Source organism: Ochrobactrum sp. PL_is483, from assembly GCF_055816855.1.
This window is the reverse complement of the sequence record NZ_JBVPGS010000036.1, coordinates 279,600-335,671: the sequence shown is the minus strand read 5'-3', so window position 1 is coordinate 335,671 and position 56,072 is coordinate 279,600. Positions and strand designations below refer to the sequence as shown.

54 protein-coding genes, 1 tRNA gene and 1 pseudogene (2 of these 56 cut by a window edge) are annotated in these 56,072 nt (G+C 59.1%); 28 read left to right on the top strand and 28 right to left on the bottom strand.

The genetic code is table 11. The annotated features are described in order from the left end of the window. From bspF to AC0TNJ_RS13330, 3 genes are all read left to right on the top strand, one after another. Nucleotides 1–441, top strand: partial view of a type IV secretion system effector crotonyl transferase BspF gene (gene bspF / locus AC0TNJ_RS13340; RefSeq protein WP_473771380.1) — the end only. The gene continues 846 nt to the left of window position 1, outside the view; 441 of the gene's 1,287 nt are visible here — the last part of the coding sequence; its start codon lies off the left edge, out of view; its stop codon occupies nt 439–441. 138 nt (nt 442–579) lie between these two features. Next, nucleotides 580–2,214, top strand: a complete 1,635-nt coding sequence (locus AC0TNJ_RS13335) for a phosphoethanolamine transferase (protein WP_473771379.1) — start codon at nt 580–582, stop codon at nt 2,212–2,214. A 772-nt stretch (nt 2,215–2,986) separates the two neighbouring features. Then, nucleotides 2,987–3,073, top strand: a tRNA-Leu gene (locus AC0TNJ_RS13330). A 175-nt stretch (nt 3,074–3,248) separates the two neighbouring features. On the opposite strand, the gene AC0TNJ_RS13325 is transcribed toward AC0TNJ_RS13330, so the two are convergent. Beyond that, nucleotides 3,249–4,943, bottom strand: coding sequence for a hypothetical protein (locus AC0TNJ_RS13325; RefSeq protein ID WP_473767901.1), 1,695 nt, complete (start codon nt 4,941–4,943; stop codon nt 3,249–3,251). 417 nt (nt 4,944–5,360) lie between these two features. On the opposite strand from AC0TNJ_RS13325, the gene AC0TNJ_RS13320 reads away from it, so the two are divergent. The 12 genes from AC0TNJ_RS13320 (at nt 5,361) to AC0TNJ_RS13265 (ending at nt 17,188) form a co-directional block, all read left to right on the top strand. Beyond that, nucleotides 5,361–6,140 (top strand): EAL domain-containing protein, encoded by a 780-nt coding sequence (locus AC0TNJ_RS13320; protein WP_473767902.1) that lies wholly within the window; start codon nt 5,361–5,363, stop codon nt 6,138–6,140. Beyond that, nucleotides 6,137–6,361 carry a hypothetical protein gene (locus tag AC0TNJ_RS13315; protein ID WP_473767903.1) on the top strand — a complete coding sequence of 75 codons (225 nt, stop codon included), beginning with the start codon at nt 6,137–6,139 and terminating at the stop codon, nt 6,359–6,361. Before AC0TNJ_RS13320 ends, AC0TNJ_RS13315 begins: the two co-directional genes overlap by 4 nt. Next, nucleotides 6,358–6,990, top strand: a complete 633-nt coding sequence (locus tag AC0TNJ_RS13310; RefSeq protein WP_473767904.1) for a helix-turn-helix domain-containing protein — start codon at nt 6,358–6,360, stop codon at nt 6,988–6,990. The genes AC0TNJ_RS13315 and AC0TNJ_RS13310 overlap by 4 nt, the downstream gene beginning before the upstream one ends. Then, complete coding sequence (locus tag AC0TNJ_RS13305) at nt 6,987–7,424, top strand: hypothetical protein (RefSeq protein ID WP_473767905.1); 438 nt, start codon at nt 6,987–6,989, stop codon at nt 7,422–7,424. The genes AC0TNJ_RS13310 and AC0TNJ_RS13305 overlap by 4 nt, the downstream gene beginning before the upstream one ends. A 118-nt stretch (nt 7,425–7,542) precedes the next feature. Next, the gene (locus AC0TNJ_RS13300) at nt 7,543–13,095 is read left to right on the top strand and encodes a YadA-like family protein (RefSeq protein WP_473771378.1); all 5,553 of its coding nucleotides are present in this window, start codon (nt 7,543–7,545) and stop codon (nt 13,093–13,095) included. Nucleotides 13,096–13,102: 7 nt separating this feature from the next. Then, a complete protein-coding gene (locus tag AC0TNJ_RS13295) occupies nt 13,103–13,690 on the top strand; it encodes an invasion associated locus B family protein (protein ID WP_473767907.1) in 588 nt (195 codons plus the stop codon). Nucleotides 13,691–13,703: 13 nt separating this feature from the next. Then, entirely contained in the window at nt 13,704–14,381 is a 678-nt protein-coding gene (locus AC0TNJ_RS13290) for a hypothetical protein (RefSeq protein WP_473771377.1), read from the top strand. Nucleotides 14,382–14,654: 273 nt separating this feature from the next. Beyond that, on the top strand, nt 14,655–15,158 hold the full coding sequence (locus AC0TNJ_RS13285) for a DUF4189 domain-containing protein (protein ID WP_473767909.1): 504 nt from the start codon (nt 14,655–14,657) through the stop codon (nt 15,156–15,158). Between the two features lie 38 nt (nt 15,159–15,196). Then, nucleotides 15,197–15,409: a hypothetical protein gene (locus AC0TNJ_RS13280; protein WP_151572697.1), complete on the top strand. Its 213-nt coding sequence runs from the start codon at nt 15,197–15,199 to the stop codon at nt 15,407–15,409. 55 nt (nt 15,410–15,464) lie between these two features. After that, nucleotides 15,465–15,647: a hypothetical protein gene (locus AC0TNJ_RS13275; protein ID WP_473768121.1), complete on the top strand. Its 183-nt coding sequence runs from the start codon at nt 15,465–15,467 to the stop codon at nt 15,645–15,647. Beyond that, nucleotides 15,595–16,647 carry a LysR family transcriptional regulator gene (locus tag AC0TNJ_RS13270; protein WP_473767910.1) on the top strand — a complete coding sequence of 351 codons (1,053 nt, stop codon included), beginning with the start codon at nt 15,595–15,597 and terminating at the stop codon, nt 16,645–16,647. The genes AC0TNJ_RS13275 and AC0TNJ_RS13270 overlap by 53 nt, the downstream gene beginning before the upstream one ends. Nucleotides 16,648–16,717: 70 nt before the next feature. Continuing rightward, nucleotides 16,718–17,188, top strand: a complete 471-nt coding sequence (locus AC0TNJ_RS13265) for a Ros/MucR family transcriptional regulator (RefSeq protein ID WP_473767911.1) — start codon at nt 16,718–16,720, stop codon at nt 17,186–17,188. A gap of 23 nt (nt 17,189–17,211) precedes the next feature. On the opposite strand, the gene AC0TNJ_RS13260 is transcribed toward AC0TNJ_RS13265, so the two are convergent. Genes AC0TNJ_RS13260 through trbB form a run of 11 tightly spaced genes read right to left on the bottom strand, consistent with a single transcriptional unit; the run spans nt 17,212 to nt 26,942 of the window. Further along, entirely contained in the window at nt 17,212–17,478 is a 267-nt protein-coding gene (locus AC0TNJ_RS13260) for a DUF2274 domain-containing protein (protein ID WP_473767912.1), read from the bottom strand. Beyond that, nucleotides 17,478–18,659: a TraB/TrbI/VirB10 family type IV secretion system protein gene (locus tag AC0TNJ_RS13255; RefSeq protein ID WP_473767913.1), complete on the bottom strand. Its 1,182-nt coding sequence runs from the start codon at nt 18,657–18,659 to the stop codon at nt 17,478–17,480. Before AC0TNJ_RS13255 ends, AC0TNJ_RS13260 begins: the two co-directional genes overlap by 1 nt. Then, complete coding sequence (trbG, locus tag AC0TNJ_RS13250) at nt 18,656–19,669, bottom strand: P-type conjugative transfer protein TrbG (RefSeq protein ID WP_473767914.1); 1,014 nt, start codon at nt 19,667–19,669, stop codon at nt 18,656–18,658. Before trbG ends, AC0TNJ_RS13255 begins: the two co-directional genes overlap by 4 nt. Then, nucleotides 19,666–20,355, bottom strand: a complete 690-nt coding sequence (gene trbF / locus AC0TNJ_RS13245; protein ID WP_473767915.1) for a conjugal transfer protein TrbF — start codon at nt 20,353–20,355, stop codon at nt 19,666–19,668. The genes trbG and trbF overlap by 4 nt, the downstream gene beginning before the upstream one ends. Further along, the gene (gene trbL / locus AC0TNJ_RS13240) at nt 20,352–21,713 is read right to left on the bottom strand and encodes a P-type conjugative transfer protein TrbL (RefSeq protein ID WP_473767916.1); all 1,362 of its coding nucleotides are present in this window, start codon (nt 21,711–21,713) and stop codon (nt 20,352–20,354) included. Before trbL ends, trbF begins: the two co-directional genes overlap by 4 nt. 4 nt (nt 21,714–21,717) lie before the next feature. Next, nucleotides 21,718–22,005 carry a putative entry exclusion protein TrbK-alt gene (gene trbK-alt / locus AC0TNJ_RS13235; RefSeq protein ID WP_473767917.1) on the bottom strand — a complete coding sequence of 96 codons (288 nt, stop codon included), beginning with the start codon at nt 22,003–22,005 and terminating at the stop codon, nt 21,718–21,720. A gap of 22 nt (nt 22,006–22,027) precedes the next feature. Then, complete coding sequence (gene trbJ, locus AC0TNJ_RS13230; RefSeq protein WP_473771376.1) at nt 22,028–22,804, bottom strand: P-type conjugative transfer protein TrbJ; 777 nt, start codon at nt 22,802–22,804, stop codon at nt 22,028–22,030. Then, nucleotides 22,801–25,344 (bottom strand): conjugal transfer protein TrbE, encoded by a 2,544-nt coding sequence (gene trbE / locus AC0TNJ_RS13225; RefSeq protein WP_473771375.1) that lies wholly within the window; start codon nt 25,342–25,344, stop codon nt 22,801–22,803. The genes trbJ and trbE overlap by 4 nt, the downstream gene beginning before the upstream one ends. A gap of 7 nt (nt 25,345–25,351) precedes the next feature. Continuing rightward, nucleotides 25,352–25,633: a VirB3 family type IV secretion system protein gene (locus AC0TNJ_RS13220; RefSeq protein ID WP_151572716.1), complete on the bottom strand. Its 282-nt coding sequence runs from the start codon at nt 25,631–25,633 to the stop codon at nt 25,352–25,354. Beyond that, entirely contained in the window at nt 25,633–25,965 is a 333-nt protein-coding gene (locus AC0TNJ_RS13215) for a TrbC/VirB2 family type IV secretion system protein (protein WP_151572718.1), read from the bottom strand. The genes AC0TNJ_RS13220 and AC0TNJ_RS13215 overlap by 1 nt, the downstream gene beginning before the upstream one ends. Then, nucleotides 25,962–26,942, bottom strand: a complete 981-nt coding sequence (gene trbB / locus AC0TNJ_RS13210) for a P-type conjugative transfer ATPase TrbB (protein WP_473768112.1) — start codon at nt 26,940–26,942, stop codon at nt 25,962–25,964. Before trbB ends, AC0TNJ_RS13215 begins: the two co-directional genes overlap by 4 nt. Nucleotides 26,943–27,161: 219 nt before the next feature. Here trbB and AC0TNJ_RS13205 point away from each other — a divergent pair. After that, nucleotides 27,162–27,275 (top strand): annotated as a pseudogene (locus AC0TNJ_RS13205) (integrase core domain-containing protein); the annotation flags it as partial. 115 nt (nt 27,276–27,390) lie between these two features. Here AC0TNJ_RS13205 and AC0TNJ_RS13200 read toward each other — a convergent pair. From AC0TNJ_RS13200 to AC0TNJ_RS13165, 8 genes are all read right to left on the bottom strand, one after another. Beyond that, on the bottom strand, nt 27,391–28,620 hold the full coding sequence (locus tag AC0TNJ_RS13200; protein ID WP_473767920.1) for a M20 family metallo-hydrolase: 1,230 nt from the start codon (nt 28,618–28,620) through the stop codon (nt 27,391–27,393). A gap of 124 nt (nt 28,621–28,744) precedes the next feature. After that, complete coding sequence (locus AC0TNJ_RS13195; RefSeq protein ID WP_473767921.1) at nt 28,745–30,541, bottom strand: flavin monoamine oxidase family protein; 1,797 nt, start codon at nt 30,539–30,541, stop codon at nt 28,745–28,747. Between the two features lie 84 nt (nt 30,542–30,625). Beyond that, entirely contained in the window at nt 30,626–31,903 is a 1,278-nt protein-coding gene (locus AC0TNJ_RS13190; protein WP_473767922.1) for an amidase, read from the bottom strand. 61 nt (nt 31,904–31,964) lie between these two features. Then, a complete protein-coding gene (locus AC0TNJ_RS13185; RefSeq protein ID WP_473767923.1) occupies nt 31,965–33,158 on the bottom strand; it encodes a substrate-binding protein in 1,194 nt (397 codons plus the stop codon). A gap of 51 nt (nt 33,159–33,209) precedes the next feature. Next, a complete protein-coding gene (gene urtE, locus AC0TNJ_RS13180) occupies nt 33,210–33,908 on the bottom strand; it encodes an urea ABC transporter ATP-binding subunit UrtE (protein WP_151572896.1) in 699 nt (232 codons plus the stop codon). Then, complete coding sequence (locus AC0TNJ_RS13175) at nt 33,908–34,615, bottom strand: ATP-binding cassette domain-containing protein (protein WP_151572732.1); 708 nt, start codon at nt 34,613–34,615, stop codon at nt 33,908–33,910. Before AC0TNJ_RS13175 ends, urtE begins: the two co-directional genes overlap by 1 nt. After that, complete coding sequence (locus AC0TNJ_RS13170; protein ID WP_473767924.1) at nt 34,612–35,622, bottom strand: branched-chain amino acid ABC transporter permease; 1,011 nt, start codon at nt 35,620–35,622, stop codon at nt 34,612–34,614. The genes AC0TNJ_RS13175 and AC0TNJ_RS13170 overlap by 4 nt, the downstream gene beginning before the upstream one ends. A gap of 4 nt (nt 35,623–35,626) precedes the next feature. After that, nucleotides 35,627–36,475: a branched-chain amino acid ABC transporter permease gene (locus AC0TNJ_RS13165; RefSeq protein WP_151572736.1), complete on the bottom strand. Its 849-nt coding sequence runs from the start codon at nt 36,473–36,475 to the stop codon at nt 35,627–35,629. Between the two features lie 106 nt (nt 36,476–36,581). On the opposite strand from AC0TNJ_RS13165, the gene AC0TNJ_RS13160 reads away from it, so the two are divergent. After that, nucleotides 36,582–37,493 (top strand): LysR family transcriptional regulator, encoded by a 912-nt coding sequence (locus AC0TNJ_RS13160; RefSeq protein ID WP_473767925.1) that lies wholly within the window; start codon nt 36,582–36,584, stop codon nt 37,491–37,493. A 262-nt stretch (nt 37,494–37,755) separates the two neighbouring features. Here AC0TNJ_RS13160 and AC0TNJ_RS13155 read toward each other — a convergent pair whose 3' ends face one another. The 3 genes from AC0TNJ_RS13155 to AC0TNJ_RS13145 all read right to left on the bottom strand — a co-directional run bounded on the left by AC0TNJ_RS13155 (nt 37,756) and on the right by AC0TNJ_RS13145 (nt 39,708). After that, entirely contained in the window at nt 37,756–38,259 is a 504-nt protein-coding gene (locus AC0TNJ_RS13155) for an FAD-dependent oxidoreductase (RefSeq protein WP_473771374.1), read from the bottom strand. Nucleotides 38,260–38,410: 151 nt separating this feature from the next. Next, on the bottom strand, nt 38,411–38,596 hold the full coding sequence (locus AC0TNJ_RS13150) for a hypothetical protein (RefSeq protein WP_473767927.1): 186 nt from the start codon (nt 38,594–38,596) through the stop codon (nt 38,411–38,413). A gap of 215 nt (nt 38,597–38,811) precedes the next feature. Further along, nucleotides 38,812–39,708 (bottom strand): LysR family transcriptional regulator, encoded by an 897-nt coding sequence (locus AC0TNJ_RS13145; protein WP_473767928.1) that lies wholly within the window; start codon nt 39,706–39,708, stop codon nt 38,812–38,814. Nucleotides 39,709–39,847: 139 nt separating this feature from the next. Here AC0TNJ_RS13145 and AC0TNJ_RS13140 point away from each other — a divergent pair, with 139 nt between their 5' ends. The 6 genes from AC0TNJ_RS13140 to AC0TNJ_RS13115 all read left to right on the top strand — a co-directional run bounded on the left by AC0TNJ_RS13140 (nt 39,848) and on the right by AC0TNJ_RS13115 (nt 46,446). After that, nucleotides 39,848–40,621 (top strand): SDR family oxidoreductase, encoded by a 774-nt coding sequence (locus AC0TNJ_RS13140; protein WP_151572758.1) that lies wholly within the window; start codon nt 39,848–39,850, stop codon nt 40,619–40,621. 73 nt (nt 40,622–40,694) lie between these two features. Next, nucleotides 40,695–42,071, top strand: a complete 1,377-nt coding sequence (locus AC0TNJ_RS13135) for an aldehyde dehydrogenase family protein (RefSeq protein ID WP_473767929.1) — start codon at nt 40,695–40,697, stop codon at nt 42,069–42,071. 19 nt (nt 42,072–42,090) lie between these two features. After that, on the top strand, nt 42,091–42,720 hold the full coding sequence (locus AC0TNJ_RS13130) for a hypothetical protein (protein ID WP_473767930.1): 630 nt from the start codon (nt 42,091–42,093) through the stop codon (nt 42,718–42,720). Nucleotides 42,721–42,734: 14 nt separating this feature from the next. Next, nucleotides 42,735–44,540 carry a monovalent cation:proton antiporter-2 (CPA2) family protein gene (locus AC0TNJ_RS13125; RefSeq protein ID WP_473767931.1) on the top strand — a complete coding sequence of 602 codons (1,806 nt, stop codon included), beginning with the start codon at nt 42,735–42,737 and terminating at the stop codon, nt 44,538–44,540. After that, complete coding sequence (locus AC0TNJ_RS13120) at nt 44,537–45,112, top strand: DUF924 family protein (RefSeq protein ID WP_473767932.1); 576 nt, start codon at nt 44,537–44,539, stop codon at nt 45,110–45,112. The genes AC0TNJ_RS13125 and AC0TNJ_RS13120 overlap by 4 nt, the downstream gene beginning before the upstream one ends. A gap of 83 nt (nt 45,113–45,195) precedes the next feature. Continuing rightward, complete coding sequence (locus AC0TNJ_RS13115; protein WP_473767933.1) at nt 45,196–46,446, top strand: GGDEF domain-containing protein; 1,251 nt, start codon at nt 45,196–45,198, stop codon at nt 46,444–46,446. Nucleotides 46,447–46,635: 189 nt separating this feature from the next. Here the strand turns inward: AC0TNJ_RS13115 and AC0TNJ_RS13110 are convergent, their stop codons facing one another. Both AC0TNJ_RS13110 and AC0TNJ_RS13105 read right to left on the bottom strand, forming a co-directional pair. Further along, on the bottom strand, nt 46,636–47,781 hold the full coding sequence (locus AC0TNJ_RS13110; protein WP_473767934.1) for an MFS transporter: 1,146 nt from the start codon (nt 47,779–47,781) through the stop codon (nt 46,636–46,638). Further along, entirely contained in the window at nt 47,778–49,130 is a 1,353-nt protein-coding gene (locus AC0TNJ_RS13105) for an HdeD family acid-resistance protein (RefSeq protein ID WP_473767935.1), read from the bottom strand. The genes AC0TNJ_RS13110 and AC0TNJ_RS13105 overlap by 4 nt, the downstream gene beginning before the upstream one ends. A 176-nt stretch (nt 49,131–49,306) precedes the next feature. Between AC0TNJ_RS13105 and AC0TNJ_RS13100 the strand changes: the two genes are divergently transcribed. Then, nucleotides 49,307–49,576 carry a hypothetical protein gene (locus AC0TNJ_RS13100; RefSeq protein WP_473767936.1) on the top strand — a complete coding sequence of 90 codons (270 nt, stop codon included), beginning with the start codon at nt 49,307–49,309 and terminating at the stop codon, nt 49,574–49,576. A 93-nt stretch (nt 49,577–49,669) separates the two neighbouring features. Here the strand turns inward: AC0TNJ_RS13100 and AC0TNJ_RS13095 are convergent, their stop codons facing one another. The 3 genes from AC0TNJ_RS13095 to AC0TNJ_RS13085 all read right to left on the bottom strand — a co-directional run bounded on the left by AC0TNJ_RS13095 (nt 49,670) and on the right by AC0TNJ_RS13085 (nt 51,808). Beyond that, nucleotides 49,670–50,665 carry a DUF4424 domain-containing protein gene (locus AC0TNJ_RS13095; RefSeq protein ID WP_473767937.1) on the bottom strand — a complete coding sequence of 332 codons (996 nt, stop codon included), beginning with the start codon at nt 50,663–50,665 and terminating at the stop codon, nt 49,670–49,672. Between the two features lie 17 nt (nt 50,666–50,682). Next, nucleotides 50,683–51,288 carry a DUF3011 domain-containing protein gene (locus tag AC0TNJ_RS13090; RefSeq protein WP_473767938.1) on the bottom strand — a complete coding sequence of 202 codons (606 nt, stop codon included), beginning with the start codon at nt 51,286–51,288 and terminating at the stop codon, nt 50,683–50,685. A gap of 70 nt (nt 51,289–51,358) precedes the next feature. Continuing rightward, entirely contained in the window at nt 51,359–51,808 is a 450-nt protein-coding gene (locus AC0TNJ_RS13085) for a hypothetical protein (RefSeq protein ID WP_473767939.1), read from the bottom strand. 405 nt (nt 51,809–52,213) lie between these two features. Here AC0TNJ_RS13085 and AC0TNJ_RS13080 point away from each other — a divergent pair, with 405 nt between their 5' ends. The 4 genes from AC0TNJ_RS13080 to AC0TNJ_RS13065 form a co-directional block, all read left to right on the top strand. Next, nucleotides 52,214–52,510 (top strand): hypothetical protein, encoded by a 297-nt coding sequence (locus tag AC0TNJ_RS13080; RefSeq protein WP_473767940.1) that lies wholly within the window; start codon nt 52,214–52,216, stop codon nt 52,508–52,510. A 62-nt stretch (nt 52,511–52,572) separates the two neighbouring features. After that, nucleotides 52,573–52,761, top strand: coding sequence for a YegP family protein (locus tag AC0TNJ_RS13075; RefSeq protein WP_265613400.1), 189 nt, complete (start codon nt 52,573–52,575; stop codon nt 52,759–52,761). Between the two features lie 590 nt (nt 52,762–53,351). Then, the gene (locus tag AC0TNJ_RS13070; protein ID WP_473767941.1) at nt 53,352–54,338 is read left to right on the top strand and encodes a LysR family transcriptional regulator; all 987 of its coding nucleotides are present in this window, start codon (nt 53,352–53,354) and stop codon (nt 54,336–54,338) included. 216 nt (nt 54,339–54,554) lie between these two features. Then, nucleotides 54,555–56,072 carry the 5' portion of a hydantoinase/oxoprolinase family protein gene (locus AC0TNJ_RS13065; RefSeq protein ID WP_473767942.1) on the top strand. The gene runs 588 nt beyond the window's last position, so 1,518 of the gene's 2,106 nt are visible here — the first part of the coding sequence; the start codon lies at nt 54,555–54,557; the stop codon falls past the right edge of the window.

Below are 56,072 nucleotides of genomic sequence, written 5' to 3'. Positions count from 1 at the left end.
CGCGCCGCCTTTGCGCGCGAAGCGGTCAACAATCTTGCCGAGCGCGACTGCGTGCGTGTGCACACGCTTGAACTGGATGGCCGGGTCATTGCCATTCTCATCGTCTTTACGGTTTCAGGTGAAGCGTGGACCTGGAAGACGGCCTATGACGAAAGCCTGAACGCCTGGTCGCCCGGCGTGCTTCTGATGATCGAGGTCGTGAAGAATCATCTGAACGATCCGAACATCAACCGCACCGATTCCTGCGCCGTTCCGGATCATCCGGTCATGACGCGGCTGTTCGCTGCCCGCGAGACCATCGAGACACTTGTCATCGGGTTGAACCCATCTGCGGACAAACTGGTTCGTCAGGCCGCATCCCAGATTCATCTCTATCAGCGGACACGCAACCTGGCCCGGATCGTACGCAATCGCATCCGCAGTTTCACCGAGAGAAAGTAAGGCCTTTCAAGCAACCTTAAAAAAGCCCAAAACTCACTGTCCTGAATCTCCGATCCGGGAAAGAACGTTGCGATTGCAGTTTTGCGCAAGCCCTGCAAAGCTTCATCTTCCAGACTTTAGGATTTTGAAGGTTCAGGAATGCGATTTCCACGTCCGACCATCGCCAGCGGTACGCTTTGTGTCCTGACCGCGATTTATCTTCTCGCCTTTACCAACACATCTTTCTGGCACCGGCTGATCGCCTATTTTTCCGACCACCCGCTAAAGCTTGTCCTTGCAGCAGCAGCCATCCTTCTCATCCATATAGCCGTGCTGATGGCCTTTTCGGCGAAATACGTCATCAAGCCGGTTCTCATTTTCGCCGTATGGGTTGCCGCCGGCGGGTCCTATTTTACGGACACTTTCGGTACGATCATCGACCGGAATGTGGTCGAGGCAACGTTTACGACGACAAAAGCCGAGTCGGGTCATCTGATAACGACGGGCTTTCTGCTGCACATGCTGCTTTATGCCGTCATTCCCTCGCTTCTCATCATCTGGGTGCGTGTAAAACATCGCCCGTTGCTGCAGAAGCTCATGGTCAATACCATTTCAATCATCGCCTGCCTTGTCGGCGCAATCGCGCTGATCGGCTCTGATTATGGCAGCTTCTCATCAATGTATCGCGAGCATCGCTCCGATATAATGGAACGGCTGATGCCAGGAACGCCGATCAAGAGCACGGTGCAATACATTGCGCATGATCTGAACGACAGGCAGATCGTGATGCAGCCACTGGGCCTTGACGCCAAACAGGCGCTGCCGCCAATCGCATCCGGCAAAAAACTGCTGACCGTCGTTGTGGTGGGTGAAACCGCCCGCGCCAAGAATTTCAGCCTCTACGGCTATCCACGCGAAACCAATCCTGAACTCAAGCAGCAGGATATTGTCACATTCCCGAACACGACAAGCTGCGGGACGGATACTTCTGTATCCGTGCCATGCATGTTCTCGCCTTTTCCGCGCGAGGAATATTCGAGTACCAAATTCCATAGCTCGGAAAATCTGATGGACGTCCTCAATCATGCCGGTGTGAAGGTTGCGTGGTATGAAAACAATACCGGTAGCAAGGGCGTGTCGGACCGCATACCGACGGTCGACCTTCAGAACTCCACCGATGCGCGCTATTGCGAAGGCGGTGAATGCCTCGACCAGATTCTGGTCGACCGGCTGCGTGATCACCTGAAGGACGTGAACGGCAATGCGACAATTGTCCTTCATATGACCGGCAGTCACGGGCCATCCTATTATCGCCGCTATCCGCCGGAATTCGCCAGGTTCAAGCCGGAATGCCGCACGAGCGAATTTTCAGACTGCACGACGGACGAGATCGTCAACGCCTACGACAATTCGATCCTCTATACCGATCACATATTGTCGGAGATCATCAATATCCTGAAAGCCAGCGGAGACCGTTTTGCTCCAGCCATGATCTATATGTCCGATCATGGCGAATCGCTCGGCGAAGACGGCCTTTATCTGCACGCTGCGCCCTATTTCATTGCGCCTGACGTTCAGACCCATATTCCCTTCGTCGCGTGGTTCTCCCCGGACTATGCCGCTGCCACGCGACTGGACGCCGCCTGCGTCAAACAGAATGCCGCTGCCCCATCGTCGCACGACAACCTGTTCCACACGGTTCTGGGCATGATGGGCGTGAAGACGTCAGCCTATGATCAGACGCTCGACCGCTTTGCCGATTGTCGGAAAGCCAATGTCGCGGCTTCGAACTAGAAACCCACGAATATTGTCAATTATGCCAGCCAGACCAAGGATTTGAGCCATACGGCAAAGCGTGATACACTTTGTCGTGGGAGAGCGCATGGACAGGCGGAAGAGGAGGTCCGCACCGGTGCAATCCGGCACTTTGAACAAGTGCTCGAAGCCCGGATAAAATTATAAGCTTCCGTCTGGCTCAAACGCTGTCGCGCCCTCCCGGGGAAGGAGATGCGCCATGGAATATTTTCACTATGTCAGCACGCTGGATTATGTCCTGCTGGGCTTCATTGCCTTGCTGGTCTTCTGGAACCTTGTTGAGGCGAGCCTACGCAGATAAATAACAGCTGACTGTCTCGAAACCGCGCCGACCACATAAGGCCTGTTGCGCCTGATACTGTCAGGAAGAGACCTGCTCGCAACTGCGACAAGAGCGGTAGAGTAGAGCACAAGCCATTACTTCTTATCCGCCAGCTTTCTTTTTCGAAGAGCGGTGCAAGCTGCACTTTTGAGCAATTGACCTCGTTTCGTTTAGCCGGTATATCCCAACCCGCTGTCCCTTTGGACCATATCGAACTGCTTCGGCAGCAATGTGCGGGTGTGGTGGAACTGGTAGACGCGCCGGACTCAAAAAGGGGTTTGTCTATCAATCCACAGAAAATCACGGTGAAGTGAAAACATCGTATTTTCAAAGGGCTGTCGGTGTGAGAGTGATGAGTACGAAATGCGCCGAAAATGGGCTAGGAGCCGGCTAGGAGCCAAGCACCTGGGCTAGGATCGGCGGCAAAGTGCGGGCGTGGCGGAATTGGTAGACGCAGTGGATTCAAAATCCACCGTCCTTACGGATATGTCGGTTCGAGTCCGACCGCCCGCACCATAACAGATTACGATCGGCGACGGCATGATAGTCGCCGCAGGCTTGAGTCTGAGCCCCCGCGTCGGCCTTGGTTTGAGCGGTCTATCGACTGAAAGCCGGGGCGCTGAGGATCACCATTCGAATGCATGGCGGGGTGGCAGCCTGCTTTGGCGGAGTGTGATTGCTCCCTGCACAATTACATTCCTGCTGCTCGGTCGAAGTCGTTCCGGATTTGTTCGATGAACTCATTGCGGAAGTGTCGATTGCGTAGGTCTGCCTCTAGAATGCTTGAGTCTGGTGGGCGTATAGCCTCCAAGGAACGCATGGCCGTTTCCACGGTTGTAGCGTCACCAAGATTACCGGCGGTGGCCACCAACAAGCTCCAGTAGAAGGTGTTTTGGGGGACAGGTTGATCCTGCAACATTTTAAGGGCGTCGCGGTTTTCGCCGCGTCTGTAGAGAGAAGCCGCCAGAAACAAGTAGTCGGAGGGTTGGGGAACCGTCATTAAGGTGACTGTGTTCTCGATAACGGTTGAGGCTTCTTCGTATTCACCAAGTGCAAAGAGACGCTCACCGATGGCGATCCGTTCCCGCGCATTTCCTGGAAGACGCGCTAGGGCCTTTGATACAGAGGCTCGAAAGGCTGTGAAGTCTGCCTTCTGGAACTCAAGCGCTATCCTGGCGCGAAGGGTAAACCACGAGCCCGGCGCCAATCTCTCCGTGTTGCGAAAGCTTCTCCAGCCATCTTCGAGCGCAGCTTTGCTGGCCTCGAGATCGCCGTCATCAGCCGCCGCTATGGAGTCCTCAACGCGCACTAAGGCAAGCAGGGCCCAACCCTGAGCGTAGTCGGGTTGCGCGCCAACCGTTGCGCTCAGGCACTTCGACATCCAGCCGCGCTTGGTATCCGTGAGGGTGATCATTTCATTGAGAGTATGCGTCACGCAAACATAGCCGGTGACCGGATCAAGAGGGAGCCTGCGTCGTTCAGCTGAACGAATTACGGCATTCTCGCCGACAAGCTCGTGAACCATGACCTCCACTATGCGATGGGCGTCGCTCTTTAGGATTTGGGAAGACCAAAGTACGGCTCCGGTTCGTGCGTCTACCAGTTGCCAATACACAGCAATACCGGCGCTGTTTGAATCTACCTCGGTTGTAACAACGTATGCACTCTGATTGTCGGGGAGCCTTCGAACATAGTTTTGGGCTTCGGAAAAATCTTGTGTTCGGACAATGCTATTTATGTCGTAAAAAGTCATGGCGTCTGACAGACGCGCAGGCAGGCTGCGCGCAAAGAGAACGGAATGCTCGTCATCCGTTAGCGCATTGGCTGCCTGGATTAGGATTATCGGCGGCTGCCACGCAACCTCAGCGCGTTGATCTATGATTTTCAATCCACCGTACATTGCCGCAGCAACAAGTGGAACCGCAGCAGTCACACACAGCAACAGCCGTCGGAATGTCCGAGGCGTTGCTGTGGTCGACTCCGATTTGATCGAAGAATCGGGTGGGTCCTCGGGTCCAAGGTCTTCTTCGTCATATGTTAATGGCAACAGGGACTCTAGATTCTCTGAGTATTCAGGAATGTATCTCCCCAGAGGCAACGATATTATAATCGGATCGTTCCTGCCCTCTGTCAGATAATACTTTTCCAGAGAAGATCTCAGCCTGTTTGCGGTTGTGCGTACAATGCCGTCATTGGCGACATCAAAATCACTGGGACGACCCAGCGCTTCGGTGCCAATCGTGTATGATTTTATGGTATTTGCGCGTCCCTCAATATCTTCTATGACAATATACCTTAGAAATCTTCTAAGTCTTTCAGAATTCTGGAATGTTCTAGATTTCAGAATTCGCTTAAGCTGATCGTGCACCTTCTGCTGATCGACCATGTGTCCCCCAGTGATGTTATGGTGATCTTTTGGAAACCCGCTTCCATTCTCTCAAACAGAAACGTCACCCCTTCCAAGCAGAGCTTAAACTCTACAATGGGGCGCTGATAATTAGGGGTGGTGCCATACGGTTGCGCAACCCTTGAACATGTCGATGTAGCCGTTTGTGACGCTACGCCAACTGTTGCGGAACGGTGTGTGACTCGCCGTCACGCTGGTGCGTCAGCTATCCATTTTCCCGAAATTCTCGCTCTTGGAGCTGATTGTGAACGGCCGACAAAGCACTCGGCGCTCCTGATTGAGCTCATTTACTCACGCAGCGAGTTAAGGGGGGGCAAGTGCATTTTCAATTCAAGACATGCCACCAACTGGCGGCCCCAGCCACAACTATAAAAATACTCCAACGCTTGGGGCGCCATGTTTAATGATATCGACATTCTCGACAAAAAGCATTTGGAGATCATCGCCAAGGCGATCATCGATGATCGTATTAGTTGCTTCGTCCAGGACGTCCGGTCCGCACTTGCCATTGATGAGACTCTCTACGGCGAGTGCCTAGCGAGGTTGAGCGACCTGAGCGGAAGAGTTTATGCGGCGAGCGAGTTCGTCCCGTACCTCGATGCTTTGCGTGAAGCACCCATGCTCGACCGGCATATGCTCAAGCTTGTTCTCGATCTGCTTGAGACAGATTCGGCGTTGGTCCTGGGGTGTAACCTTTCTGCCGACAATGTAGCTGACACAGCGGCTTGGAATGCCATTTTTGGACAAATTCGTGATCGCGCGCATCTCGCGCGGCGACTTGTTCTTGAAATAACGGAAACGCGCGAATGGAGCAACTTATCATTCTGCTCCGACATGATCGTGGAGCTGCGCAGTCTGGGTTGCCGCGTTGCACTGGACGACTTCGGAGTTGGCTTTGCGTCTCCTCGGCTTCTCCAACTGATTGATTTCGATATCGTCAAAATCGATCAGGCTTTCGTTCATGATATCCGGCGATCGGCTGAAGGACGTAACAGCCTTCAGAACATCGTTGAATTTGCTTCGAGCTTTGCCCCGCTCATTGTCGTGGAGGGCATCGAAACCGCTGCCCAGATTGAGGCCGCGAGGGCGGCTGGTGCCACGCATTTCCAGGGTCATTTCTTCTCGGTTCCGGTTGCACGGAACGGCGCCCTACCCGGCAACGCGGAGGTTGCATGACGCATCACGACGATCGCCGACTATCGTCTTTACATAGTTCGGATCATCAAGAGTTTGCTTCGGGCAAGGATGCGGCGCCTCTCGTACTTTCAGGCGTTTCTGCGCTTTCGGGCGCGATCGTTGGGATTCTCTTGGCTGGCAACGGCTACGCCAGCATTGGCTTGATCGCCGCTGCCCTTGCAGCTGGTTGGATCGGCTGGTGGGCACGGGGGCTTCTATGAACAAGAAGCCCACCCTGCTTGGTTCATATGGCTTGCGCACGGTTCTTGGTAGCTTTGGTCGCCGGGGCGTGGGAGCGGGCGGCGATACCGCAAAACCACAGCCCTCTTTCGGCAAGCGCACAGCCTCTCCGTGTCAGAGCCTGTCGCTTCAACGCACGCGCTTATCGTATTTGCGCGCCGAGCTCCGGGCCCTGTTCAGCGATGAAGCCTTCCCGGAAAACACGCCGTCCTTCAGACTGACCGAGGGCGAAGCGCCGCGCTTGCTCATCGGAGAAACGGCTACGGTCCTAATCGACGCAGAGAATGGTCTGTTCGTATTCCGCGAGGAGACAGCCCATTCGGGGGTGATCGTCGTGACCGCGAGTGACGAGCGGCTGATCGACCACGTCATCTGTCATCTGGCGGCGGACCCACGAACGACGGGGGCGGAAACGGCCAATAAGGCGGCGCATATGTTGGTGGGACAAACGCTTGCCGACGTGGAGCGCAGGCTCATCTTGCAGACCCTGCGTCATTGTCGTGGCAACAGGATACGTACAGCCGACATGCTTGGCATTTCCCTCCGCACGATCCGCAACAAGCTTCGGGAATACTGGCGGACATCCGAAGCAGCGGGAGGGCAGTCATGAACGCTGCCTTCCCGTCATTCATGTACAGCGATCCCAAGCTGCTCGAGCCGAAAGCGCTTGCAGCATGGCGGGCGCTCGAAGGGAGGTATTCCAAGGAACTATCGAGCGCCGAAATCGACCATCTCTACGCGCTCTATATTCTGGGCCTCACAATACCTTTCTTCGGCCATCGCGAACCGATGAAGCATCTCGATGCCTGCCGTGCACTTCTGCACCTGAGGCTGACGCCGGAACGATCCGAACGAACATTGACCGAAGTCCCCGCCGCATCGGCGGACTGGGTCCACAAGGCATTTCTGTCCATCGAACAGCTCGGGTCCCGTGATGGCCATGCGCTGCTCGATGGGCTCCGCAATCCCACACCAACAATCAATGAAACAGATAGTCCGGCGACCGGGACCGGCGATGAGACCAACGAGGAAAAGCATGCATGAACTGACATCTTCAGCGCGCCACACAGAGCGTCACAAATTCATCCGAAACTGGGTTTCTGGCGCATCAGATACTCGATCCACCCGTCGTCGGTTGATGGCCGTTTTGCGTATGTCCTCCATGTCTTTGGGCGTGGGCCGGAAGCGGCTGGGACTGGGTGCGCTCAGTGTCGGGGGGGCAATTGCCTTGAGCCTTGGTTTCGCTTCACCGGTATTTGCCGAAAGCACCCTTCTGCCCAATGGCGCATCATGCGCGCGGCCTGTCGCGGGTAGCGGCAGTTGGACATGCCAGGTACCGAAGGAAGGCGGATTCGCGACCGTCACCAATGTCCCAGTAGGGGCGTCACCCATGGATGTCGATCTCGCGGCGTTGAATGCATGGTCTGCTGCCAACCTTGGCGCTGGGGCGATCGCATTCGGGAACACCTCGACGTCGGCAAGCGGTCAAAATGCCCTTGCGGCAGGTATCAATGCTTCAGCTGGGGGCGCAGACGCTGCCGCTATCGGCATGGGCGCCACTGCTTCAGCTGAGAAAAGCACCGCCGTTGGGCCTAACGCATCCGCTTCGGGCGACTTCTCGGTCGCCATCGGCAGCAATTCCGAGGCGCTGGGTGTTCACTCAATTGTGTTGGGCGCAGATAGCAGGGCGGACTCTATGTCCACGGCGCTGGGCCAGAACGCCAACGCGGAAACGGTCGACGGACAAGGCTTCGCCACAGCGGTTGGCAATAGCAGTGTGGCGGACAAGGTAGGTGCTGTCGCTATGGGCGCGGGTGCGCAAGCGACTGGTGAGCGGACGACGGCGCTTGGCGCTGACAGCACGGCTTCAGGCGCATACAGCCTGGCCGTGGGTCAGGCCGCCACGGTCACGGCGGATAACAGCGTCGCCTTGGGTGTTGGTAGTGTTGCCGATGGTGCGACGCTCGGTGCCGCAGCCTATAGCCCGACCGGCAACCTCACCGACATCGTGGGAACCGCGCCGGCTGGTGAGGTCTCGATCGGTTCGTCAGGCTCAGAGCGCCGAATTACCAATTTGGCGGCTGGCAGCGCGGCCACGGACGCGGTCAACGTCTCACAACTCGAAGCGGCGCAAACGCACTATTACAGCGTCAATGACGGCGGTGCGATCGGCGGCAACTACAACAATGATGGCGCCACCGGCCGAAATTCCTTGGCCGCTGGAATCGAGGCAGAGGCTGCCGGAAACCACAGCACTTCGGTCGGCTACCGAAACGCCGCCAGCGGCGAGTACAGCACCGCTATTGGTGTTTCCAACAGGGCAAGTGGGTACGCTAGCTTTGCAGCGGGCAGGTCTAGTGTAGCTTCTGGGGACATGTCTTTAGCGCTGGGCAGCAGTACGACGGCAACGGCGCAGGGTGCCACAGCCCTCGGTTATGGTACCGCGGCGGAAGGTGAATATTCCATTGCAATAGGAGCGTCGACCCAGAGTGGTAGTGGCGGCGCGGAACGGGCAGCTACATTGGCGAGCCGCGCCACTGGCGACAAGGCGATCGCGATTGGCGCAGATGCTGAAGCGCTGGCTGAAAACGCTATCGCCATGGGTTCGGCAGCACAGGCAAGTGGCGTGGATGCTATCGCCATTGGTCGTGGCTCCGAAGCGACCGGTTCGGTTGCGCTCGGCGCTGTCGCTCGTGCTGGGAATGGCGGCACTGCCTTGGGTGACGGCGCGACGGCAACCTATCTCGGTGGTTCCACAGTTGCAGGCACAATTGCCGGGACGGCAGTTGGTCAAAACGCTTCAGCGGATATCTCCGGTGCAACAGCAGTAGGAACAGAGGCCAAGGCGACAGGCGCGGGATCCACCGCTCTCGGCAACGGCAGCAGCGCGGTCGGTGGGAATAGCATAGCGATTGGCCAAGGTTCGCGGGCTGCTTCCTTCGACAGTATTGCAATCGGAACCTCGAGCCGCGTCAACTCCGGAAACCAAAGCACGGCGGTCGGATGGCAGAACACCGTTAGCGGTGGCGGAAATTCGACCGCTGTTGGCAGCAACAACACGATAACCGGGCAAAACACCTCGGTCTTTGGTCTGAGCAACAGGGCGACCGGATCGAGCGAAGTGATCCTGGTCGGCAGCGGCAACACCAGTGCCGCACCTAATTCCCAAGCGTTCGGTAAAGGCAACACGATTGCTGCGGGGGCCCAGTATGGTATCGCCGTCGGCATGTATAACCAACTGACGGGGACGAGCACCGGGCAGGATCCATCGCAAGTTGCATTGGGGCAGGGAAACACGGTATCTGCGCCCGGCGGCGTTGCGGTGGGTGTGGGCAACACAGTTTCCGCAAGGAATGGCGCGGCTCTGGGCGGCGCAGCACAGGTGACGGTAACTGACGGCGTAGCGTTGGGCTACCAGTCGCGCGCGACAACGGCGGCTGGTGTAGCGGGCTACGATCCGGTCGCCGGCCTTCCCACGACGAACACCAACTCGACCTGGGTGAGTACGCTTGGCGCCGTCAGCGTTGGCGGAAACGGCGCGACACGACAGATCACCAATGTCGCGGCGGGCACGGCGGAAACAGATGCCGTAAACGTGGCGCAACTCAGCACCCTAGCCGACCATGTCGACGAGACGGCAACGCATTACTACAGCGTGAATGACGGCGGCACTCCGGGTGGCAACTATAATAATGATGGCGCGACGGGCGCGGGCGCATTGGCGGCTGGTGTAGATGCAAGCGCCTCCAGTAGTGCGACCACCGCTGTGGGCATGCTCGCAAACGCTTCCGGCCTGTACAGCACGGCTTTGGGTGTTCAAGCCAAGGCAAGTGGCAGCAACAGCCTGGCTCTTGGCCGCGCCAATGCCAGCGGAACCAGCTCGGTCGCGATCGGCGACATGGCTGAGGCGTCGGGGATTGGCACTCTAGCCATCGGCGCGCAGGCCGGGCAGAACGCTACCGGCAGCGGAAACTTCTTTGGCGGAACGTGGGCAGGCATCTCCTCGAACGGCTCAAGCAACACATATCTCGGCGAGGCTGCGGGCTTGGGGGCGATAGGAGACAACAGTATCGCGATCGGCAATTGGGCTGGTGGAAGTTCGAATGGTTCCCGCAATATTTCCCTAGGCATGTTTGCAAACTCCGGGGTTTCTGCCAGCGATACAGTGGCGCTGGGTAGCAGTGCTTCGGCAAGGTTGGATGGCTCTGTGGCTCTTGGCTCGGATTCAGTAGCAAACACCGCCGCCGGTATATCGGGCTACGTTCCGATCGGTACCGACTCTTCAGGGATCAATGCCACGACCAGCACGCTGGCCGCACTTTCGATCGGCGATGCGGCCAATGGACAGTACCGCCAGATCACCGGTGTCGCTGCCGGCACGGAAGATAGTGATGCGGTCAACGTCGCTCAGCTCAAAGCGCTTGGCGAGCATGTTGATGCTTCGGCCACCCATTACTTCAGCGTGAATTCGTCCGGTGGCGGCAACTTCAACAATGATGGTGCAACAGGTTCCAATGCTATCGCCATAGGCATGGACGCTTCGTCGAGCAGCTACCAGACGGTCGCGATCGGCCGTGGCGCAATTGCCTCCGGTCCTCGTGGTGTCGCTCTTGGCGGTGAATCGGTCGCGAGCGGTGAATCGAGCACTGCCGTAGGCGACCAAGCTATTGCCTCAGGCAAGTATGCGACCGCGTTGGGACAGCGCGCGCAGGCAACCCAGGAGAACACCCTCGCAGTTGGCATGTATTCGAATGCAAGCGGCCTCGCTTCCTCCGCAGTCGGTCAGTTTGCTCACGCAACAGGCGATTTCGCATCGGCAATCGGCCAGAATAGCCAGGCGACGGCGAACTTCACGACAGCGGTTGGTGAAGGCGCAATTGCCAATAGCGAATTCTCGACAGCCGTTGGACAGGTCGCAGAAGCTATCGGTGTAAATTCCACGGCGGTCGGCCAATACGCACGAGCGACTGGCGCCTACTCCTCCGCTTTCGGTCAGTTTTCGCTGGCCAATGCCGATTACTCGACGGCTCTCGGTCAGGGCGCACAGGCCACGATCGCGCATGGCGTTGCCCTGGGTCATGGTTCCATCGCAGACACCCTCGTCGCAACGTCTGGCGTAACGATCAACGGCACAGCATACACGTTTGCCGGAGCGAACCCCGTTTCGACGGTGAGCGTGGGATCGGCAGGCGCTGAGCGCACCATCACCAACCTCGCAGCCGGCCGCATCGCCGCCGACAGCACCGATGGCATTAACGGATCGCAGCTTTTTGCGACCAATCAGGCGATTGAGGCCATCGACGACACCGTCGGTGAACTGGATGATCGCGCCGTCAAATATGATGGTACGACCGGCGACCCGAAGGACCTCATCACGCTTGAGGGCGATGTTTCCTCCGACGGCGGTCTGACCGGTGGTACGCGCATAACCAACCTGTCGCAAGGGGTGATCAATCAGTTCTCGACGGATGCGATCAACGGCGCGCAACTCTGGGGTACGGCTAACAGCATCGCCACTCACCTCGGTGGCGCTGCCTATGGCATATCGGTCAATCCTGATGGCACGCTCACGGCACCCGCTTACGATATCGCATCGATCGATGCGGCCGGGAACGTGACCACCATTACCCATGACAATGTGGGTGATGCGCTGGGCGGCCTCAGCCAGAGTGTGACCAACGTCAATTCACGAATTGACGACATCGATAATGGTGGTGGCATCAAGTATTTCCACGCCAACTCCTCTGCGGCGGACAGCCAGGCGGTTGGCCAGGAAAGCGTTGCAATCGGGCCTGAGGCAGTTGCGAACGGTGATGGCAGCATCGCGATGGGTAACGGAGCGACGACAGCCACGGGAGCCGATGGCGCCGTGGCGATCGGTGAAGGTGCACAGGCCAACAACGCCAACGACGTGGCGCTGGGTGCGGGTTCCGTGACCCAGGAAGCCGTTGCTACCACCGGTACGACGATCAACGGCAAGCGGTATGAGTTTGCCGGCACTGATCCTGTCGGTACCGTCAGCGTCGGTGACGAAGGTGCAGAGCGTACGATCACCAATGTCGCAGCCGGCCGGGTTTCTGAAGACTCTACCGACGCCGTCAATGGTTCACAGCTTCACGCCACCAATCAGGCGATAGAGGATCTTGATCAAGGTATTGGGGAGCTGGATAAATTTGCTGTCAAATACGACAACGACGGTGAGAATAAGTTCAACTCGATCACCCTCGAGGGTGGTGATCCGAATGCGCCGGTGTTGATCTCCAACGTTGCCGCGGGCCAAGCCGATACGGACGCCGTCAACGTCAGCCAGCTCAAGGATGGCATCAAGACGGCGAACAATTACACCGATAACCGAGTCAACTATGCGATCGAAACGGCGAACAATTACACCGATCAGGTGGCGGTGACGACGCTCAATCAAGCCAACAACTATACAGACTACAAGTTTGGCCAGTTGAACCAGGAAATCGGTGAGGTGCGGAGCGAAGCTCGTCAGGCAGCCGCGATTGGACTCGCAGCGGCATCACTGCGCTATGATGACCGTCCCGGCAAGGCGAGCGTGGCTGTGGGCGGCGGCTTCTGGCGTGGTGAAGGCGCGCTTGCCTTCGGTGCCGGTTACACCAGCGAAGACGGCCGCCTGCGCAGCAACCTGTCTGCCACCACCGCGGGCGGAAACTGGGGTGTTGGTGCCGGCCTTAGCTTCACGCTGAACTGAGGCCGCCATGCTCAGGCAAGCCACAACCCCCGCCCTCATACTCGTGGCTTGCCTTCTCCTGCCCGGCAGCCCGCCCGCTGCCGGGCAGGAGGTTTCACGGTCGGCCACAACCAGTTACCGGATCAAACCGTCTGATATCGTTGTCCCCGCAGATGTACCGGTCGGCCAGTATCGTCGCAGCATCCGGCCGTTCGAGAACTGGACGCTTATCTGCGACGAAAATCTGCATGCCAAGCAAATGGTGTGCAATGTCAGCCAGGTTATCGTCGACCGGTCGGACAAGCTGGTTTTCAGCTGGTCACTGGCGGCGACCCAGGATGGCAAGCCATTCATGATCCTGCGTACGTCGCCGAACGCAAAGAGCGACGGCAAGATTTCATTGAAATTCCCCGGTCGCGCCAACCCTGTCGCTATTGCCATCGAGGGCTGCAATGACATTGTGTGTGTCGGCAAGGTTCCCGTCGGGCCGATCCTTCGCGAACACATCGGCAAGCAATCCAGCCCGGAAATTTCCTATTCGACGACAGCAGGAGACAGCATCTCCGTGACCGCGTCCCTCAAGGGGCTGGCTACAGCCCTGTCCGCAATCAATTGAAACGAGCACCAGGATGACGCAGCAATCTATCCACGACCGAATAATGTCCAGAAATGGCGGAGCAACCCACCCTTCCACTGCAACGGAGCATGCCGTTAATCCCGGGCGGAGTTATGGCCGCACCGCGCTCGTCGCCGCTGCAGGGATACTGGCCCTCGGTGGCATAGGGCTTGCAGCACTTCAATTTCCTGCCGTTGTGAGCGTATTTGCGCAAGCCACCACGGCGGAGACACCGAAAGTCGATCCGGCTTTGCCGACAACGCCATTTGTCGAGCACGTCAAACAAGCCGGCATTAAGACCTGCGGGACCGTATTCCCGGTTCTGGGCCAGTTGCTGGCGAATGGTTCGAAATACAATGTGCAATCCCAATGGCACAATTCCGAGCCCGACAAGCATTCCGTGCAGGCGCTCGTCGGCATGACCTATGCTTCGTCGACCTATGCCGGCCCTGCAGCGGGTCTGGTTTTTGCATCTCCCAATGGGGCTTCGTGTGAAGGGTCAATGGTCCGGATCGCGCCGTTTCCGAAAAAATGCCCCGAGATGCCCGCGACCCTGCCGGCAGGAAGTACACTGGCGAGCACGTTGGGGCCGGTCCCTGTCTATAATCTCGCAAACAATGGGGGGCAGGTTCTTCTGCTACCCTCAGACCAGTCATGCATCGTGATCTCGGTCACCCAGGCTGCGGGTTAAACTCATGAGACCTTCAACTCCCTCGCACCGGACAGGTATCCATCAAGCTGCGATCCGAGCTGCAGCCGTATCTTCCACCCTCGCGCTGCTCACAGTCGCTTATGGCATGACAGCCAGCACTGCAGCGCCCTGTCGAGAGGACGGAGTGTCCGGCAATGCCCCAAGGCAGGGTCGGCTTCCCGATTGCCGGCCGCGTCTCCATCGAGACGCTCCGCACACATCATGTTCGCCTGAACAGCCTGCGTCGCAAACCAGGCAGAAGGAGCATCAGCAATGACCATACGAAGCATCGTCGCCTCCGCGGGCCTGTTTACCGTGACCTGCATATCCACAGTCTTTGCCGCGGACCTGTCGGCCACAACCTCGGAAATCCCCGAGCCCCCGGTCGCGCAATTCGAAACCGGCGGCAACGATCAAAAGGGTATCTGGGCTGCAATCGCCTATTCACAGCGCGATGGCAAGCATGGCTTCTTTTGGGGAGCCGACAAGCGGCCGGAGGCTGAACAGACGGCCCTTCGGCATTGTGAGAAGGCCGGTGGAGCATCCTGCACCATCGTCACAGTATTCCGCAACCACAGACATTGGAACGACGATGATGGAAGCGGATTTCCATACAATCACTGCGGTGCATTAGCGGTGAGCAAGGAGTCGACCGGGAAAATGGCGGTATGGGGGGCGACGTCCGCTCCTACACGAAAAGAGGCGGAACAAGTGTCGTTACAGGCGTGCGAAGTCAGCGGCGCGCGGTGTGAAATCAAGGAGTGGGTCTGCACATAGGCGAGAGATCTGCCCAAGCCGTCGCAGCAGGAAAGAGAATGATCAATCGAAATCGCATCAATGGCCCGACGAAGGCAGTCGCCGATCCGTCCTATGTCGCGGAATGCCAATTTGCTCTTGAGCCATCCGTCTTTGGCCTGATGAAACTGGCAACGGAGGCAGGTTGGGATTCTAGCCAGGCAGCAACCGCCATTGCGATCTTGGCGGCCGAGATCGCAGGCAATGAAATGCAAGCGAAGTTTGATGCATAGGCATTCAAGGATCGACTGGACCGGGGAGCGGGAAATAAAGGCGAAAAGAATTCGCATGGTCTTTGTTCTGTCGCTGGCGACCGTAATCTTGATGACCCTTGGGGCGCTCTACCTGAACAGAATCAGTCGGCCTGTCGACGGTCAGCCTGCCCGTTATTCCCAGATTATTGGAGGAGCGCAGATGTATGAAATCGCGGCGAACAGAGCGAGCAGGCGCGAGGAATATCGCGCCGAGTAGACGGGACGGAACTCCGCTATGGGCGCGTTCCGTCCGATGGCCTGACAAAAGCTTACCGTTCGATCTACGGCCGCTGCGCTATGTGCTGGCGGCGGCAGAGAGCATGAGCTTCTCGGGTGCAGCCCTGGCACTGAAGACCAAAGTGTCAACCGTCAGCCGGAGGGTTCGGCATTTCGAGGACTCGATCGGCGTATCGCTGTTCGAGCGGACATCGGCCGGGGTTCGCCTGACCGTTGCAGGTGCAAGGTTCCTCAATGAGATCGTCCCTGCCATCCAAACAATCGAGATGGCTCTACATCACGCAGATGCGGCCGGCCGTGTCGAATTGGGCACGGTTCGGATCGGCATTATCACGACGCTTGCAGGTGGTTTTCTGCGAGAGCTGATCGCTGCCTTCGATGACCAATATCCGGGTGTTTTCCTCGATGTCCGTACCGGAGGCCGGCGGGATCATCTTTCCAAGATCAGATCACGGGAAATCGATGTCGCCTTCCTGACCGGCAATGGCCCGCAGCTCGATTGCGACGTGCAGGAGCTCTGGAATGAGCGCGTTCATGTCGCCATGTCGGCGGAGCATCCTCTGGCCGAGCACGCCGACGTGGACTGGCCCGATTTGGAGAATGAACGGTTCGTCGTGAGCGCACAGGAGCCGGGACCGGAAGTGCATGATTATATCGTGCGCAGGATCGCCGATTACAGCACGTATCCGCAGGTGATGTACCGACCGATGGATTTGGAGACACTGATGCACACGATCGCCTTGGGCAGGGAAATCACAGTGGTATCGGAGGGATGGACGAGCATGAGGTTTCCTGATCTTGCCTTGCGGCCACTGACAGCCTCGGAGGACATTGTTCCGTTCAGCGCGGTCTGGTCGCCGCTCAACGACAATCCGGCACTGCGCTGGTTCATCAGCTTTGCACGGAATCTGTCGGCCAACCGACGTAGTTCCCGGCAGCTCCATGAGGAGAATGTGAGCTCGGCAAATATTTCCGCCTAGGAACTGCGTGTTGCTGCAGTCAGATTAGCTATATCAGCGGAATTGGATCGCTTTGTTTGTGAGGGAAAGAATGACCGATAGTGTTTCAGACGCTCGTACCGACCGGATAGGCCTGACGGCCGAGATTGTTGCCGCCTATGTCAGCAACAATCATGTGTCCACAACCGAACTGTCCAGAATTATTGCTGAAACACACGCCGCCATTTCCGCTCTCCAGACGGGAAGCGCTCCGGCCGTGGAAGAGAAACCCACTCCGGCAGTCGCGATCAAGAAGTCAGTCACGCCCGATTTCATCATCTGCCTGGAGGACGGGAAGAAATTCAAGTCGCTGAAGCGCCACCTGACAGCGCACTACGACCTGACCCCAGAGCAGTATCGCGAGAAATGGGGCTTGCCCAATGATTATCCCATGGTGGCGCCGAACTACTCGGCCACTCGGTCGAAGCTAGCAAAAGGCTCGGGACTGGGTCGCAAGCGGGTTGTTGAAGAACCGGCTCTCGGGTCCCGAGGCCGGAAAAAGCTTGGCCTCAAACTCTCCTGAACTGTCGACATTCTTGCCCAGCATCAGGTCGGCTCGCCGGTATTCCGCGCTGCTAGAGATTTCACATTAGGTTGCTTCGCGGCTTTTGCCTTTCTGCTCCGCCAACCACGATCGGAGCGCAGAAATGCTTCCAGCATGTGGGGAAGCAGGCTCGCTGCCTCTACCGGCTCATAGAGGCGGCTATGTTCGGCCGCATAGAGATCGAGTTCTTCCTTGAGCGGTTCGGACAGAGAAAAAGTTATGCGGGTCATGCCGGCCTTGGGCAGTGGTCCGAGCTTAAGGTGGGTCATCAGGAGGCTCCGTAGGGTTCGAGAATCAAGTCGCGCGATACGATCACGCGGAACGGAAAGCCCGGCCGGATCGTCAGGGTGGGTTTGACCTGCAACTGACGCTGGACGATCTGCTGGCCGGCCTGGTTGATGGTGTCCTGTGCGCCATCGCGGATGGCACGGATCAGCCGGTCCTCGTCGCTTGTCGCCAGTTCGGCACCGACGGCTAGAAGCGTCGAGAGGCCGGCCGCCTTCATCAGATCCCACCAGTGATAATCGACGCCATCCTCAAGCCCAGCATAACCAGATGCATCCGCACCCGCCTGGCGCTCCAGCACGATCGAGCGGCCGTTGGGGAAGATCAGGCGGTTCCAGACGAGGAGAACGCGGCGCTGGCCGAAGGCGACGCCATTGTCGTATTCGCCGATGATGCGGGTGCCTTGCGGGATGAGGAGCAGACTGCCGGTCGGGCTGTCATAGACGTTCTGGGTGACTTGTGCGGTGATCTGGCCAGGAAGATCCGATCGAATGCCGGTGATGAGCGCGGCCGGGATGACCGAACCGGCTTGGACCACATAAGGCGATGCGGGCGGCATCACCCTGTCGGCTGCGATGGTCCGCCGGTCGACCTCGGCGTTGAGGAAGGCACGCTGCGGGTCCTGTGCGGCTGCGCCTCCAATCCCGGCCAGCGCAATACTCGGGCCGGGTGTGTTTGTTGACGCCGAGGCGTTGTTGCCGGGCCTGACCTGGAAAAATATCTCGCTGGTGCGCGCAGCTTCAAGCTCGGCGAGACGGCGCTGTTCCTCCGGATCGGTGGCGGGAACGGGCATCGGCGTTGCCGGTATCGGCTGTCCTTCCTCGCGGGCGCGCAGCACCGGTCCACCGAGATCGCCGGGCAAGGGGGGGCCGAGTACCGGGATATCGCCATAGCTTCCCGGAAGTCCCTGCAGCCCATCGGCGGTCTGTCTGCGTTCGGTGGTGATCAACTCCTGCAGCTCGCCGCCACGATCGACGCCCTGAAGGGCATAGATGAGCGCTCCTCCAATGCCGATGCCGGTGACGAACCCGGCGCCCAGCAGCACCTTGCGCGAGATGCGGGTGACGCGCGGCGCCTCGGCCCGCAGGCGCATTGGGGCGACCTTGTCCCCGTTTGCGCTGGTGAGCTCCACTGCGTCCTCCTTCGGGCTTTCGTTCTCTGTCATGAGCGTGCCCCTTCGCTGTTGGACTGCTGCCCTGATGCAGCGGTCGTCTGCGGGGCCTGGATGCGAACGATCCTTACGGTCTGCTGCTGCCTGCCGGAGCCCAGCCGCAATTCGGCCGCGCCGAACAGGCGGTCGACGATCAGGACGTTCTGATGGATGCGGGAGTTGACGATCTCGGGCTTGCCGTCCGAGCCGAGCACGAAGAGCGGCGGCATTTCGCCCTGGATGATGCCGCGCGGGAAGACGACATAGACGCGGCGACCGTCGTCGAAGGTGGAGACCGGGCGCCATGGCGGATTGTCGCCGGACAGACCGTAGCGGTAGTTGCGGGCCGCTTCTGCCGGGATGATCGGGGTCGCCGAGGCGGTAATGCGCTGACTTGCAGGCGGTGCCGGATAGGCCCAGGCGATAGCCGGCATCCATGTCTTTTCATCGGCACGCAGCTCGATCAGATAGGTGCGGCGATCCGTGGTGATGACGAGATTGGTCGTGATGTCGGTGCGCGTGGGCTTGACTAGGACGTGGACACGCCGTGTCGTGCCCGAACCGCTTTCGGTATCGCCGATGATCCAGCGCGCGGTGTCGCCCGCCGCGATCGGTCCCGCGCCGGTCAGGCTCTCGCCCGGTTCGAGCGCGATGGTCGTAATCTGTCCGACCGCGGCATAAACCTGATAGAGCGCGCCTTCCGACCAGGGATAGATCTGGATCGCATTATAGTAGCCTTCGCGGCGCGGCTCGACACGGGCGGCTGCATTGGCATTGCCGACGCGGGCTTCCGGAGTGCTGGCCGCCGTGCCACCGCGCGCCACGGTCCAGGCCGGAGGCGTATGAAGCGGCCGCGGGGTGTTGCTGGTGGCCGATGCCCGGATGACGGGCAGATCCGGCACGTTGGCGTCATAGCTGAACTGCGGCGTCCGGCTGGTTGTGCAGCCGGCCAGCATGGAAGCTGACAGGAGCATGGCGGCAAGAGCGGTCATGCGGCTCCGGCCGGTAAGATTGGCGGCGGTCATTGGCTCATCTCCCGCGACCAGTTGATCGCATTGACGTAGATTCCAAGGGGATTGGCGCGCAGGCGCTCCGCGTCGCGGGGCTGCTGCAGGGCGACGGTCAGGATGGCGGTCCAGCGTTCGGTGCGTGAGAGCTGGCCGTTCTCATAGTGCTGCTCGGTCCAGGCAATGCGGAAGCTGTCTGGCGAAGCGCGAATGACCGAGGATACCTCGACTGAGACCTGTTGCTGTCCAACCCTGGTGAAGGGATCATTGGCGCGGGCATAGTCGTTGAGCGCTACGGCGCCACGATCTGTGGTGAAGTCGTAAGCACGAAGCCAGTTCTGGCGCACGACGATGGGATCGGAAGGCAGTCCGCGCACCTGTTCGATGAAACGCGACAGGTGGAAAGCGATCTGTGGATCGGACGGCTGGTAGCCGGCGACGGCCGGTTCGATTGCACGGGCCTCGCCATGTTTATCGACCTCGACCACCCAGGGGACGATGGTGCCGCGCGCCGATTGCCAGACCAGGGCCGAGGCAAAGCCGGCGGAAAGGATCAGGCAGCCGAAGGCCATGTATCGCCAGTTGCGAGCCTGGACGCGGGCCGAGCCGATACGCTCGTCCCAGACCTGCGCGGCTTTTTGATAAGGCGTCTCAGGCGCCGGTGTCTTGCCGTAATGGATTGCGGGGCGTTTGAAGATGTTCATGGGCGGTCACTTTCGGAAAGGCTGATGGAAGAGCCGCCGCCGTGGCTGTCACCGGAGCGGATAGCGTGGGCGGCCATGGTCGTGCCGTGGTTGAGAGCCTGGGACCGCTGCATGCGCTGTGCCCAGGCCGGAGGCGTGCTGGTCGATGCGGATGGCGCGGCAGCCGTCGGAGCCCCCGCACTTGGGATCGTGCCCATGGAAGAGGATCCTCCGCTTGCTGCGAAGGCGCTTCGGGCTCCGGACTGGGCGGAGGATTGAAGGCTCTGGGAAGCGCGTGCGGCGGCGCGCTTGAGAGGGGAAGTAGCTGCGCCGCTTGCGGCACGGGCAACGCCTGCTGCGCCGGACGCAACTCCGGCAGCCCCTGACTTGCCGAGGGAGCCGAGATTGTAAGCGGTGGAAGCGCCACCCGCGAGGGCCGCGCCGCCACGCATGGCGGCCGCACCGCCTGAAAGGGCCGCAGCCCCTCCCTTTGCGGCGAGCATTGCCGCACCGCCTGCCGCGACGGCTGCACCACCAACCGCGAGGCCAGTGCCGATGGCAGCGCCCGCACCAAGCTGGGGCCCGCCGGAAACAAGGCCGGTGGCAATGCCGGGCCCGAAAATACCGAGGCCGAGAAGGGAAAGGGCCGCAAGCACAATCGCCATGGCGTCATCGATGCTCGGGGTCTGATCGCCGAAGCCCTGCGTGAACTGGTCGAACAGTGTCGAGCCGATGCCGATGATAATGGCTAGGACCAGGACCTTGATGCCGGAGGAGACGACATTGCCCAGCACACGCTCGGCCATGAAGGCGGTCTTGCCGAAGAGGCCGAAGGGTATGAGAAGAAAACCCGCCAACACCGTCAGCTTGAATTCGATGAGGCTGACGAAGAGCTGAATCGCCAGGATGAAGAAGGCGAGCAGCACCAGCGCCCAGGCAAAAAGCAGGCAGGCAATCTGAATGAAGTTCTCAAAAAAGGACCAGTAGCCCATCAGGTCGGAGATGGAATTGAGCAGCGGGCCGCCGGCATCGAGGCCGGTCTGTGCGACCTTGCCGGGCCGCATCAGATCCTGTGCCGTAAAGCTCGTTCCGGAACCTTTGAGGCCAAGTCCGGCGAAGCTGTCGAAGACGATCTGGGCCAGGTTGTTCCAGTTGGAAATCAGATAGGCGAAGACACCGACGAACAGGGTCTTCTTGACGAGGCGCGCAATGATGTCGTCATCGGCGCCCCAGGCCCAGAACAGGGCCGCGAGCGTCACATCGATAACGATGAGCGTGGTGGCGATGAACGCGACTTCACCACCCAGCAAGCCGAAGCCAGAGTCGATATAGGAGGTAAAGACCCCCAGGAAATTGTCGATGACGCCTGTGCCTTCCATGTGCCTAGCGCCCTTCGTTGGATTGCTGGGCGTGGGGCGCGGGAGTGCGGCACAGGAAGCGGTCGCGGGATTCAGCCCAGGTGGCGAGGCAGTCTGGATTGCTTATGGCTGCCTCGCCCATTTGCTGGCACCGGCGCAGGCTTTGGCGGAGAGTGTCGGCAGGCGGCTGCAGCACCGGTGTCGACCGAACCGGTTCGGGATCCTCCTTGCGGGCCAGTTCGATCACCGTGGCGGTGATCGCGAAGGCCACGAATATGATTGCGCCCAGCCGGGCGAGCATCTTGCCGTCCATAACGGCCCCCTCCGTCTGGTTGTCAGTTGTTGAACATCTGTGCATTGCTCGGCTGGTAGCCCGAACCCGGTGTAAGGAAACGTTCGCGTTGAATGCGGCCCTGTTCGGCGGCCGTTGCGCGCTCGGCCTCAGTCAGCGCACCGGCGCGGCCATCGGCGGCGAGCAATGCGATCAGGTCGGACAGTTGCTGGGATTGGAGCGCCAGGAGCTGATTGCCGGCCTGCGTCGCTTGCAGCGCGCCGGTCGCGCCCTGGCTCTGGCCGACCAGTGCCGACATCTCGGCGCGGTTGGTGTCGATATTGCCGACGACGCCGGCCTGCACGCGCATGGCGTCCTGCAATCCGCCGACCGTGTTCTCCCAGCGCGAGCGCGCATCGGCGATGAGCTGCTGATCGGTGGCCGAGATATCGAGTTTGGCGTAGTCCTGTGCAAACATCCGGTCGATGGCCTGCACGTCGAATGCGATGTTCTGGGCCTGGCCGAGAAGCTGCTGGGTACGCTGGACATTCTGCTGAAGCTGCTGGAGCGAGGAATGCGGCAGGCTGGCGAGGTTGCGGGCCTGGTTGATCAGCATCTGCGCCTCGTTCTGGAGGCTCTGGATCTGGTTGTTGATCTGCTCCAGCGTGCGGGCTGCTGTCAGCAGGTTTTCGGCATGGTTGGTGGGGTCATAGACGATGCGGCCGAAGCCGAAGAGCGCATGGGCCGGCGTGGTGAAGATCGGCGCCAGTGCTATCGGCATCGACAGGGCCAGCGCCAGCGTGGATGCGCAGGCCAGTCGGGTGATGCGGGAAACAGTCATGGCTCGATCTCCTGTTCTGTGAGGTCCAGTTCAAATGCGAAATCGTCTGGGAAGCAGGCGGCCGGCGAAGCCGCGGCCGAGGAAGCAATCTCGCTATCCGGCAGATGCTCCGGCTCGAGATTGGCGAGATTTGGGATAAGGTCCGCCGCCCAATCGACGCCGCGCGCTCTGAGCCAGGCGTCGAGGAAGCCGTCACGCCCATGCTCGGCGAGAATGTCGCTGATCAGCCTCTGGTCCGATTTGGAGGATGCAGCGCAGAGCGCGAGCCCGACTTCGGAGAGGCCGAGATCGAACAGGCGATTGCCGCGGCGCGACTGGCAGTAGTAGTCCTGCTTGGGTGTTGCCCGCGCAAGGATCTCGATCTGCCGGTCGTTGAGGCCGAAGCGGCGATAGATGGCGGTGATCTGCGGCTCGATGGCGCGTTCGTTGGGTAGCAGAAGCCGCGTCGGGCAGCTTTCGATGATGGCCGGCGCGATCGCCGAATTGTCAATATCGCTGAGGGACTGCGTGGCGAAGATGACGCTGGCATTCTTCTTGCGCAGTGTTTTGAGCCACTCGCGAAGCTGACCGGCGAAGCCGTCATCGTCGAGCGCCAGCCAGCCCTCATCGATGATAAGCAGCGTCGGGCGGCCATCGAGCCGGTCGCCGATGCGGTGAAAGAGATAGGACAGGACCGCCGGGGCAGCGCCGGTTCCGACCAGCCCCTCGATCTCGAAAGCCTGCACGTCCGCCGAGCCCAGATGCTCGGACTCCGCGTCGAGCAGCCGGCCATGCGCGCCACCGTAACAATAGGGCCGCAGCGCCTGCTTGAGATCGTTGGACTGAAGCAGCACTGCGAGACCGGTGATCGTGCACTCTGCGGCCGGCGCGGAGGCAAGCGAAGTGAGCGCTGTCCAGATGTGTTCCTTCACCTCGGGCGTGATCGCGATGCCTTCGCGCATGAGGATGGCAATGATCCAGTCGGCGGCCCAGGCCCGTTCATGGACGTCCTCGATCCGGGCCAGCGGTTGCAGGGATACGGATACATCCGAGCCTTCGGTCAGTTTACCGCCGAGATCATGCCAGTCGCCGCCCATGGCGAGTGCCGCTGCGCGGATCGAGCCGCCGAAATCGAAGGCGAAGATCTGGCTGCGCGGATAGCGCCGGAACTGGAGCGCCTGGAGGGCGAGCAGCACGCTCTTGCCGGCGCCGGTCGGGCCGACCACGAGGGTATGCCCGACATCCCCGACATGAAGGGAAAACCGGAACGGGGTGGAGCCTTCGGTCCTGCCATAGAGCAGCGGGGGCGCGCCGAAGTGCTCGTCCCGTTCCGGTCCCGCCCACACGGCTGACGATGGAACCATGTGGGCAAGGTTGAGCGTCGAGACTGGCGGTTGCCGGACATTGGCATAGGCATGTCCGGGCAGACTGCCGAGCCAGGCGTCGACGGCGTTGACCGTCTCGACCATGACGCTGAAATCGCGGGATTGGATGACCTTCTCGACCAGCCGCAGCTTTTCGTCGGCGCGGCGATGATCCTCGTCCCAGACGGTGACGGTCGCGGTGATATAGGCAAGGCCGGCGACATCGGCGCCGAGTTCCTGCAAGGCCATGTCCGCGTCGGCCGCCTTGTTCGCGGCATCGGTGTCGACCAGCGCCGACTGCTCGTTTGTCATCACCTCTTTGAGGATAGCGGCGATGGACTTGCGCTTGGCGAACCATTGCCGCCTGATCTTCGTCAGCAGCTTTGTAGCTTCGACCTTGTCCATGAGGATGGCGCGGGTGGACCAGCGATAGGGAAAGGCCAGCCGGTTCAGATCATCGAGGATGCCTGGCGCGGTGGTGGCCGGGAAACCGGTGATGGTGAGGACGCGCAGATGCGCATTGCCGAGGCGCGGTTCCAGACCGCCGGTCAGCGGTTGGTCGGCCAGCAGCGCGTCGAGATAGATCGGGGTTTCCGGCACCCGCACGCGATGCCGGTTGGTGGAGATGGTAGAATGGAGATAGGTCAGCGTCTCCCCGTCATCGAGCCAGCGGCATTCGGGCATGAAACCGTCGAGAAGCGTCAGGACGCGGTCGGTGCGGTCGATGAAGCCGCGCACGAGCTCCCAAGGGTTCACGCCCGAGGTCTCGCGGCCTTCATAGAGCCAGGTCTCCGCGCGTGCTGCCTCCTCGGCCGGTGGCAACCAGAGGAAAGTCAGGTAGTAGTCCGAGACGAAATGGCTACCTTCTTCCTCAAAGTCGGCTTTGCGCTCCGCATCGACGAGAGCTGACGCCGGATCGGGAAAGATGTTGTCGGGATAGCTGGAAGCCTCCGAGCGCTGCGCCTCGACGAAGATCGCCCAGCCCGAACCGAGCCGGCGAAAGGCATTGTTGAGGCGCGCGGCAACAGCGACGAGTTCGGCGGCGACGGCAGAATCGAGATCGGGACCGCGGAACTTTGCGCTGCGCTGGAAACTGCCGTCCTTGTTCAGGACGACCCCGTGCTGGACGAGCGCCACCCAGGGTAGATAATCGGCGAGACGGGCGGCGGTGCGGCGATATTCGGAAAGGTTCATCATCGTGGCCTCACACGGACAGATGGCCGGGCACGCGCAGATGCCGGCGCGCAACCTCGACAAAAAGAGGGTCGCGCCGGGCAGCCCACACGGCGGCAAGATGACCGACCGCCCAGATCAGAATGCCGGCAAGCCAGATCTGAAGGCCGAGACCGACGGCGCCGGCGAGCGTCCCGTTGAGGATCGCCACCGAGCGCGGCGCACCGCCGAGCAGGATCGGTTCGCTGAGGGCGCGATGGACCGGGACGGTAAATCCCGGGACCGCATCGAGCTGTTCGAGGACGGCTGCCATCAGATCAGCGCTCCCCCGCCGAAGCTGAAGAAGCTGAGGAAGAACGAGCTGGCGGCAAAGGCGATGGAGATGCCGAAAACGATCTGAATCAGACGCCGGAAGCCGCCACCGGTGTCGCCGAAGGCGAGCGTCAGGCCGGTGACGATGATGATGATCACAGCGACGATCTTGGCCACCGGTCCCTCGACAGATTCGAGGATCGATTGCAGCGGCGCTTCCCAGGGCATGGACGAGCCTGATGCATGGGCGGCGCGGGTCATCAACAGATTGACATAGGTGACGGCTACTGCCGTGGCGACATGGCGGCGAAAACGGAAGGCGTGACGGATCATTGAGAATCTCCTTCTGGATTGGTGGCAGGGAAAATGCGGTAGGCACCGTCCGGCCCGAGGCCGTCGACGCGGGCAAGTTCGGTCAGCCGGCGCGATGAACCGCGACCGGCAAGGACGGCAATGAGATCGATCGCCTCGCCGATCAGCGACCGGGGAACCGTGATGACGGCTTCCTGGATGAGCTGCTCGAGGCGGTGGAGTGCGCCAAGGGCTGAGCCGGCATGCAACGTGCCGATGCCACCCGGATGGCCCGTGCCCCAGAGCTTGAGGAGACCGAGCGCTTCCGGGCCGCGCACCTCCCCGACGATGATGCGGTCGGGCCGGAAGCGCATCGTCGCGCGCGACAGCCGGAGGAGATCGATAACCGCGTCGACGCTGCGCATCGTCACCTTGTTGTCGGCGGTGCATTGCAGCTCGCGGGTGTCCTCGATGGTGATGACACGATCCGTGCCCTTCGAGACTTCGGCGAGCAGAGCGTTGGTGAGTGTGGTTTTGCCGGTCGAAGTACCGCCTGCCACAAGGATGTTGGAGCGGTTGACGACGGCCTCGCGCAATATTGCGGCCTGGTTGGCCGTCATGATGCCCGCAGTGACGTAGTCGTCGAGCGTGAAGACGGCGACGGCGGGCTTGCGGATGGCAAAGGCCGGCGCTTCGACGACGGGAGGCAACAGGCCTTCAAATCGTTCGCCGGTCTCCGGAAGCTCCGCCGAGACGTGTGGGGCACGGGCATGAACCTCGGCGCCAACATGGTGCGCGACCAAGCGCACGATGCGTTCGCCATCGGCAGCCGACAGCCTTTCTCCCGTATCGGCCAGCCCTTCCGAAAGACGGTCGATCCAGACACGGCCATCGGGATTCAGCATGACCTCGACTACGGCAGGATCTTCGAGGAAGCGCCCGATTGCGGGCCCGAGCGCGGTGCGGAGCATTCGTGCGCCACGCTGAAAGCTGATCTGGTTGTTGTCGAAACCTGCCATCTCGTCCCCGTTTCGCCGGGGATGCAAGCGATGATCCCCGAATGGGGATGACTAAAAGAGCCACAAAACGCGGCAGTTCAACAAATTTCGGCCGACGTCGTAGCGTGGCGTGCAAATACAGGAGAACGGCGGTATGGCGTGAAAACTCTATAGCGCGAATTCCTGATCGCACGTCGAATCTGACGATCGCGTGTGTGCCTTTTTCTCTCCTGAGAGGAGGACCAGATGGAGAATTGGCGTAGAGAATACAATGAGGTTCGCCCTCACAGCGCCATCGGCAATAAGCCGCCGATATCGCCTATGAATGGCTCCGGAGCATCTCATCTGCCATGAGCCTAAGCCCGGAAAATCGTCCAGCCGGGCGGTCCAGACAAGGGAGCGCTTCAAAACCCGCCGGGCCTCTAATCTTCATTGGATGAGAGTTTAGTAGTAAGTCAAGCTAACGCTGTTAGTTTCTCGGGGCCAGATCATAGACAAGCAATGCGTTCAGCAACGTTTGCGCACCAAGCGCACATTGGCCCTTGGAGGCAAACTCGAGAGGGTTGTGGCTAAGGCCATCACGGCAAGGTATGAAGATCATTGCGGTCGGGGCTACCTTGGAAATGTTCACCGAGTCGTGACCAGCCCCGGACACGATCTCACGCATGCGGGCACCGGCCTCATTTGCCCCCGAGCGAATTGCATCAAGGCAGTCTTCATCAAAGCGAACGGCCGGACTCTCCCAGATCGAAACCAGCTGTGCGCGGTCAGGGCCGCAAATCGAGGCAATGAGGGCGCGCACTTGTTGCTCTATTTCCTCGAGCACGTCATCCTGTTCATGCCGAAGATCCAGACTCATCACCACATTGCCCGGCACGACATTTCGTGATGATGTGGGAATGCTCAATTGTCCGGTTGTTGCCAGGCCACCCATATCCTTTGCCAGCTTCTCGGCTCCAATCAGGATGCGAGCGGCGTCCGTGAGTGCGTCCACGCGCATGTTCATGGGTGTCGTTCCAGCGTGCGCCTCGCGACCGGTAATAGTAAGATCATACCATCGCATCGCTTGCACACCGGTCACAATGCCGATGTCGACGTTCTCGCGTTCAAGGACAGGCCCCTGCTCGATGTGCAGTTCAAACATGGCGGCGAATTTCTGGGTGCCTGCCGGCAGGAGGCCGCGATAGCCTATTGCCTCAATGGCTTCTGAAAATCGAATGCCGTCCGCGTCTTCCCTGCTGTCGGCAAACTGGCGATCAAAGACTCCAGCATAAACACCGGAGCCAAGCATGGCAGGAGCAAACCGCGCTCCTTCTTCATTGGTCCAATTGACGAGCATCAGGGGGCGCCGGGTTTCACAGCCGCTGTCATGCAATGTTCTCAAAACTTCCAGTCCCGCCAGGACGCCCAGTATTCCATCGAATCGTCCACCGGTCGGTTGGGTATCCAGGTGGCTTCCTACGGCGATCGGCAGGGCTTTAGTGTCCTTGCCGGGTCTCACCGCGAACATGTTGCCGACTTCATCCACAGAAACCATGCAACCGACCTTCTCACAGCTGGATCTGAACCAGTCGCGGACGCGCCGATCTTCAATCGAGAGCGTCAATCGCCGGACCCCGCCGTGCAGAGCTCCACCGAAAGATGCCGTCTCTTCGAGTGTGCTCCAGAGGCGTTCTGGGTTGATTTTCAGATTGTGCAATTATGCGATCCTCGAATAACATTCCAACTATCGGAGACAATTGTCATCTGGCCGATGATCGATCCCAAGGGCAAAGCGCTGGGGACTGATCATCGGCGGTGGTTTTCTGAGTTTTGAAATAGCCTCAGCCCGCAACCGGTTGGGGGTCGATTGGTTTGAGAGCGTCCCACTTATCCAGCGGACCAGCCTTGTTATGAGCATGCCCACCAAACGCCTTGACTACAGCATGCGCGGCATTCAACCCTGTCGTAACGGCACCTTCCGACCAACCGCCGGTCCAGGAAATATCGTCGCCGGCAAGAAAGAAATTGATCCCTCGGTTCAAATCGTGCTCGGCGAAGTGTGAATAGAGTGCCCGCTGGTATCGGTAATGACCGGGCAAGTTGTTCTTGAAGGCGCCCATGAAAAAACGCTCGGAATCCCACATTATGGTCGCCGAATCGAGTTCGCCCGAACTCTTCTTGTTGATTCGTTCGTTGATTTTGGCTAGCGGATACATCTCATCAAGTGCCAGCAAGGCAATTGCGGCACGTTCATGTTCCGTAAGCGGCAACATTTTCAGGGCGTCGTCATTCCAGGTATAGGTCAGGCATATGACTGCCTTGTCGTTCTGGTCTTTGGAGTCCCTGTAGTTCAACAGATAGGTGCCGCGCGTCACACGATCCGAGAGGGTTGTGCTCATCAGATGTTTGCCGTCGCCGTCCTTCTCCGCCCAAAACGCAGACTTTGCCGAGACGAACGTTTTCGACGACTGCATATAGTGCGTGTATTCAATGGCCTCCCACATATCCTCACTCAGAAGGGCCCGCGTTGCCTTTCCGTGGTGGGATTGATCCCGCATCATTTGCAGAACCCGGACGTGCGGCGTGTAAATCACAGCATCGAAGAGAGCGTCGTCGCCAGTTTTTTGCGCGCCGTTCGTATAGACATGGAATTTCTTCGTCTTTTCGTCATGCTCTATGCCGTGCACGACGTTGCCGAGAACGTTGTCCGACCCGAAGTACTCCTCCGCGAACTTTCGAAGGCTCATATGTTCGTAGTTGCCGTTCACATTATCCTTGAAATCTGACGGAGTTTTATCAAACAGCCTCTTCGGCAGGGTATCCACGCCATCAAAAAACAACTGATGGTTCGACTCCATGTCCGTGTAAGCGACCCGTAGGATTTCCAGGAAACAATTGACAAAGTTGGTGTTCCAGCCGCCTGACCCGAACCCGACCTGGCCAAACAATTCAATGTCATCGGCGCTCCAATTGTGATTCACCAGAACGTGGTGAAAACTTTCATTGTCATGTGATCCAACAAGCGCATTCCATATCTTCTTTATGGAAGCAGCGTTCGTTTCCGGATCCGTAAGATGTTGTTGCATCGTCTCTAAATCGTACGGCTTGTTTTTGAGGAGCGCGTCCCATTTTGCCTGGAGGTCTCCGTACTCCTTCGGCCTGGGGAATTTTTGATCCGTTACATCGTAGTATTTGTTCTTCCCCCTGTAGTTCACGAGGTTTCCAGGAGAATTTGGCGTGCCTGGATTTGGAAAATCACCCGTGCGGTCCTTCATTCCCGCCTTGCCGAAATAGTGAAACAGTGTCTTGCAGGTTGGCGGGAAACGCATTGCACCCAGTTCAGCGATCCCTCCGTTTTCCAGCTGTTTGGAATACATCCTGCCGCCAATCCGGTCGCTCGCTTCAAAAACTACGGGAGCAAATCCAGCACGGAGGAGTTCATAGCCAGCGACCAGGCCGGATATCCCCGCGCCGACAATTGCGACGCGCTTGACAGTACCCCCATTGGTGAAGAGTGCATTCCTGCCGGCCGACGTGACGAATTTTCCATAGTCGAACGGAAAATCCGGCATTGCCGCGATAACCTTGGAAGGTTCTGTAGGACCCTTTTGAATTCTGTTGGGAATATTCGCAGTCATTTCACGTCTCCTTGTTGGGTAGCAGGGATCATGGAAATCAATGTGCTGCAGAGCGCGCGCCGACGGCGCATGCACTTTTATTCATCAATCCTCCAGCGATGCGGCAAACGCGATCACGTCGTGATCGCGAAAATGGTTGCCGACGATCTGAATGCTGGCGGGAATAGCTGTTCCAGGAAGCTGCTGCCCCAGTGGCATGGCTAGCGCCGGAAATCCTGTGTAGTTGAAGATGGCGGTGTTGCGGATCAGTGCAGAAAGCACGGGCAGTTGGCGTCCGCTCCATGTCACCGAGGTCGTTCCTTGCGTGGGGGGTGGGCAAGGGAGCGTCGGAAGAACAATAAAATCCACCCGCTCTAAGCCTTGACGGATTCGATGTTCCATATCGTGCAACTCGTCCAGGGCCTGCACGAAATCATAGCCACGGACGCCCTCGGCGAATTCAATTCCACTTGCTGCGTCCGAAGGAAGCTTGGTCAACTCGTCCGGGAAGTGCTTCTTGTAATACGCTGCGGCTTCCGAGAGGCTGCCTGCGAGATGCGCCCGTATCGCCTCCTCTGGGGAGGGCAAATCGATCTGTTCCAGTGAATGGCCTCGGCGCTCCAACGAGACAAGGAAGTCTGTAAACGCCTCGGTGACTTCAATCGCTGCATCGGTCCGGTATGTTTCGGAGTATCCAACGCGAAATGGCCGTTGATGCTTGACCGGAGGGTTGTCGACACGGCTGCTCGTCATCGCGTTTATGATGAGCTGAAGATCGTCTGCACACCGCCCTATAGGACCGACATGGTCGAACGATGCTGCAAGCGGTCGGACGCCTGACGTCGGAACGAAACCTTTAGTCGGCTTGAAACCATAGACGCCACAGCAGGCCGCGGGAATGCGAACACTGCCTCCTGTGTCGGTCCCGACCGCGAAGGAGCTCCATCCGGCAGCGACAGCAGCAGCCGAGCCACCGCTCGATCCTCCGGCTATCCTTGAACGATCGATCGGATTAACGACTTCTGGCGTTCGCACGCCAAACGCACCGCTGTCCGTTCGCGCCATGCCTATGACGATTGCGTCCGCTGCGCGCAAGCGCCTGACAACCTCGGCATCAGTTGAAGCCTTGTATCCGGCGAGAATGTCGAGTCCGCCACAGCTTACCGCATCCTCGACGTCGATCAGGTCCTTGACAACGAAAGGAACCCCGGCCAGCGGCCCAAGTTGCTGGTTGTGCTTGCGTTTAAAATCGATCGCTTCGGCCTCAGCCATTGCCCTGTCTTTCAGGACATGGCTCAGGGCACTGATCTGCGTAGTTTTCTCGTCTATTTGCTTGAGGTAGGATTCGCAGAGGACGGTGGCGGAGACCCGCTGATCGGCCATGGCCGATAGCAGGTCCCTGATCGTCGTTGCGGTCCTTGTCGGACTGGCTAGCAAAATGGCCTCACAGTGCGCAGCCTGTTACGGCCGGAGCGATCATGCCGAAGTTCTCGATGATCTCGAACGTCGTATCCGCCCGGCATCGACCAACGATGCTTGCGGTGTGCATATGGTTGTTGGAGGGATCGATGTGGACCTCGCCTTCCGGCGCTTCGAAACGCGCTTCCCGGATCGCAGCGATAACCTTCCCGGTTTCTGTTGAGCCGGCAGCCTCCACAGCCTTCGCATAGAGCCAAACACCAGCGTAAGTAGATTCACCGATGGCGTTCACGACCGTATTCGCGCCGAATGCGGTCCGGTAGCTTTCGATAAAGGTCTGGCTTGCAGGAGTTTGCAGCGCCGAGAAATACGACTGATTCACGATAATGCCTTCGACCTCACTGCCGGAAAGCCCGGCGGTGAAGATTTCATCGATGCCGTTGCTGACCAGCTTCGCAGACAAGCCGTAGCCCGAATACTGCTTTATGAAACTGACCGCGTCGGCGCCGGCGAACAGGCACCACACCATGTCGGGATTGGCGGCGCGTACGCGTTCCAGAACCGGTCCGAAATCGGTCGTGCCGAAGGGAAAGAACTCCTTGCCCTTAACCTCCCCACCCGCAGACGTGGCCGCAGCCGCGATCTCGTCTGCGGTCTTCTGCGGCCACACATAATCGGACCCGAGAATATAGACGGATTTGCCGACATTTTTCGTGAGCCACGGATAGAAGGGCGCCACTGCCTGATTGGGAATCTGGCCTGTGCAGACGAGGTACGGATTGCATTCACCGCCTTCGTAATAGGTCGGATAAATGAGAAGTTTCTTTGCAGGTGTGCTGACCGTGAGGGCAGCCTGGCGCTCGAGACTTGTGATCATGCCGATAATGGCTTCGACATTGTCCTGAAAAAGCAGCTTGCGGGTCTTCTCGATTGAACCGCGCGTGGTCGTCGCATTGTCTTCGACGACATAGGAAAGACGCCGACCGCCGACGCCGCCGGCTGCATTGATCTGATCGACTGCGAGCTTGAAGCAATTAAGCTGCGTTTCGCCGAGGATCGTCTGAAGGCCGGTCATAGCCGTGCAGAAGCCGATTTTGATGTCATCCGCGGCACGAAGGATGCCGGGAAAGCCTGTGACGGCCGCAGCCGTCCCAGCGCCGATAAGAAGATTCCGCCGGGAGATACCGGTACCCGAAAGCAAAGTGCGATATTCCGTCATGCCCTTCTCCTGCTTGTTCGCCTCTGGTTAGGTTGATGTGGCGGCATGCCGTCAAAGCGACATGGCCGCCACTATGCGTGCGTCGTCCATCAACTCCTCCCTGGATAGCTCGGTCCCTATCAGACCCTTTTCGATGACGATGGCGCGGTGGGCGACCTGCCGAGCCAGGTCGATATTCTGTTCCACCACCAGCACGGCGATCCCGAGTTCGGAACTGACTGACCTCAACAACTCGCCGATCCTTTCGACGATTGAGGGCTGAATGCCCTCAGAGGGCTCGTCCAAAAGCAGAAGCTTGGGTTCGCCACAAAGCGCGCGAGCGAGCGCCAGTTGTTGCTGCTGGCCTCCCGAAAGGGAGCCACCGCGTTGCTCAAACTTCTCAATCAGGATCGGAAACCGTTCCAGTATGTCCCTTGGAATCTCCTTGACGGGCGTTCTTCTCGCACGCAGCCCGGTAAGGAGGTTTTCCCGTACGGACAGTCTGGGAAATATCCCGCGCCCCTGGGGGACGTAGCCCATACCGTGCCGCGCCCGCTGGTGGGGTGCTTCCTGAGAGACGTCCGCCCCGTCAAAGTGGATGCTTCCCGATTGGAGCGGCAGATCGCCGATCAGTGTCCTGAGCAGTGTCGTCTTCCCAACACCGTTGCGTCCCAGAAGCGCGACAACTTCACCAGAACGGACCTCAAGGGAAACCCCATGCAGGACTGGCAAAGCGCCGTATGAAGCTCGAATGTCCGTCGCCTTTAACATCATTGCCGCCCCAGATAGATGTCGCGTACAAGCTGATCGCCTTCGAGTTCCTCGACCCGACCCGACATGAGCAGCTTGCCCTGGTGCATTACATGCGTGAGGCCACCCAGATCGCGTACGAAACGCATGTCGTGCTCGATCGCCAGGATCGTCACCTTACTGGACAGGGTTTTCAGCAGTGCCGCCGTCCGGGCCGTCTCCGTTGGCGTCATGCCGGCGGTCGGCTCATCGAGCAGCAACAGTATGGGCTCGATCATCATTGCCATGCCGATCTCAAGCCACTGCTTCTGGCCGTGTGCCAACAGCCCCGCTATGCGGTGGCGGTCAGCGGCGAGGTCGAGCGTGTCGAGCAGCGCTCCCACCCGTTCCCGTGCCGACGAATCGGTGGCGGACGCAGCGACGAGAAGATTGTCTTCCACGGAGAGAGACGAGAAGACACTTGGCACTTGGAATTTTCGGGAAATCCCGATGCGTGCGAAGCGATGCAGTGGCAGCTTGGTGATGTCGTCTCCGCGAAACAGTATCTGGCCCGACGTAGCTGGCAGCGCTCCGCAGAGAACGTTGAACAGGGTGCTCTTGCCAGCCCCGTTCGGGCCGATGATGCAGTTGATCGTGGAGGGCTCCACGGCGATCGAAACGTCATCGACCGCTTTGACGCCGCCGAAGCTCTTCATGATGTTTCTGGCTTCGAGAATTGGACCGTTCATTGTGCGGCCCTCGCAGGCTTGGACAAACGGTTTTTGGCCGACCCGAGGATGGAAACCGCAAGACCAACGATACCGCGCGGAAATATGAAGACGGCGCCGACGAAGAGACAGCCCAAAACGAGCGGCCAGAGCTGATAGCTGACGGAACTCAGCCAGTTCTCGAGCGCCAGCACGAGCACTGCGCCAATCACAGGACCGGACAACGTTCCCCTGCCACCGATGGCCACCCAGATAACCACCTGTGTCGAGAAGGAAAGGCCAACTGTATCCGGGGCAACGAAGCCCGCTCCAGAGGCATAGAGCGCACCTGCCAGGGCTGCGCAGACAGCTGAAGCGATGAACACGAACAGCAGGTACGCGGGCGTATTGTTGCCGAGTGCTGCGGCGCGAAGCTCGTTGTCGAGGATAGCGTTGAGGACAAGCCCGCGCCGGGAAGTCTTCAGGAAATAGAGGAAGCCGGTGATTGCAACAGCCGCGGCCAGGACGACATAATAGTAGACTGTTCCCTGCAGGAAAAACGGGCCGTCTCCCCCCGGCAGGGCGAGTGTCATCGAGCCGATGATCCCGGTATTTCCGCCCGTCACCCTGGGAAAGCCGAGAACAAGCTGCTCGAAGATAACGGCGAGGGCCAGTGTGACAATGGTGAAATACGCACCACGCACACCGCCGAACAACAGGAAGTAACCGATCAGGGCGCTGACCAGCGCGGCGGCAGCCAGCCCCGCCACAACGCCGAGCCAGGGTCCGGCAAGAGGGCCCAAAGCCGTTGAGCCTATCGCTACCGCGTAGGTGCCCAGCCCGAAGAACGTGGCGTGGCCAAAGCTCAACAATCCGGCCTGCGACCATATGAGGTTGAGCGCCATCGCGAAGATTGCAAAACAGATCAGGTCGCGCAGGAACTGGAGCCGGTACTCGCCAACGAGCAGAGGTGCTACGAGACAGGCGCCCAGAAGCAGGGCCACCACACAAAGATCGGTTTTCGGAGAGAGGTTTGCGGTTTCGTTCATTGGGTTACTCGCTGAAGATGCCGGTTGGCCGGTAGCGGACGAGCATGATCGCGAGGCCCAACACCAATGCTTGCGCGAGAGACGCGCTGATTACGTAATTGAAGACCGTCTCCAGCCCGCCAATTACGGCACTGCCTGCCGCGACACCTGCGACGCTTCCGACACCTCCAACGATGACGACGAAGAACGACTTGGCGAGGTAGTTGACGCCCATCTGGGCAATCACAACCGCCATCGGAGCCAGCAATGCCCCGGCGATAGCCGCGAGCGCGGCTCCGATTATGAATGCGCTCATGTAGATACGGCGGGTGTCGATACCGAGCGCCTCGGCCATTTGCCGGTTCTGCAGCACCGCACGCAGGTCGGTTCCATAGTTCGTATAGCGAACGACTGCCCAGCAACCGGTGATGATCGAAAGCGACAAGCCGATCAAGAGGAAGCGGTAGATGGGGTAGCCAATGCCCGCAAACTGGATACTGCCGGAAATTGGAGCTTGGGCCGGCAGAGGGGCAGCCCCGAAAATTAACTGGAGGAGCTGCTGAATGATAAGGCTAAGACCCCATGTAGCGAGAATGGCCGACACAGGCCGTTCATAGAGTCGTTTGAGGACACCCCATTCGACCAGAAAGCCGACCGTTGCGCCCACCAATGGCGCCACAATGAACCCGATCCAGAAACTACCACCCGCCAGTTGAACAGCGGCAACCGAATAAGCACCGATCGTGACGAACTCGCCATGGGCGAGATTGATCACGCCGATCAAGCCATAGATGACCGCCAAACCGATGGCGATCAACATCAGGATGCTGACAAGTGTCAGGCCGTTCAGCAGTAAGCTGACAACAATCTCCATGCTATTGTTCCCCTTGCCCATTTTTTGAGCTTTTTTGCATCTTGCCTTATATGAAGGCGCAGGGATATTCTAAATTTCTGACATTCACTTCAGGATTTATTGATGTATGGGCCGAACAATCAATCTGCTGCATGACGTCGACATGAGGCTCATCCGGACCTTTATGACTGTGGTCCGGTGCGGGGGCTTTGCCGCTGCACAGGCTGCACTCAATGTCAGCCAGTCCAACATCAGCATGCAGATTAAGGACCTTGAAGTTCGACTCGGCGTGCGCCTCTGCCATCGCGGCCGACGCGGTTTTTGGCTCACCGAAGAAGGTAAGGATATCTATGCCGCTTCAGAGCAGCTGACAGCTGCGATTGGCGAGTTTCGCGCCCGAACGGATGCCGTACGCGGCGGCCTCACCGGTCGCATCCATATATCTGTTATCGACAATTCGATCTTTTGTGAGGACTTCCGGCTGAAGGAGACGGTTGCGTCCTACCGCGATAATACCAGGGCCATGGAGATCGAGATCGATGTGCTCACGCCGAACGCAGTCGAGCAGTCCATCCTCGATGGCAGCCGGGATATCGGCATAGGTTTCTTCATCGCCCGCAGACAGATGCTCGATTATCATCCTCTGTTCGAGTCAGACATCCACCTGTATTGCGGTACGGGGCACCCGCTATTCGACCAGGTTGAAAACGCGGCGGAAGAAAAGGTTACCGCTGCCATACACGCGGCTCGTGGATACGTTACTCAAGCGCAATTGCCCGTATTCGAGCGAAGGCTGGAGGTCGGGGCCTCATCCGCATCTGTGGAAGGATTGGCGACGCTTATCCTTTCAGGCGTCTACACTGCCTATCTTCCGGAGCACTATGCACGTTTTTGGGTTCAGTCCGGTCAAATGCGGGCCATTCGGCCGGACCTGTTTTCATATAGATCAAGCTATGAAGCGATAACGCTTAAAGGTATGGCGAGGACGCGTGCAAAGACCGAGTTTCTCGCGCGACTTCTTCAGCAACATCAAAAATAGCTCATCCTCCTCAACAATCTCCGAATTTCCGCTTCGAGGTACCGATCCTTCGATAAGTGGAGCTTTGAGGAAGTTCCTGATGAGAAAACATACCCACAAGCCGAAGACGCACACTGAGGGAACCGGTGTCGTTCCGGCAAAAGCCGCATAGCCGGATTCATCAGCCGGTCGCGCCTGCTGGCGCAACCGGCTTCTCATGTCGCGGGCGCTGGTTTAGGTTTTTTAACCTGACGGTCGATTCCAGTTCAATCCGCCCAACAAATCATGTGCTTGGGTTCCATTTTGTGTCGTACAGGGGATAGTCCCTCTCGAAATTGAAATTCTTGTTCTGGAACTCGCCGCCTGAATTAACGACAACATGCATCACCGCGTCGAGCGCCATTCTCAATGAAGGCTCGGTCCAGCCGCCGTCGACAGAGAATCCTTCGCCGGACAGATAGAGACCGGACTTCGCACTGTATTCCTGATTGTATGCGAGAAGTCCTTGCGTTTCCGCCCATGCACCGGGCCGATAGAGCTTTGCGCATCCCTGTATAAACCGTTCCTTCTCCCAATGCACGATAACGGGCTGACTTTTGTCGACATAGCTGGAGATCGATTTCTTGATGTTGGTACAGCGAAGTAGAATGCGATCGACTTCCTTCAAGCAGCGTTCGACGAGCTCTTTATTGTCGTACAACCCAAGCTTCGTCGCGTCATCCTCCCAAGTGTAGCTCACGAGTAGGACGCCGTCTTCTTTATATTTATCTGTCGATTTGCCTGCCACCGGCGCGCCCCTCCGCCGCTCAGCCTTCAGCTTGCCCGCCAGCACGGCAAACAGAGGATCATGGCGAGAGCATCATGGTCGTTAACATCCTCACAGCCCAGCGCTAGGCCGAACAGACGCTGGCCAACCAGCGTCTTCACCGAATGTTCGATCAAGTCCGGATCGCACCGATCCACAAAGCAGGCGGGCGCTCAACCAGCCTCAGGCTTCGATCCGTCGATCCCAGCAGCAACGCCCCAGCGTCCGAGGTGATAGCACCCCCGTCGAAACCGGCCACAACTTTATGGCCTTCGACAGGCTCGAAATCGAATCGCTCCGTGTTACGCTCTGTCGGCATCGAGGAACTCCTGAGAGGCAGCTTAACTCTTTGTTACAAAAGAATTTTTACTGATTCTCAGCCTCGATGCACCTGATTTCTGTGAGATATGCAGGCTAGTTGTCTGATGGTTCGTGCTTGGGTGGCGAGCACCCATTAGAGATCTGGGATGGGCTGAAATACCAGGCCGCATCCGGTTGGAATGGAGCAACCACTCTGAGCGCTTTGATCTCGGCTCACCGCAGCTCTCGCTTCAACAGCGCCTCTAGCCACTCAGCAAATACCTGAAGCCTCCGCGAAAGGTGCTGACGATGTGGGTAGAGTAGCGTCATTGGCATCGGTTCGGCGCGGTGAATGGGCATTACTTCCAGGAGTTCGCCCGCTTCGATGTGACGCCTGACGTCATAGGCCGGGATCTGGATCAGGCCGAGGCCGGCCAGACAACAGGCGATATAGGCCTCGGCGCTGTTGACGGTGACGCGACTGCGCATCGGCGTAGTCTGCAATGCTCCTCCCTGGACCCATTCCCATGCTTCAACGCGTCCGCTCGATGGCGATGCGTAGTTGACCGCCAGGTGGCCCTGCAAATCGTCAGGCGATCCGGGTATCCCATGTCGTTTGAGATAGCCAGGGCTCGCCACATTGATAAGTCGGAGTTCCCCAATCGAACGGGCGATCAGACCGGAATCTGCGAGTGGCCCCACCCGCAGAACGCAGTCGACACTCTCCCCGACAAGATTTACGGCCCGATCGGTGACCCCAAGATCGATATCTATCTCCGGATATTGGTCCAGGAAGGCTGGCAACGCAGGCGCAATGATGAGACGCCCGATGCGGCCTGGGACGTCGACCCGCAACTTGCCTGCCGGCGTCGCGGATTGCCGGAAAATGTTCTCTGTGTCCTCGACGTCGGCGATCAGGCGCAGGCAGCGCTCATAGAAAGCGGACCCGTCCTGTGTCGGCGAGACTACTCTTGTCGTTCTATGTAGAAGTCTCGCCCCGATCCGAGCTTCGAGCTCCAGCACCGCGGCCGACACCGAGGATCGCGGCATGCCAAGACTATCGGCTGCACGCGTGAAGCTCGAGCATTCGACGACACGGGTAAAGATGCGAAACAGATCAATGCGGTCCAAGTGAGAATACCTCTATTGTCCAGAAATGCCGACAAGTGATGTCAGGGCGATCGACTTTATAGGATAATCATAGACGATATTATATGCTCTCGAAAGCGGCGGCATGACGCGGTCGCATACAGGCAAGGAGACTGACGCCATGACCGATCACAGCATCAAAGGTAAAACCGTGATTATCGCCGGAGGGGCGAAAAACCTCGGCGGCCTGATCGCCCGCGATTTGGCCGCGCAGGGCGCCAAGGCTGTCGTGATTCACTACAATAGTGCAGCAACGAAGGCAGATGCCGATGCAACGGTTGCCGCTGTCAAGGCTGCCGGAGCTGAGGCAGTCGCAATCCAGGCCGATCTCACGACGGCCGGCGCGATGGAAAAGCTCTTTACCGACGCGGTCGCCGCTGTCGGCAAGCCTGACATCGCCATCAACACCGTCGGCAAAGTGCTGAAGAAGCCGATCGTCGAAATCTCGGAAGCCGAATACGACGAAATGAGCGCCGTTAACGCCAAGTCGGCCTTCTTCTTCCTCAAGGAGGCTGGCAAGCACCTCAACGACAACGGCAAGATCTGCACGTTGGTAACCTCGCTGCTCGGCGCATACACCCCGTTCTATGCCGCCTACGCCGGCACCAAGGCCCCGGTCGAGCATTTCACACGCGCAGCCTCCAAGGAATTCGGCGATCGCGGCATCTCGGTAACCGCGATCGGTCCCGGTCCGATGGACACCCCCTTCTTCTATCCAGCCGAGGGCGCGGATGCGGTCGCCTATCACAAGACGGCGGCGGCCTTGTCGAAGTTCTCCAAGACCGGCCTCACCGATATCGAGGACATCGTTCCCTATATCCGCTTCCTCGTCTCGGACGGCTGGTGGATGACCGGTCAGACTATCCTCGTCAACGGCGGCTACACCACTAAATGATGCTGCAGCACCCCGGCAAGCCTGACATTGCCAGGGTGCTTCTCATCTCGTCGGAAATTGAAGGGAGGTCGCGATGACCAATCCGTTCCAGTCCGTGCTCGACGCTCAGCGCGAACATTTCCTGAGCGATGCGACCAAAAGCTATGAATGGCGCATCGACCAGCTCGATCGCATGGAGCGGATGCTCACAGAGAACAAGGATGCGCTCTGCGCCGCGCTTCACGAGGATTTCGGCAAGCCGCCCTTCGAGCAACTGTTCGAGATCACCGTGCCGATGGGCGTGATCCGCTATTACCGCGAAAACCTGAAGGCCCTGATGACGCCCGAGCCGGTGAAGATTCCAGACGGCCTCGAAGCGACCGGCAATCGCGGCATCATCTACAAGGAGCCCTACGGCGTCACGCTGGTGATCGGGCCATTCAATGCACCGATCCTGCTGCTGCTCGACCCGGCGATCGCGGCGCTTGCCGCCGGCAACACAGTGATCCTCAAGCCCGCCAACACCACGCCGCGCACCGCCGCGCTGCTGGCCGATCTGGTGCCGCGCTATTTCGCGCCCGAGAATGTCGCCATCGTCACAGGCGGGCGCGAACAGATCTCGGCGCTGCTGGAGCTGCCGTTCGACTTCATCTCCTTCACCGGCTCCTCGGCCGTCGGAAAGGTGGTGATGCGCGCCGCCGCCGAGCATCTGACGCCGGTCCTGCTCGAACTCGGCGGACAGAACCCGACCATTGTCGATGCGACCGCTAATCTCGACATCGCCGCCGACCGCATCGCCTGGGGGCACAACGCGATCTCCGGCCAATGGTGCATCGCGCCGGGCTATGTCTGCGTGCATGAAAGCGTCGCCGACAGCTTTATCGCCAAGCTCAAGGCGGCGATCGTGAAGATGTATGGCGACGATCCGAGCCGAAGCCCGGATTTCGCGCGGATGATCAGCACGCATGATGCGGAGCGGGTCGCCTCCTACATCCTGCCCGAAAAGGTCGTGCATGGCGGGCGCTTCGATGTCGAGGCGCGCTATGTCGAGCCGACCATTCTTTATCCCTCTACCTGGGACGATCCGGCCCTGCAGCAGGAGGTGTTCGGTCCGGTGCTGCCGGTGATGCCTTATTGCGACCTCAAGGAGATCGTGACCCTCGTCAAGCGCAAACCGAAACCGCTCGCGGCCTACATCTTCAGCAAGGACCAGGCGACGATCGACTATGTGCTCGGATCGCTTTCGTTCGGCGGCGGCTGCATCAACCAGACCAACCTGCATTGCTGGATCGACAGCCTGCCCTTCGGCGGCGTCGGGAACAGCGGCATGGGCAAATATTACGGCAAGGCCGGCTTCGACGCGCTCAGCAACACCAAGGCCATGCTGATCGGCAATCCTGATGTCGAGCTGGATGTGTTCCCGCCCTATGCGGGCAAGGACATCGCGAAGAATCTGAGCGTGTTTTCCTGAGGAGGATCGATCGATGCACATGGCAATGGTGATTGGCGGAGGCATCGTCCTGTTCGGCCTGTTTCTTCTGTTCGGAAAGCTCTGGGGCGGTGATCTCTCCGGTGTCGCCGCCGGGGCAAAGTTTTTTATTCCGGTCTGGTTTGCCATCGCTCTGACGAATCTGTGGGTTGGCGTCACCCGGGCCGGCTATACAGTGGCTCAGGAATTGCCGATCCTTCTCATCGTCTTTGCGGTCCCCGCGATCGTGTCGGCGGTTACCGCATGGCAACTCGCGGGAACCGCCCCGCCGTATTTGCCTCCTCACCAACAAGAGAGAACAACCATGTCGGTCACTCTTCCGCCAGCCCTTCAATCTGCCGTCTATGCGATAAACGCAGGCGACGAAGATGCCTTCGTTGCCGCCTTTTCTCCCGTCGGCATCATCAATGACTGGGGACGCACCCTCACGGGAACCGATGGAGTGCGGTCGTGGGCACGTTCGGATGCGATCGGTGCTCAGGCCCGAATGACAGTCCTTGAAGCGGCTACCACGGCCAATACGACGCACATCGTGTTCGACTGGCAGAGCCGTGTCTTCAATGGCCGCAGCGAGGCCTATGTGACCATCCTGGACGGACTGATTACAGAATTCCGCATTCCATCGAAATAAGAGAAAGCCAGATCATGGCCGCTGAAACTGTTACCCAGGCTGCAGAAGCGGCCCATCATGGCGGCGTCGACCTGATCGCCGTCGTCGTTCTGCTCGCGGCCGCAGTCGTTGCTGTACCACTGTTCCGCCGCGCGGGGCTCGGCTCGGTCCTAGGCTACCTCGCAGCAGGACTTGCAATTGGCCCGTTCGGCCTCGGCTTCTTCCACGACGCGCAATCGATCATCCACGTTGCTGAACTTGGCGTCGTGCTCTTCCTGTTCATCATCGGCCTGGAGATGCAGCCTTCGCGCCTGTGGGCCATGCGCGGCGAGATCTTCGGGCTCGGCCTCCTGCAGGTGGGCCTCGCCATCGCGGTACTAGTCTGGGTCGGCATCGCGCTCGGCTATCCGACGGCGGCAAGCTTCGTCGCCGGCACAGGCTTCGTGCTGACCTCGACCGCCATTGTGATGCAGATGCTGGAGGAACGCGGCGTGATGGGACTGCCGAAAGGGCGCCGGATCATCGCGATTCTGCTGCTGGAAGACCTCGCTATCGTGCCGCTGCTGGCACTGGTCGCCTTCCTCGCGCCGGGCGGGGCCGAGGCGACCCTGGCCGATCGTCTCACGGGCGTTGCCATCGGGCTTGCGGCAATCGCGGCGCTGGTGCTGGCCGGACGTTATCTGCTCGATCCGATGTTCCGCCTGCTGGCCCGGTTCGGCGCCCGCGAGGTAATGACGGCGGCGGCACTTCTGGTCGTGCTCGGCGCGGCGGTGCTCATGCAGGTCGGCGGACTGTCCATGGCGATGGGCGCATTCCTTGCCGGTGTGCTCCTATCGGAGTCCTCCTTCCGCCACCAGCTAGAAGCCGATGTCGAGCCTTTCCGCGGACTGCTGCTCGGCCTGTTTTTCCTCGGCGTCGGCATGGCGCTCGATCTGAACATCATTGCCGCGAACTGGACCGTCATCGCGATCTCGGTGCCGGCTTTCATGTTCCTCAAGATGGTTGTGATCTACGGTGTCGCGCGTTTTCTGAAGGCAGACAACCGGGAAGCGATCGAGCGTACGGTGCTGATGGCGCAGGGCGGCGAGTTCGCCTTCGTGCTCTATTCCACCGCCATGCAGTTCGGCATCCTGACACCCGAATGGAACGCCAACCTGACGGCAATCATCATTATCTCCATGGTGCTGACGCCGCTGATGGTTATCGTGCACGACCGGCTGCTCCCGAAGCCGGTGCAGTCCATGGATGGCGTGGATATCGCCGAAGGCCTTTCCGGGAGTGTCCTGCTGATTGGCTTCGGGCGCTTCGGGCAGATCGTCAGCCAGCCACTTCTGGCGCGTGGGCATTCGATCTCGATCATCGAGACGAGCACCGAGGCGATCCGCGATGCCGAAGATTTCGGCTTTAAGGTCTATTATGGCGACGGATCGCGCCTCGACATCCTTCATGCAGCAGGAGCGGAAAACGCGAAAGCGATCGTCGTTGCAGTCAATGACGCGAAGGCGGCAAGCACCATCGCCGAACTCGCCCGGCACGAGTTTCCACTGGTGCCAGTCCTGGCGCGCTCGATAGATCGCGAGCATGCCATCGAATTGGTCCATGCCGGGGTCGACTATCAGGTCCGCGAGACCTTCGAATCCGCCCTCAGGCTGGGCGAGCGGGTGCTGGTCGTGCTCGGCGACGAGCCGGAAGCCGCCACTGAGCTGATGGCCGGCATCCGCAGGCGCGATGCGGAGCGCTTCGAGATCGAAACGGTCGGAGGCATCTATGCCGGCCGCGATCTGATCCATGGTAATGCTCCCGGCACAAGCCGACCTGCGCAGCCGGAGGCTTCGTCATGATCGCGATGCTGGGAACGCGGCGGCGCCGAGACGACGGGCTGATTCCAGATGTTGTCGGCTTCTGGAAGGATGCCGGCCAGGAAGGTCGATGGTTCGACAAGGACAAAGACTTTGACCGCAGGTTTAGGGAGCGCTTCTTGAACCTCCACATGGCGGTCGCCGAACGGCGGCATGACGGCTGGATCGAAACGCCGGAGGGTGCACTGGCGCTGCTTATCCTCACCGACCAGTTCCCGCGCAACGCCTTCCGCGGCACGGGCCACATGTACGCCACGGACCCGCTGGCCCGAAACTATGCCCGACAGGCGCAGGCGGTCGGGCATATGGAGCGTGTCGAGCCTGAACTGCGCCTTTTCTTCTGCTTGCCCTTCGCCCATTCGGAAGATGTCGCTGACCAGGACGTCTCGGTGGCGCTCAATGCAAGGCTCGGCGAGCCGTGGCACTCTCATGCCGAGGGCCATCGCGATATTGTCCGTCGTTTTGGGCGATTTCCGCACCGCAATCCTATGTTGGGGCGCGAGACAACCGCCGAGGAAGCCTCCTTCCTGCGCGAAGGAGGCTTTAGAGGATAGAGGCGCGGCGGTTCAACAAGGTGGGAACCAATAAACGGGAGGACAGGCAGAAACGAGATTGCGGTTGGGGGCTTATTGACGACATGTCGGGTTTTCTTGTGCTGCTGACGCAGGCAGTCATCTATTTCGCCGCGATGGCGGCCATTTTTCACTATCGAGCGGCAATAGGGATCGGGATCTTCTATTCCGTCCTCGGGGCCATGCACTTCCTCGAGACCTACCTGGCGGCGGTCTTCTTCATCGAACTGCCGTTCGGGCTGATCTCACCCGGCTCTACCGTGATGTTTGCGGGCAAACTCGCCTTCTTCCTGCTGCTCTACATCAAGGAAGATGCTGAGAGCATGCGCCAACCCGTCTATGGGTTGCTGCTCGGCAACATCCTCATGGTGGTGCTGGCGGTGATCCTGCGTGCCTACAGCGGTACCGTCAGCTTGCCGGGCTATAACGTGGATCTGCCCTTCCTCGACCAGATCGGCTTCCTTATGGTCTGGGGCACGGTACTGCTCTTTGTCGACCTGATCGCCATGGTGATCATCTACGAACGGCTTGGCGCAATGGTGACAAACACCGTTCCGGGCAGGATCTTTATCAGTCTGGCCGTCGTACTAAGCCTTGATCAGGTTTTCTTCTATGTCGGTTTGAACCTTCTGTCCGGGGTGCCGGTCTCGGCCTTTTATGGCGGTTGGATCGCTAAGATCGGCGCGGCGGGCTTCTTCAGCATGATGCTCACGCTTTACCTGCGCATCATCGAGAAAAGCACGCCCCGCAGCCGCCCACAGAAAGCCGGCGACATCTTCGACCGCCTGACCTACCGCCATCGCTACGAAAAGCTTGTCGAACGGATCGGCCGGGACGCCCTTACCGGGCTGAAGGATCGGGGACAGTTCGATGCCAAAGGCCCGGCCATGTTGAAGGCGGCCTCGCGTTCGAAGCTTTCGGTGAGCCTCATGATGATCGACATCGATCACTTCAAGGCGATCAACGATACGCACGGACACCCGACGGGAGACCGTGTGATACAGACGGTGGCCGACATCATCGCGCGGACGAAACGCGAAGGAGACAAGCTATTCCGCTATGGTGGTGAGGAGTTCGCGCTGCTTTGCCCGGAAACACCGCCGGGCGCCATGGCGCTTGCCGAGCGTATCCGCGCCGCCGTGGCAGGCTCTCCAAATCCCGGCCTGGACCTCGAGGTTACGATCAGCATTGGCATTGCAACCTTTCCGAGGGATGCGAAGGATTTCCGGGAACTGCTCACGCGGGCGGATGCCGCGCTCTACCAGGCCAAAGCTCTGGGGCGAAACAGGGTCGTGGGCCGTCCAGATTTTGTATGAGATCACAAATCAAGGTGTCGACAGATGTTCCGAAAGTGTGAATCTATTGAAGGACGGCTCGCACCACCAAGAGTTTCACGGGCAGGAATTGAAGTTCATGCTTCACCGACAGCATTTTCGGCAGCGGTAAGTGTTTTTCACGAGCCCCTCCCGCAATAGTCCACAACGGCGCATAACTGTTAAGCTCGACTAGCGGACGGAAACCCGGCTCCGGATCGGCATGAAGATCGAAGCCAGGCCAAAAATGCCGCAGGCAACGGCAGCAAAGAGCGGAAGCCCGTGCAGGGTCATCTCCATGGCAATGCCACACAGGAGCGGTCCGGCGAAGGCGCCCACTCCCCATGCTACGGAAAGCAGCGCATAGATCCCCACGAGTTCGCCCCCTTCGTAAAGATCGCCGAGCATTGCGACCGTAGTCGTGTAGATTCCGACGAACACACCGCCCCACACGAACAGAAGCGGATAGGCAAGCCAGGCATGCGCGAGCGCCAATGGCCAGAAGGCTGCTCCAACGGTCGCGACCAGTGCCAGCAACATCAGAAGTTTCGAGCGCGGCATCCGGTCCCCGAGCCAGCCAATAGGCAATTGCATGGCAATTGAGCCGATGAGAAGTACGGTTAGAAGGATCGTTGCGGATTGCTCCGGCCATCCGAGGCTCACGGCATAAATTGGCAGAAGGCTGAGTCCCGCCGCTTCCAGAGCTGCATTGAGCGCCGCAGATGCGACTGCAACGGGCACCAGCCTGAGATACCGGAATGGATTTCCGATCTCCTCGCGTTCGGACTTCGGCTCTTTCGGTTTGCCGAAAACAAGGACAATGCAGGCGGCAAATGTGACCAGTGCACCGATGACGAATGCCCAGAGTTCGTGCCGGCCCACAAGGGCGAGAATGGTGGGACCGAGGGCCGTCCCGCACGAAAGCGCGGTCATGTATATGGCAATCAGACGTCCGCGTGATGCCTCGCTTGCCAGATGGTTGAGCCAGGTTTCCGAAACGACGAACAGTGTCTCGGACACGGCGCCAAGCGCTGCCCGCAGCGGAAACCATATCCAGAGAAAGGGAGCGGCGGGGAACAGGAGAAGAATGCTGCCGGCTCCGAGAAGGGCGCTTTTCGCGAGGCGTCCAAAGCCGAACAGGCCGAACAGGCGCGGCATGAACGGGGCGGCCAGCAACACACCGACGGCATACATCGCGCCGTTCGCACCGATGAAGCTCTCGGAAAACCCCGCTTCGGCAAGCTCGAGCGCGATTAGCGGCGCACTCAGGCCATAGGTCAGACCGAAAATCGTCGCCGTTATGGTGATGACCACCGCGGTTCGAGTGTTCTGGTTCATAGCTGCCTCGCGGCAGCTTCGGCGCGCTCGTCCTGATGAGCAAATGAACGTCGCGCCTGAAGCGCCTGGCGAAGTTTCCTGCGCCAGCGGCCCTGATTGTTCTCGACCACAGCGAGTAGCAGGCGCGAATAGTCCAGCACTAGCCCCGGTGTCCAGGTCATCGCCTCCGCACGACCGCGGACAAGGCGCAGCAGCCAGAACTGCGGATTGGTTAGAAGTTTGAAGAGATCGCACCAGATGTGGCCGGTATAGCTGCTCCCTTCTAGGGCCGCATCCAGTGCCTGGATCACGGTTGTAGAGCAATTGCGCGCTGTCAGATTGTAGGTGTTGTCCTCAGAGTAGGCAGCCCAGAAACGACGCAACGCTTCCGGCTTGAAACGCCGGAACGTCACCTTCTGGTCTGGCATGCACCAATTGGCTGCCTCCCATTCCAGCGACGGATTGAACCGACCGGGCACGTCATTTTCGTGACCTGCACGAAGCAGTGCCCGAAAGTCGTCGGGGTTATGGTCGATATCGTCAGCCGGATAGTGGCTGATGTAGAGATGAGGCGGCATTTCGAGCGCCGCGTGTCCAGTCGAAATCACGCCATTCTTGTCGACCGCCGCGACATACCGGTCGATCAGCACTCTTCGCTCCGGGCTTCCGATCGCGCCGGCCGCCGTCCAGACATAGACATTGAGAATCTCATCCGCCGAACTCCAAACATCCTCGTCCAGGGGGATGACGGGGCGCGGCACGCCACCTTGCCAGTTGCGGGCGGCATAAAGCGGAAGAGCTGTTACGGACCCGCCTTCGGGAAGCTCGCGTAACGGCAGCGCCATTCGCACGATGGCGTATCCTGAGGTCAGCAGCAAAAGCGCGAAGCAGAACGGTACAGTCAGCAGATGTGGAACCGGCCATGACATCAATATGGCCACCGCGAGACACACCTCGGTCACTCCCGCAGCTATACCGACGCGCCAGCGCGAGCTGTGGACGACGAAAGCCGTAGCGATCCGGAAAAGCCCATCCACCAGGAAGGCGAAGCCGAACACGATCGCAGCCCCGATATTGCCATCCCAGGGAACATTGAACACGAGAAAGGCGGCGACAAGGAAGGCAAGCCCCCGGAACGCATCAATCCAGTGCTGTCGCACACCGACCGAAAAAGCAGCGGTGAGCTCAATCAGACCTTCAACGATGAGGAAAATGGCGAATGTGTCGAGCAGGAGGAACAGCTTGCCGTCGCTCAGATCGAACAGGATGGCAATGCCAATCAGCATCCAGGCGACGCCGGCGGTTACCAACACTTTCCAGGCGGGTTTGAGCGCCCTGGCCCCAAGAAGCAAGAATACGAGCCGTATCATAATAATCCATCCGGAGAAGCGTCCGTTCTCCTCCGGTTTCTGCTTGGAGGATTCTTATCGGCAGGGTCCTGCCGAATGGTCCGATAAATTCCAGGAATCAGAGCTTTTCCCCGGAGAAGGCCTCGACTGGCTGCGCCGGCGATGATCGAATGAGATAGCCAGCGATGTGCCCGAGAATGGAACCCGGCCCGCTATTGGGTGAAGCCTTTCGCTTTCATGCAATCCGCTACCAGCTTTTCCCTGTCCAGCTCCTGCTCTATGCCATTGGCGATACCGGCGCCGATGGCGCTCTCATAGGTCTTGTAGTGTCCGCCCGATCCGATACCGATCGTGGCGGCCTCAGCCTGGTACTTGCACTCTGCCATGGCCTGTTCGGTTTCGGATTGGGGGACGTCGCTTTTGACCCATGGCTTCTTGCTGCTGGTGCAGCCAGCCAGAAGAATTGACGCGGAAAGTAGAATTATTGAGTTTCTGATCAACACTGTAATTTGTCCCTCGATAATTGTTGTTCACCATCAAGTATAAACTGGCGACGTTGCCTATTGCCCCTCAAAAACGACGAAGCGGATGTCCTCTGTAGGTGTGAAGTCTTTTCGCCTTATCTCGAACGTCGTGGGCCCGGTCTTGTTGAGCCCGCTCATGCAAAGCGAAAGAACCGCATGCGGCTTTTCCTTGTCGATCGTCAGATGAAAATCTCCGATCGGTCCCTTCCAGTTGGCGCCGGTGGTCAACACATAGCTCAATTCGTTGGGTGCGATTCCAGCCGGCTTTTCCGGATCGGCTTTCGCCGCGGCCTGTGCCTGCTTCAGTAGATGGCGGACTCCCGCCTTGCCCTGGTCATCGAGGCAGTAACGTACATAGTCCTTGAACTGCGCTTCGTCCGAGAAAATCGAAGTGCCACCGACGATGGGCTTGTAGCGGTGGTGTATGACGACAGCTTTCCCTGCAGGGAAAGTCTGCTCCCAGTGAAAGGTCGCGCGCAGGTTCCAGTTGACGCTGAAATCGGCCGATCGATCGGACGGATCTTCCTCCTCAATAAACCCCTGAGCCACAAGCTCCCGCCAGACTTTCTCCGGCAAGGCGCGCGCCTTGTCTTCCCACCCTGGCAGTTTCGAATTGACCGGCAGGCCGGCCTTCGTGATCACGGTTGTCACATCGGCGCCGCTATCGGTGAATGCCTTCTGCTCAAGCTTGGGATGGATGGACTTTCCGTCCGCGGTCACCTGGAAGCCAACGAAGTTCTCATGATCCTCAACTGGCAGGAACACCGTTGCAAAGGCGCTCTGATCGATGTCTGGAAGGGGAAAGGCCACCGTTGTGGTGATGTCCCGGTCGCTTTCATTGCGAAAGACGTAATGTATGCGAACCTCGCTCGGCGACAGATAGAGATCCTCACTCGCCATCACGATATGGTCCGAAGTCGTCAGCGACAGCCCGCCGGCGCCGAGCACGGCACTCGTGTCGTTGGCATGGACCGGGGTGGTCACAAGCAGCAACGCGAATAGTGCTTTAGCCGGGATATGATTGGCATGCATGTTGTTGACCTCCCAGATTACTCAGCGTCGCCTGGATCGTCGACGAGGCAACCTGCGCCATGGCAGCCCTGGTAGTTGCCATGCACGTCAAAATTCGGTTCTCCCTGCCTGTCGAATTGCGGTCTGGTATCGATCACCTCGTCCGGATTATCGACCATGCATCCGACCCCGTGACAGCCATTATAGCCGTCGTCGCGCCGGTAATTGCTCGTTGTGTGCCGACGGTTGTGACTGCTATCCGCCATCCCCTCGATCAGAGCGCCGAGAATGGCGCCGCCGACAACCGCACCAACATCATGGCCGCGTTGGTCATACATGCGGGCATTCGGATCAAAAGTGTCGCCGCGGCCATGATGGTAACCCCCGACATCGGCGAAAATCCCTGAGCAACCTTGCGCGACCCAGATATATTTGCTGCGGGGATTGTAGCCCCATGTCCGGTTCAGAATGCATGGGCTGCCGGAGGTCTGATGAATGAGCTGCGGCTTGCTCAGCGGCCCGGCCCAGCACTCACCGTACTGATAATGCCTCGACTGGCATTCGACAGTCGATTGCGCGCGAGCGTCAGAAACCGCCGAGGACGAGCCGAGTGCGAGTGAAGCGATGAACAGGTAACGTAGCATTTGAACCCCTCAAAATTGTCGACGACGGGCGACTCCGCTATCGTCGGGATTGGCCTTCATCGATCAGGTGTCAGTCGTTGATCGCGGTGATCCTGATGGTGTTGCTGTCCCCAACACCGGAAAACCAGACCTCACCGTCACCGATCGACACGCCTTGCCAATTGGCGAACAGCGTCGGGTAGGTCTGCTTGAGAACGGCCTGCTTCACCTTGGTGGTGATGATCTTGTCGTAGTCGGCCAAAAAATGCGCGGCGTCGGTTATCTTGGCAGCCCTACCCCCAATCCGTGCGCGGAACGGATAATCTACCATCGAGGCGACGGCCTGCTTGTCGCTTGCGGCAATGGCTTTTTGCAGCTTCTCGAAAAACTGCTGATAGGCTGCATGGCTGCCGAACAACGCATCAAGCGCCTGGTTTGTTTCTGCGGCGGTCTGTGCTGTCGCGGAGCCTGGGACGCCGCAACTCAAGAAAGCGGCGGAGGCCGCTATCAAGACTAAATGCTTCATTGCATGTCCTTCCATCCGGTTCGTTCAACTGCCAGGCCACTGGCTGGAAATGTCTTTCGGACGTCCATGCCATGGCTGATGCTTCGAATTGACGTCGAACAAAAAGACAACGACACCTCATCATCGGCGGACTGGCATGCAGAGGCGTCCATCAAATCTAATATTTCATTGCTCCGATCCCTCAAAGCATTGCGAAATTTTCGGAACAAAGCTGCCGTCGATTTTGATTGGATTTCGACATACTGATCTGATTTCGACAAGGAAACGGTCGGCAGACAGCAGCAACACCCCACTTCCGCCCCGATTTGCATTACCCAAACAATCGCTGAGTTGAGGGGACTTCTTTAGGTGCTTGTCTTCATTGAAGTTTTATCGCTATCTCTCGATTGGAACAACGTCTGATTTTGAGGAGGTGGAATTATGGATATCGGTACAATTCTCGCCCAGCTTATTGGCGGGGCAGTCGGGGGAACCGCAGGCGGCAAGGTTATCAAGGAGTCTGATCTGGGTAGCCTCGGCAATCTCATCGCTGGCGCGATCGGTGGTATCGGCGGCGGGTCGCTGTTGGGCTCTATCCTCGGCGCGGCCGCAGGGGACGCTTCTGCAGGCCTCGATATAGGCGCGGTCCTCGGCCAGCTCGTCGGCGGCGGGGTGGGTGGAGCGATCGTTCAGATCGTCGTCGGCCTGATCAGGAACCAGCTGATCAGCAGCCGCTGAGCCTCTCACGATAAAATTCGCAGCCGAACTGGCTGGATGTAACCTCGAAAAGGAAATCTGAAATGTACAAATTCGAAGTTTATCAGGACAAGGCTGGCGAGTACCGGTTTCGTTTTCGCGCCTCGAACGGTGAGATCATGTTCAGCTCCGAGGGCTATTCGGCGAAGGCATCTGCCCTGAAGTCGATCGAGTCCCTGAAGAAGAACGTCCCCGCGGCAGCAATCGAAGACCAGACGACAGCTACAGCATAACGCCGCAGAGTCCGGTACGGCATATCTACCGTCCCGGCACCGAAAGGATTCGGCAGGCGGGACAGCTATTGCGTCTCCCCTTGATGATTGGCAACTCTATTGACGCTCCAGTGCTCACACGCTCCAAAGGTTCATTAATGCATATCGTGCATTTGATTGTACCTGCACTGGCCATTCTGCGGGACGGTTGATCGCTCCCTTATGAGCGCATCCCGGCCATCCGCCGGTGGCATACAGTTATTGTTGCTTCCGGAGCACTCGCTGTCGCCGCTCTTGGTGGAATTCCGCAGGGGGCTCCCACCGAGTTTACTCGTAGAACCAAGCTCGTCGCAAGCTCTTGAGCGTGTTCGATCAGAATTCCATTCAGATCCTGGCGCTCACAGCCCACCGCTACTGCATCCGCGTTCATATTTTCAGCTGATCGCGAGAGGGACTCCAATTACCGCTCCTGCATGGTTGATGGCAGCCTTATTGATCAGAAAGTCGAGCTGAATCATCAAGGGAAGCTGCCCGGAAAGGGCAAAACAATGAAAGGTTTGTGAATACCCAGAAGGGGGCTATGATTGGTTTCAACATATAGTCACTGGACTATGTCAGGGAGGGGAGCGTTGAAGCGGATATTTGCGTCACAGACGACGCTGCACAAACTCGAGATATTTTGCACAGTGTGCGAGTTGCAGAGCGTCACTCGTACCGCAGAACGCATGTCAGTGGCACAACCCGTCGTAACTGCGCATCTACGCTTCCTCGAAGACAAACTCGGCGTCAAGTTGTTCGAGCGCAGTGGCAGGCGGCTGGTACTCACAGCCGCCGGTCGGCGTGTCCACATATGGGCCAATGAGGTCATAACACGTACCCGCGAATTGGAGCGTGAACTCAACATTTCAGGTGAGGCCGAACTGGGTACGGCAATTGTTTCTGCATCGATGACCGTCGCATCCTATGTGTTGCCACCTCTTTTTTCCGTGTTTCGTCAAAATCACCCGACAGGTGACGTTACACTGCTTGTTTCCAATCCCCAGCTCGTCACCGCCTCTGTCCGTGACGGAAGCTGCGACTTTGGTGTGTGCATTCTCGATCCTCGCCATGACGTAGACGGACTTTCTGTAGAACGTCTGTGGACCGAACGTCTCGTACTGGTTGCAGCCGCTGGTAGCACCTTGGTCGGTGAATCGGTGTCGCCAGAGGAAATAGCTGCGCTTCCCTTCGTATCTTCCCCGCGCAATCAGGTTCGCCGGGAACTGGAGGAGGATGCACTGCGCGCCCATGGCATCATTGGTCGGCAAGTCGTTCTCGAGCTTGGGCATCCTGAAGCCATGAAACAGGCAGTCCGTGCTCATGCAGGCGTTGCCTTCGTCATGGAGACATCGGTGCGAGACGAATGCGAGCGCGGTATCCTTCGTCGTATCGCGACGCCGGGTGTCGATCTTTCTGTCCCTGTCTTTCTTGTGAGCAGACGGGACAAAAGCTTTTCCGATTTTCAGTCCAGCTTGATGGAGTTTGTCCGCAACTCCGCGGAGGATGGCCAGCCTCCATCCGGTTTTGAGACCGCCGGGCTCAGGTCATTTATCAAGTAGGTTGCTACCCAGCCGCCTCCGTCCGAACCAGAACCATACGAAAATGGCTATGGTTTTGGTGAAATTATATATTGGATAGGCCCCAACGCGATAGATACTATCCTCCTTAACCGCGGTTCCACAGATTCCGCGGACGCATTCGCCGAAGACTGATGAGGCTGTGCCGTATGGCGCGGGGGATTCGGCGGAGTGCGCAGCCAATTCGGGAGGAGCGGAATGTTTCTGGGAGTGGATATCGGAGGGACGTTCACGGACCTCGTCATGCTGGACGAGAACGGCGACCTGGTGACAACGAAGGCCCTATCGACGCCCGGCGAACTGGAAGTCGGTGTCTTCAATGCAGTCGAAGATGCGGCCCGGCAGCGGGGCATGTCGGGCGAGGAGCTCTTGGCCAAGGTCACCGCATTTGGCCACGGCACGACACAGGCGACCAATGCCGTCATTGAGCGGGATGGTGCGCGGACTGGCCTGATTGCCACGCGCGGTTTCGGCGACACGCTGGCAATCCAGCGGTTGATGGGATTTACTGCTGGCGTTCCGGTTGACCGGCTCGGCTGGTACTCGCGGCGGCGTTATCCGCAACCGATCGTGCCACGGCAGTTGGTGCGAGAGGTGCGCGAGCGCGTCGATCATGCCGGCACGATCCTGGTGCCGCTCGATGAGGACGAAGTCCGCACAGCGGTCCGTTCGCTCGTTGCAGAGGGCGTACAGACGTTCGCAGTTGCCTTTCTGTGGGCGTTTCGTAACCCCGAGCACGAACGGGTTGTCGCGCGGATCATTCGCGAGGAAGCACCGGGAGCCTATGTCAGCCTTTCGAGCGAGATTGCGCCGGTTCTCGGCGAATATGAGCGGACCGCAACCGCTGCACTTAATTCCTATCTCGCGCCGAAAGTCGTCTCCTATCTTGACGGTATCGAGCAGATGCTGCGCCGCAAGGGTTTCAAGGGAGCCTTTTCAATCCTGAATTCGGCCGGCGGCGTCATGCCTGTTGCCGAAGCGTCCCGGCGACCGGTCACCCTCGTCACATCAGGACCGACCGGCGGTGTCATGGGTTCGGTTCATCTCGCCAAGAAGCTCGGCTACCGCAATCTCATCACCACGGACATGGGTGGCACCTCGTTCGACGTCGCCATTGTCGTCGACGACAAGCCGTTGATGTCGACCAACCACGAAGCTGGCGGATTCCATATCGCAACTCCGATGATCGAGGTGCGGGCCATCGGCGCTGGAGGTGGTTCCATCGCGCGCGTCATCGACGGCCAACTCCGCGTGGGTCCCGATAGCGCCAGCGCATGGCCGGGCCCTGCTTGCTATGGTCGTGGCGGCACGTTGCCGACCGTCACTGATGCCGATGTCGTTCTTGGCGTTATCGATCCCGAGACCTTCCTCGGCGGCAAGATGAAGCTTGATCGCGTGGCCGCTCTCACCGCGATTGAGACGTACATCGCCAAACCCCTCGGCCTTTCCGTCGAAGAGGCGGCCGCCGGCATTCGCCGGATCGTCGACTCGCAGATGGCCGATACATTACGCGAGGTGACGATCGGCCGCGGATTCGATCCGCGGGACTTCGTGATCTTTGCCTATGGTGGCGCGGGCCCCGTGCACTGCGCGGGCTACGGCGCGGAGCTTGGCGTGTCGAAAATGGTGGTGCCCGTCACATCGATGGCGCACTCCGCCTATGGGGCGCTAGCTGCCGATTTGCAGTTTTCCACCGAACGGGCGCTTCTCATGCGC

Excerpts from the sequence above, each read along its gene's own strand:
- trbF (WP_473767915.1), bottom strand. The coding sequence starts at position 20,355 with ATGAACATCTTCAAACGCCCCGCAATCCATTACGGCAAGACACCGGCG.
- AC0TNJ_RS13315 (WP_473767903.1), top strand. The coding sequence starts at position 6,137 with ATGACGCATCACGACGATCGCCGACTATCGTCTTTACATAGTTCGGAT.
- AC0TNJ_RS13085 (WP_473767939.1), bottom strand. The coding sequence starts at position 51,808 with ATGGAAGGACATGCAATGAAGCATTTAGTCTTGATAGCGGCCTCCGCC.
- AC0TNJ_RS13105 (WP_473767935.1), bottom strand. The coding sequence starts at position 49,130 with ATGATACGGCTCGTATTCTTGCTTCTTGGGGCCAGGGCGCTCAAACCC.
- AC0TNJ_RS13070 (WP_473767941.1), top strand. The coding sequence starts at position 53,352 with ATGTCAGGGAGGGGAGCGTTGAAGCGGATATTTGCGTCACAGACGACG.
- AC0TNJ_RS13285 (WP_473767909.1), top strand. The coding sequence starts at position 14,655 with ATGACCATACGAAGCATCGTCGCCTCCGCGGGCCTGTTTACCGTGACC.
- AC0TNJ_RS13215 (WP_151572718.1), bottom strand. The coding sequence starts at position 25,965 with ATGATCCGTCACGCCTTCCGTTTTCGCCGCCATGTCGCCACGGCAGTA.
- AC0TNJ_RS13255 (WP_473767913.1), bottom strand. The coding sequence starts at position 18,659 with ATGACAGAGAACGAAAGCCCGAAGGAGGACGCAGTGGAGCTCACCAGC.
- AC0TNJ_RS13100 (WP_473767936.1), top strand. The coding sequence starts at position 49,307 with ATGGAACCCGGCCCGCTATTGGGTGAAGCCTTTCGCTTTCATGCAATC.
- urtE (WP_151572896.1), bottom strand. The coding sequence starts at position 33,908 with ATGTTAAAGGCGACGGACATTCGAGCTTCATACGGCGCTTTGCCAGTC.
- AC0TNJ_RS13165 (WP_151572736.1), bottom strand. The coding sequence starts at position 36,475 with ATGGAGATTGTTGTCAGCTTACTGCTGAACGGCCTGACACTTGTCAGC.
- AC0TNJ_RS13280 (WP_151572697.1), top strand. The coding sequence starts at position 15,197 with ATGATCAATCGAAATCGCATCAATGGCCCGACGAAGGCAGTCGCCGAT.
- trbL (WP_473767916.1), bottom strand. The coding sequence starts at position 21,713 with ATGGAAGGCACAGGCGTCATCGACAATTTCCTGGGGGTCTTTACCTCC.
- AC0TNJ_RS13300 (WP_473771378.1), top strand. The coding sequence starts at position 7,543 with ATGTCTTTGGGCGTGGGCCGGAAGCGGCTGGGACTGGGTGCGCTCAGT.
- trbK-alt (WP_473767917.1), bottom strand. The coding sequence starts at position 22,005 with ATGGACGGCAAGATGCTCGCCCGGCTGGGCGCAATCATATTCGTGGCC.
- AC0TNJ_RS13325 (WP_473767901.1), bottom strand. The coding sequence starts at position 4,943 with ATGGTCGATCAGCAGAAGGTGCACGATCAGCTTAAGCGAATTCTGAAA.
- AC0TNJ_RS13095 (WP_473767937.1), bottom strand. The coding sequence starts at position 50,665 with ATGCATGCCAATCATATCCCGGCTAAAGCACTATTCGCGTTGCTGCTT.
- AC0TNJ_RS13110 (WP_473767934.1), bottom strand. The coding sequence starts at position 47,781 with ATGAACCAGAACACTCGAACCGCGGTGGTCATCACCATAACGGCGACG.
- AC0TNJ_RS13160 (WP_473767925.1), top strand. The coding sequence starts at position 36,582 with ATGGGCCGAACAATCAATCTGCTGCATGACGTCGACATGAGGCTCATC.
- AC0TNJ_RS13185 (WP_473767923.1), bottom strand. The coding sequence starts at position 33,158 with ATGACGGAATATCGCACTTTGCTTTCGGGTACCGGTATCTCCCGGCGG.
- AC0TNJ_RS13290 (WP_473771377.1), top strand. The coding sequence starts at position 13,704 with ATGACGCAGCAATCTATCCACGACCGAATAATGTCCAGAAATGGCGGA.
- AC0TNJ_RS13115 (WP_473767933.1), top strand. The coding sequence starts at position 45,196 with ATGTCGGGTTTTCTTGTGCTGCTGACGCAGGCAGTCATCTATTTCGCC.
- AC0TNJ_RS13130 (WP_473767930.1), top strand. The coding sequence starts at position 42,091 with ATGGCAATGGTGATTGGCGGAGGCATCGTCCTGTTCGGCCTGTTTCTT.
- AC0TNJ_RS13275 (WP_473768121.1), top strand. The coding sequence starts at position 15,465 with ATGGTCTTTGTTCTGTCGCTGGCGACCGTAATCTTGATGACCCTTGGG.
- AC0TNJ_RS13270 (WP_473767910.1), top strand. The coding sequence starts at position 15,595 with ATGAAATCGCGGCGAACAGAGCGAGCAGGCGCGAGGAATATCGCGCCG.
- AC0TNJ_RS13320 (WP_473767902.1), top strand. The coding sequence starts at position 5,361 with ATGTTTAATGATATCGACATTCTCGACAAAAAGCATTTGGAGATCATC.
- AC0TNJ_RS13295 (WP_473767907.1), top strand. The coding sequence starts at position 13,103 with ATGCTCAGGCAAGCCACAACCCCCGCCCTCATACTCGTGGCTTGCCTT.
- AC0TNJ_RS13080 (WP_473767940.1), top strand. The coding sequence starts at position 52,214 with ATGGATATCGGTACAATTCTCGCCCAGCTTATTGGCGGGGCAGTCGGG.
- AC0TNJ_RS13260 (WP_473767912.1), bottom strand. The coding sequence starts at position 17,478 with ATGACCCACCTTAAGCTCGGACCACTGCCCAAGGCCGGCATGACCCGC.
- AC0TNJ_RS13090 (WP_473767938.1), bottom strand. The coding sequence starts at position 51,288 with ATGCTACGTTACCTGTTCATCGCTTCACTCGCACTCGGCTCGTCCTCG.
- AC0TNJ_RS13265 (WP_473767911.1), top strand. The coding sequence starts at position 16,718 with ATGACCGATAGTGTTTCAGACGCTCGTACCGACCGGATAGGCCTGACG.
- AC0TNJ_RS13170 (WP_473767924.1), bottom strand. The coding sequence starts at position 35,622 with ATGAACGAAACCGCAAACCTCTCTCCGAAAACCGATCTTTGTGTGGTG.
- AC0TNJ_RS13305 (WP_473767905.1), top strand. The coding sequence starts at position 6,987 with ATGAACGCTGCCTTCCCGTCATTCATGTACAGCGATCCCAAGCTGCTC.
- trbE (WP_473771375.1), bottom strand. The coding sequence starts at position 25,344 with ATGATGAACCTTTCCGAATATCGCCGCACCGCCGCCCGTCTCGCCGAT.
- AC0TNJ_RS13195 (WP_473767921.1), bottom strand. The coding sequence starts at position 30,541 with ATGACTGCGAATATTCCCAACAGAATTCAAAAGGGTCCTACAGAACCT.
- trbG (WP_473767914.1), bottom strand. The coding sequence starts at position 19,669 with ATGACCGCCGCCAATCTTACCGGCCGGAGCCGCATGACCGCTCTTGCC.
- AC0TNJ_RS13125 (WP_473767931.1), top strand. The coding sequence starts at position 42,735 with ATGGCCGCTGAAACTGTTACCCAGGCTGCAGAAGCGGCCCATCATGGC.
- AC0TNJ_RS13310 (WP_473767904.1), top strand. The coding sequence starts at position 6,358 with ATGAACAAGAAGCCCACCCTGCTTGGTTCATATGGCTTGCGCACGGTT.
- trbJ (WP_473771376.1), bottom strand. The coding sequence starts at position 22,804 with ATGACTGTTTCCCGCATCACCCGACTGGCCTGCGCATCCACGCTGGCG.
- AC0TNJ_RS13150 (WP_473767927.1), bottom strand. The coding sequence starts at position 38,596 with ATGCCGACAGAGCGTAACACGGAGCGATTCGATTTCGAGCCTGTCGAA.
- AC0TNJ_RS13140 (WP_151572758.1), top strand. The coding sequence starts at position 39,848 with ATGACCGATCACAGCATCAAAGGTAAAACCGTGATTATCGCCGGAGGG.
- AC0TNJ_RS13135 (WP_473767929.1), top strand. The coding sequence starts at position 40,695 with ATGACCAATCCGTTCCAGTCCGTGCTCGACGCTCAGCGCGAACATTTC.
- AC0TNJ_RS13335 (WP_473771379.1), top strand. The coding sequence starts at position 580 with ATGCGATTTCCACGTCCGACCATCGCCAGCGGTACGCTTTGTGTCCTG.
- AC0TNJ_RS13120 (WP_473767932.1), top strand. The coding sequence starts at position 44,537 with ATGATCGCGATGCTGGGAACGCGGCGGCGCCGAGACGACGGGCTGATT.
- AC0TNJ_RS13075 (WP_265613400.1), top strand. The coding sequence starts at position 52,573 with ATGTACAAATTCGAAGTTTATCAGGACAAGGCTGGCGAGTACCGGTTT.
- AC0TNJ_RS13190 (WP_473767922.1), bottom strand. The coding sequence starts at position 31,903 with ATGGCCGATCAGCGGGTCTCCGCCACCGTCCTCTGCGAATCCTACCTC.
- AC0TNJ_RS13175 (WP_151572732.1), bottom strand. The coding sequence starts at position 34,615 with ATGAACGGTCCAATTCTCGAAGCCAGAAACATCATGAAGAGCTTCGGC.
- trbB (WP_473768112.1), bottom strand. The coding sequence starts at position 26,942 with ATGGCAGGTTTCGACAACAACCAGATCAGCTTTCAGCGTGGCGCACGA.
- AC0TNJ_RS13220 (WP_151572716.1), bottom strand. The coding sequence starts at position 25,633 with ATGGCAGCCGTCCTCGAACAGCTCGATGCGGTCCCGGGATTTACCGTC.